Raw genomic sequence first — 57,671 nt, 5'->3', positions numbered from 1 at the left:
GCTGAGACATGTAGCGCCGCGCGAGGCCGATGACGGCGCCCGGCATGGTCGCCGAGAACAGCATGGTCTGCCGCTTCGGCGGGAGCATGGTGATGATCTTCTCGACGTCGGGCAGAAAGCCCAGGTCGAGCATCTCGTCGGCCTCGTCGAGCACGAGTGCGCGGACGTGCGAGAGGTCGAGCTTGCGCTGCCCGGCGAGGTCGAGCAGTCGGCCCGGGGTGCCGACGATCACATCGACGCCCTTCTTCAGGGCCTCGACCTGCGGCTCGTACGCGCGGCCGCCGTAGATCGCGAGAACGCGGACGTTACGTACCTTGCCGGCGGTCAGCAGGTCGTTGGTGACCTGCTGGCAGAGCTCGCGGGTGGGGACGACGACCAGCGCCTGCGGCGCCTCGGTCAGCTGCTCGGGTTCGGCCCGGCCCGCCTCGACGTCCGCGGGGACGGTGACGCGCTCCAGCAGTGGCAGACCGAAACCGAGGGTCTTGCCGGTGCCGGTCTTGGCCTGGCCGATGACATCGGAGCCGGAGAGCGCGACGGGGAGCGTCATCTCCTGGATGGGGAACGGGGACACAATGCCGACGGCCTCAAGGGCCTCGGCCGTCTCGGGAAGAATCCCGAGTTCTCGGAACGTAGTCAGGGTGCTGCCTCTTCTGTGAGACGCGGTCCGAGGCGAACGCTGGGGGTCGTACCGTGCCGGGGTTGGTCATCCGGCCGTGGATGGGCCGGGTGGCGCGGGACCACTGCCGTCGCTCGAGCGCTCGTGCCGCTGAGGGGGCCCCTCATCTGCGGTCGTACGTGGCGTACGCCCCGCGTGGAGGGCTGTCGGGTCGGAGCCGATCGGGCCACCGACCGGGCATCCTCATTCAATTTCGCGTCACCAACCCAAAATACTGAGTAGACGCAATACCACTGTACCCCGGATTCGCGCATGTGTGTTGGGCGAATTCATCGGAACAGTGTGATGTCACTGGCTGACCAGGCCCTTCCGTCCCCCGTCGGGCGGGCTATTCTGCGCTTCATGGAGACGCCTGACAACGCCAATGAAGCCCCCGTGCTCACCGGAATCGCCGCCCAGGACTGGGCCACGGCATCCGTGCAGCCGCAGTACCGAGCAGCGGTCGTGGACCTGCTGGGAGCACTTGCGTACGGAGAGCTGGCGGCCTTCGAGCGGCTCGCCGAGGACGCCAAACTCGCGCCGACGCTGGCCGACAAGGCGGAGCTGGCAAAGATGGCCTCCGCCGAATTCCATCACTTCGAGCGGCTGACGGACCGGCTGACCGCGATCGAGGTGGAGCCGACGGGCGCGATGGAGCCGTTCGCCAAGGCGCTCGACGACTTCCACCGCCAGACCGCGCCGTCGGACTGGCTGGAGGGCCTGGTCAAGGCGTACGTCGGCGATTCGATCGCCAGTGACTTCTACCGCGAGGTCGCCGCCCGGCTCGACTCGGACACCCGCTCCCTCGTCCTCGCCGTGCTCGACGACACGGGGCACGGCAATTTCGCCGTCGAGAAGGTGCGTGCTGCGATCGAGGCCGACCCGCGTGTCGGCGGCCGGCTCGCGCTGTGGGCGCGCCGGCTGATGGGTGAGGCGCTCTCACAGGCACAGCGAGTGGTGGCCGAACGCGACGCACTGTCGACGATGCTCGTCGGGGGCGTGGCCGACGGGTTCGACCTGGCGGAGGTCGGGCGGATGTTCTCGCGGATCACCGAGGCACACACCAAGCGGATGGCCGCGCTCGGGCTCGCCGCGTAGCCGGTTCACCGGGGCCGTCCGACATCCGCCCGCGCGGGTGCCGGACGGCTTCAGGCCGCGGCTGATCGGCTCAGGCGGTGGCTGTTGGGGCGGACCAGCAGCGAGAGCGTCACGGCGCCGATCAGCACCGCGCCGATCAACGTGGCCACGACGTGGTCCGGGCCCAGCACCGAGTGCATGAGAAACGCACCGAACACCGCTCCCAGAGCGCCGCCGGCGAAGACGGCACGGCGGGACGGGAGCCGGTGCGGCAGCGAGCGGAGCGCCACCCAGGCGAGGGCGAGTCCGAGCACGATGGAGCCGAGGAATTCCAAGATCACAGATGATCACCTCGCGAGTTGCGGGGCGGGCAGATCGGTCGTTAGCGGTACTACCCGAGGGGTGCGGAACGCAACCCTCCTTGAACAGGGTTCGCACAGGAATCGCCCGGCTGACGCGGACGCGGACCGAAAAGCGGGCCGGAACGGAAAGCGGCCCGGCGGGGAATCCCCACCGGGCCGCTGCCACGGTCACCGCTTCGAGCGTGCTGCCTACAGCGCGCCGAACCCCACGCGGCGCGTGCTCGGCTCGCCGATCTCCACGTACGCGATCCGGTCGGCCGGCACCAGGACCTTGCGGCCCTTCTCGTCCGTGAGGCTGAGCAGCTGCGCCTTACCGGTGAGAGCCTCGGCGACCGTGCTCTCGACCTCTTCGGCGGAAAGCCCGCTCTCCAGAACGATCTCCCGGGGCGTGTGCTGCACCCCGATCTTGACCTCCACGGCTATGTCCCTCCGACGGTCAGTCCCTGCGCGGTGAACCGCGCCGTACGCAGCACACATTAGCCCGCTGAGGGGATCCGCCAGCGGTCGGCGGGCAACGCCCGCAGCGAACACGGGTGCCGGCCGCACCCGGCGGCTTCCGTCAGTGCTGATCGATGCCGTGCAGCGGGAAGCCCGCGATGCCCCGCCAGGCCAGCGAAGTGAGCAGCTGCACCGCCGTGTCCCGCGGAATGGCGGACTGACTGGAGAGCCAGTAGCGGGCGACCACCTGGGAGACGCCGCCCAGACCCACCGCGAGCAGCATGGACTCGTCCTTGGACAGTCCCGTGTCACCGGCGATGACGTCGGAGATGGCCTCGGCGCACTGCAGCGAGACCCGGTCGACGCGCTCGCGCACCGCGGGCTCATTGGTCAGGTCCGACTCGAAGACCAGCCGGAAGGCGCCGCCCTCGTCCTCGACGTAGGCGAAGTACGCGTCCATCGTCGCGGCGACGCGCAGCTTGTTGTCGGTCGTCGACGCCAGCGCCGTACGGACCGCCTGGAGCAGCGACTCGCAGTGCTGGTCGAGCAGGGCCAGATAGAGCTCCAGCTTGCCCGGGAAGTGCTGATAGAGCACCGGCTTGCTGACTCCCGCCCGCTCGGCGATGTCGTCCATCGCGGCGGAGTGGTAACCCTGCGCCACAAATACTTCCTGCGCGGCGCCCAGCAGCTGGTTGCGTCGGGCGCGGCGAGGCAGTCGAGTGCCCCGCGGGCGCGCCGCCTCGGTCTGCTCGATGGCTGTCACGCCGCCTCCCAAATTTGTGATCGGACACAGCTTTTCCATGCACGCTGCGCCGTACAGCCATCGTACTTTTGGGTAACCCGGGTGTGCGCGGCGCGGACGCAGAATTTCACGGACCGGACGGCTGCGGTAGCCACAGATTCGTCGACCGATGGGGCAAAACGGGGTGTATCAGCGGTAATCATCTTCATCCTGTGTGACAACACGAGCCTGTTCCGCCGCATCGGCCTCATTGGCACTGTCCCGGTCGATGTCCGTGAGCGGTTCGTCCTGTCGCTGCTGGAGATCGGCCTGCTGCTCGGCGGCGTCCGCCCGGGGCGTCTCCTGGTCCGGCTCGTCCGGCTGGATGTACTCGAAGGTCTCCGGGTCGCTGGGGTCGACCGTCATGGTGACTCCCTTCCTTGCTTCGAGCCTAGGAGCTACCCCTGCAAGTTGCTATGCGGTGTGTGACCGCGAACACATGAACCGCGGTGTGATCGTCTCGTAACATTGCCGCATGTCTTCGACCGAGCTGCCGGGATTCCGCGCTGCCACCGCGGTGGCCCCCACGGTGAGCACCGTCAGGGTCGCGGAAGGGGAGGAGCTGCGCTCCGTCGCGCTGCCCGGACTGACGCTGACCGTCCGATCCCGGCCGCCGGAGCGGACCGGGCTGCCGCCCGCGCTCTACGTGCACGGGCTCGGCGGCTCCTCGCAGAACTGGTCGGCGCTGATGCCGCTGCTCCAGGACCTGGTGGACGGCGAGGCGGTCGACCTGCCCGGCTTCGGCGACTCTCCGCCGCCGGACGACGGCAACTACTCGGTCACCGGGCATGCCCGTGCCGTGATCCGGTTCCTCGACGCGGGGGAGCGGGGGCCCGTCCATCTGTTCGGCAATTCGCTCGGCGGCGCCGTGGCCACCCGGGTTGCCGCGGTCCGCCCCGACCTGGTGCGCACCCTCACCCTCATCTCGCCCGCGCTCCCCGAGATCCGGGTGCAGTGGCCCGCCGTACCGACCGGACTGCTCGCCGTTCCGGGTGTCGCAACGCTGTTCGCCAGGATGACCAGGGACTGGACCGCGGAAGAGCGCACGCGCGGCGTCATGGCACTCTGTTACGGCGATCCGGCACGCGTCTCCGAATCGGGCTTCCGTGAAGCGGTGGCCGAAATGGAGCGTCGGCTGGAGCTGCCGTACTTCTGGGACGCGATGGCGCGCTCGGCACGTGGCATCGTCGATGCGTACACGCTGGGCGGGCAGCACGGACTGTGGCGCCAGGCCGAGCGGGTGCTCGCACCGACTCAGCTCGTGTACGGCGGACGGGACCAGTTGGTCTCGTACCGGATGGCACGCAGGGCGTCCGCGGCCTTCCGCGATTCGCGGCTGCTGACACTGCCCGACGCGGGGCACGTGGCGATGATGGAGTATCCGGAGGCGGTCGCCCAGGCGTTCCGGGAACTGCTCGACGAACGCGGCGGGAGCTGATCCGGGGCGTGGGACGACATAGTCGAAAGGGCCCCGAACCCACGGGGTCCGATATCGAGGCCGCCGTCGCGAATGCAGGCGGTGATCGCGAGGGCATGCGTCCGGGGCCCGGCAGCGGGCGGCGCCGGAGGCCGGCCGACGCGCCGGCCGGTGCGGAGGGGCACGCCCCGTTCCGGGAGGCCGGCCACGTCCGCGGCGGCCACCCCGAACAGCGTGAACCCGGCGGTGGCTGGGGGGCCGGGCCGCAACAGACGGTGCCCCGGCGTCAGCCGCAGGTCGGTACCCGGTCGCTGGTACCGGGACCGCGGCGCGAGTTCGTCGACGCGTTCGACGTACCCGAACCCCATGGGCCTTCCGCCCCGGCGGCCCCGCCGGCCGATCCGTACAGCTCGGTCGGCGAGTGGGAGGAGCGGCCGCCGCAGGGCGACGCCGACGCACCGACGCCCGCCAAGGACGGCAAGGGCGCCAAGGGCCGCACCTTCACCGGTATCGCGGCCGCCGCGGTGACCACCGTGCTCGCGGTGGTCGTGGCCGGGCAGGTCGCCCACGACAGCGGCGGGACAAGTGCCGCGCAGCCTGCGGGCGTCGACCGGGACGGCACCGACGGCGCCTCCCGCTCGGACGACCGGCCGACCCCGAAGGTGGCGCAGGTCAAGCCTCTTTCGTACGCGGAGAAGATGGCCAAGGCCTATCCGCTCTCCCCGGAGCTCCACGGGTCCGGGAAGTTCGAGGCGGTTCCGGGGACGGCGAAGGCCCCGGGCGGGGGGCACAAGTACCGCTACCGGATCGATGTCGAGCAGGGCCTCGGGCTCGACGCCTCGCTCTTTGCCCGGGCCGTCCAGGAGACGCTCAACGACGACCGCAGCTGGGCGCACGACGGCGCCATGACGTTCGAGCGGATCTCCGCCGGCGAGCCCGATTTCGTGATCACCCTGGCCAGTCCCGGGACCACCGGGGACTGGTGCCGGAAGTCGGGCCTGGACACGACCGAGGACAACGTCTCGTGCGACTCCGCGGCGACCGAACGCGTGATGATCAACGCCTACCGCTGGGCGCAGGGGTCGTCGACGTTCGGCCCGGACAAACTCTTCGCCTACCGACGGATGCTGATCAACCATGAGGTCGGTCACCGGCTGGGGCATGACCATGTGAGTTGTCGCACGTCGGGAGCCCTCGCTCCGGTGATGCAGCAGCAGACCAAGTCCCTGAACATCGGCGGGATCAAGTGCCGGCCCAACGCCTGGGTGTATCCAGGCAGTTGAATCGAAAAGGGTCGGGCCGGGGGCGTGCCGGGCCGTCTCGTCGATCGAGCCGGGCTCCGCCGTCATCTGCCGACCGGTGCGTCCACGCCCGATGGCTGTCCGCATATTGAGATGATTGTCTCATTCTGCGTTGACATCCCCTGGGCGGTGATCCATATTTCTCGGCATGTCACGCAGCCCCGTCACCCCCGAACGCGCCGCCATAGAGCTGGCGCTCATCGGTGTGACCGGGCACAGCGTCGCCGACATCCACTGTTGCTGACGCCTGCCCGAGCGCGCGTCGGCCCTCTGCCCGAGCCCTGAAACGGCCCGGACGACCATGCACGACTGCCGCGCCTGGGCGCACTCCGTCCGCAGGCGCGACAGTCTCAGTGTTCCGGTCATCTTTTCCATGTGCCGACCGGTTGTGTGCACTCGCTCTCGTTGCTGCCTGCACGGAAATTCCCTCCGTTCTTTTCTTCAGGCAGTACTCCGAGAGGTCATCTTCCGATGCGTCAACCGTCCGTCATATCGCGCCGCGTGGCAGCGGCCGCCGCAGTACTCCTCGTGGCCGCGGGTGCCGCGGCCTGCGGGCCCCAGGACAGCAAGGACAGCGGCGGAAATTCCGGCGCAGCGGGCGCGCCCGGGAAGGGCGGCACGCTCACCGTCCTCAACGGCAAGCCGCAGGAGGACTTCGACCCCGCCCGGCTCTACACCTCCGGCGGCGGCAACGTTCCGTCCCTCGTCTTCCGTACGCTCACCACCCGCAACCGGGAGGACGGCGCGGCCGGCGCGAAGGTCGTCCCCGACCTGGCGACCGACCTGGGCACGCCCAGCAAGAACGCCACCGTGTGGACGTACACCCTCAAGGACGGCCTGAAGTACGAGGACGGCACCGCGATCACGAGTGCCGACATCAAGTACGGCATCGAGCGCTCCTTCGCCGCCGAGCTCTCCGGCGGTGCGCCCTACCTGCGCGACTGGCTGATCGGCGGGGCCGACTACCAGGGCCCGTACAAGGACAAGAAGGGCCTCGACTCGATCGAGACGCCCGATGCGAAGACGATCGTCTTCCACCTCAACAAGCCGGAGGGCGAATTCCCCTTCCTGGCCACGCAGACCCAGACGACCCCGGTGCCGAAGGCCAAGGACAAGGGCACCAAGTACGAGGAGCACCCGATCTCCTCGGGGCCGTACAAGGTCGTCAGGAACGAGGGCGACGGCGAGCGCCTCGTTCTGGAGCGCAACCCGCACTGGTCGGCCGCGACCGACGAGGAGCGCAAGGCCTACCCCGACCGGATCGACGTGCGTTCCGGGCTCGACTCCGCCGTCATCAACCAGCGCCTCTCCGCATCGCAGGGTGCCGACGCGGCCGCCGTCACCACCGACACCAACCTGGGCCCGGCCGAGCTCGCCAAGGTCACCGGTGACAAGAAGCTCGCCGCCCGCGTCGGTACCGGCCACTTCGGCTACACCAACTACATCGCCTTCAACCCGAAGGTGAAGCCGTTCGACAACCCGAAGGTGCGCCAGGCGATTTCGTACGCCGTCGACCGCTCCTCCGTGGTCAACGCGGCCGGCGGTTCCTCGCTCGCCGAGGCCGCCACCACCTTCCTCCCCGACCAGAAGGCCTTCGGGTACACCCCGTACGACCACTTCCCGGCCGGGAAGTCCGGCAACGCCGCCAAGGCCAAGGAACTGCTGAAGGAGGCCGGCTACCCCAAGGGGCTGACCGTCACCCTCACGCACTCCAACGACAAGGACTTCGCGACGAGCCCGGAGATCGCCACCGCGCTCCAGGAGGCGCTGAAGAAGGCCGGCATCACCGTCAAGCTCCGGGGCCTGGAGAGCAACGACTATTCCGACACGGTCTACAACGTGAAGAGCGAGCCCGGCTTCTTCCTCGGCGGCTGGGGTGCCGACTGGCCGTCCGGCGGGCCCTTCTTCGCACCGATCTTCGACGGACGCCAGATCGTCAAGTCCGGCTACAACTTCAACTCCGGCCAGCTGAACGACCCCGCGGTCAACAAGGAGATCGACGAGATCAACAAGCTGACCGACCTGAGCGCCGCCGCGAAGCGCTGGGGCGCGCTCGACAAGAAGGTCGGTGAGCAGGCCCTGACCGTGCCGCTGTTCCACCCGGTCTACAAGCGCCTGTACGGCGAGTCCATCAAGAACGTAGTGATCAGCGACTGGACCGGTGTACTCGACATCTCCCAGGTCGCGGTCAAGTAACCATGGCCGAAGCACTACTGGTCGAGGAGGCGGGGACCGCCACGGTCCCCGCCTCCGCGGGCCATCCGTTCTGGCGGCGGCTGCGCGCCCGGCGCGCGGCCCTCGTGGCGGCCGTCGTCGTCGCCCTGCTGGTCCTGATCGCGCTCGCCGCACCTCTGCTCGCGGGCATCGAGGGCCAGGACCCCACCACGTACCACCCGGATCTCGTCGACTCCGCCACCGGCGGGGTGCCCCTCGGTTCCTTCGGCGGGATCAGCGCCGAGCACTGGCTCGGCGTCGAACCGCTCACCGGACGCGACCTGTTCGCACGCGTCGTCCACGGGGCACGGGTCTCGCTCGGCGTCGCGCTCGCCGCCACCCTGCTCCAGGTGATCATCGGGGTCGGCGTCGGCCTCGCGGCCGGGCTCGGCAACCGCTTCATCGACCAGGCACTCAGCCGCGTCACCGACGTCGTGGTCGCCCTGCCCGTCATGGTGATCGCGCTCGGCGCGCTCGCCGTCGTCCCCACGAGCTTCCCGCGCCCGGTCCTGATCGCCGTGATCATCGGCCTGGTCGGCTGGTCCGGCATCTCGAAGATCGTGCGCGCCCAGACGCTCGCGCTGAAATCGCTCGACCATGTCTCCGCCGCCCGGCTCAGCGGCTGGGGCTCCTGGCAGATCGCCAGGCGCGAACTGCTGCCCGCACTGGCCGCCCCCGTCATCACGTACGCCGTGCTGCTCTTCCCGGCCGACATCGTCGTCGAAGCGGCCCTGTCCTTTCTCGGCGTCGGCATCAAACCGCCCACACCCTCCTGGGGACAGATGCTCAGCGACGCCGACACCTGGTACCAGGCGGCGCCCACCTATCTGCTGATCCCCGCCCTGCTGCTCTTCGTCACCGTGCTGGCGCTGACCGTCCTCGGCGAGGGCGTACGCACCGCACTCGACCCACGCGCCGCATCCCGGCTGCGGATCGGCACCGGCCGCAAGAAGGAGGCCGACGCATGAGGTGGTTCCTGCTCAGGCGCCTCGGCGGGGCGCTCTTCGTGCTGCTCGCGCTCAGCATCGTCGTCTACGCGGCCTTCTACGTCGCCCCCGGCAACGTCGCACAGATCGCCTGCGGTCCGCGCTGCTCGCCCGCGCAGGTGGCACAGGTCAGCGAACAACTGCACCTGGGCGACCCGTTGTACACGCAGTACGCGCACTTCCTCCAGGGTCTCTTCGTCGGCCGCGACTACTCGACCGGAACCGGGGTGCTGCACTGCCAGGCGCCCTGCCTGGGGCTCTCGTACCAGAGCGACCAGCAGGTCACCGAGCTGATCCTGGCCAAGCTCCCGGCGACCGCTTCACTCGCCCTCGGCGCCTTCGTGCTGTGGATGCTGCTCGGTGTCGGCACCGGGCTGCTGTCGGTGTGGCGGCGCGGCCGGCCGACCGAGCGCATCCTCACCGGGATCACTCTGGCCGGTATGGCCACACCGGTCTTCGTCATCGGCCTGCTGCTGATCATCATCCTGGTCACGGCGCTCCAGATCCTGCCGTTCCCGGACTATGTGCCCCTTACCGAGAACCCCGAGCAGTGGGCCTGGAACCTGCTGCTGCCCTGGATCTCGCTGGCGCTGGTGTCCGCGGCCCCGTACGCCCGGATGACCCGGGCCTCGATGCTGGAGACCCTGGCCGAGGACCATGTGCGCACCTTCAGGGCGTACGGGGTCAGCGAGCGGGCACTGGTGGGGCGGCACGCTCTGCGCGGTGCGCTGGCGCCGGTGATTGCGCTCGGTGCACTGGATATCGGCTCGATGTTCGGCGGTGCCGTACTCACCGAATCCCTCTTCGGGATCCCGGGGGTCGGCCGCGAACTCGTCGACGCCGTGAAGCACGTGGACCTTCCGGTGGTCGTCGGTCTGGTGCTCGTCACCGGATTCTTCGTCGTCCTTGCCAATGCCGTCGCGGACATTCTGCAGGCGATGGCCGACCGACGGGTGGTGCTGGCATGAGCCTGGTCGAAGTCTCCGATCTCTCGATCTCGTTCGGCGACGTACGCGCGGTGGAGAAGCTGTCGTTCTCGCTGGAGGCCGGCGGCGCACTCGGCGTCGTCGGTGAGTCCGGCTCCGGCAAGAGCGCGTCGGCGTACGCCCTGCTCGGACTGCACCGGGGGACCGGGGCCAGGGTCGGCGGCTCGATCCGGGTCGCCGGAGTGGACGTGACCGCGGCGGACGACGCGGAACTGCGCGCCCTGCGGGGCGCGAAGGCGGCGATGGTCTTCCAGGACCCGTTGTCCTCGCTGGACCCGTACTACGCGGTGGGCGACCAGATCGCCCAGGTGTACCGGGTCCACAACCGTGTCTCCCGGCGGGTGGCGCGGGCCCGGGCCGTCGAGGTGCTGGACCGGGTCGGGATTCCCGACGCGGTACGGCGCTCCCGGTCCCGGCCGCACGAGTTCTCCGGCGGGATGCGGCAGCGCGCACTGATCGCGATGGCCCTGGCCTGCGAACCCCAGCTGCTGATCGCCGACGAGCCGACGACCGCCCTGGACGTCACCGTCCAGGCCCAGATCCTGGACCTGCTGCACAATCTGCGGCGGGAGACGGGCATGGGGTTGCTGCTGGTCACGCATGACGTGGGCGTGGCGGCCGAATCGGTCGACGAGGTTCTGGTCATGCAGTCGGGGCGGGCGGTGGAGCGGGGGCCGGTGGGCGAGGTGCTCGTGGCGCCGCGCGAGCCGTACACGCAGGCGCTGCTGGCGGCGGTGCCGCGCATCCCGGCGCGCCCGGCGGCCTCGGACGAGAAACCGGCCGTGGACGAGGGCGGGGCATCCGCCGACGGTGAGGGAGTCGTCGGGAGCGATCCGCTCGTCGAAGCCGTCGACGTCCGGCAGGTCTTCGGCAGGGGCAAATCCGCCCTCGCCGCCGTCGACGGTGTCTCCCTCACCGTCCGGCGCGGCGAAACCCTCGGCATCGTCGGCGAGAGCGGCAGCGGCAAGACCACGCTCGGGCGGATGCTCGTAGGACTGCTGGAGCCCACCTCCGGGCGGCTCACCCGCCGGGCCCGGGTGCAGATGGTCTTCCAGGACCCCGTCTCCTCCCTCAATCCGCGCCGCTCGATCGGCGAATCGGTCGCCGACCCGCTGCGGGCTTCCGGGGAGCGCGACGAGGCCGTGATCCGGGCCCGGGTACGGGATCTGCTGAAGCGGGTCGGGCTCGACCCCGAGCAGTACGACCGCTACCCGCACGAGTTCAGCGGCGGACAGCGCCAGCGCGTCGGGATCGCACGGGCGCTGGCCGCCGAGCCGGAACTGATCGTCTGCGACGAGGCCGTCTCCGCACTCGATGTGACGACCCAGGCCCAGGTGACGGCCCTGCTGGCGCAGTTGCAGCGGGAGCTGGGGCTCGCCCTGGTCTTCATCGCGCACGACCTCGCCGTCGTACGGCAGGTCAGCGACCGGGTCGCCGTCATGCGACGGGGCCGGATCGTCGAGCAGGGTGAGGTGGACCAGGTGTACGGAGATCCCCGGGACCCGTACACCAAGCAGCTCCTGGCTGCCGTTCCCGCGCTCGATCCGGCGCTCGCGGCAGTGCGCCGCGCAGCCCGCAGGGAACTGGCCGCCGCCTGACCCTGCGTGACCGATCACCCCCATAGCGCGACAGAACGCTATCGGGGCGGGAAAGTTACGACGGTTCACCCCTTTCGGTGGCGCGACGGACAACCGTCCGTCGCACCACCGGCGTATCCGCTTACGGTCGTCCCGCTGTGAGTCGCCGTTCCAACGGCGGCCGACCACAAGGGAGATCGGGGGTGTGCTCGTGCGGATCGGACTCCTCACCGACGGTGGTTATCCGTATGCGACCGGTGAGTCCAGACTCTGGTGCGACCGTCTGGTGCGCGGACTCTCGCAGCACGAGTTCGATCTCTTCGCGCTCAGCCGCTCCGCCGAACAGGAAGAGCAGGGCTGGGTCCAGCTTCCGGCACAGGTCAGCCGGGTGCGGACGGCGTCGCTGTGGACGGCCGACGAGGACATCCTGGGTACCCACGCCTCCAGGGGGCCGCTCGCCCGGATGGTGACGGGCGGGGGCGGACGCTCGTATCGACGGCGCGAACGACGGCGCTTCACGGCGTACTTCACGGCTCTCGCGACCTCCGTCTGCGCGGCGGGTGCGACGAGCGGCGAGGACGATGCCGCAGGCGCGAGCGGGGGCGGCGCGGGTTTCGGTGAACGGAGCGAAGACGGGCGTGCAGGGCGTACGGCCGTCGGCGCCGCGGACGCGCAGTTCACGGACGGCCTGTACGGACTGGCCGAACTGGCCCGCGAACACGGGGGGCTCCCGGCGGCGCTCCGCTCCGAAACCGCGGTACGCGTACTCGAAGCCGCCTGCCGTGCCCCGGGCACCGGGCGCACCGTCCAGACCGCCACCGTCCCCGACTTCCTCGCCCTCGCCCGGGAGCTCGACCGGGTACTGCGCCCGCTCTCCCTCGACTGGTACGACGAGGAGAGCCTCGGCGCGGTCGACCTCTGCCACGCCACATCCGGTGGTGCCGCGGCGCTGCCGGGGCTGCTGGCCAAACGCTTCTTCGGGGTACCGCTGCTGGTCACCGAGCACGGCGTGCAACTGCGGGCGCACTACCTCGGAGCGACCGACACCCCTCTGAGCGCGCCGGTACGCGCCCTGCTCGCCAACTTCCACCGACGGCTCGCCACCGAGGTGTACCGGCAGGCCGCGATCGTCACCCCCGGCAACACCCACACCCGCCGCTGGCAGGAACGGTGCGGTGCCGGGCACGAGAAACTGCGCACAGTCCACCCCGGCATGGAGTCGGGCCGGTTCACGGCCCTGGGGGAGAGCGGCGACAGCGGTCCCGACGACACGCTGGTCTGGGTCGGCCGGATCGAGCCCGCCAAGGACCTGATCGCGCTGCTGCACGCCTTCGCGGAGGTGCGGAAGGCCGAACCGGGCGCCCGGCTGCGGATCATCGGCGCTCCGGCGCAGGGCCCGGAAGGCGCCACCTATCTCGCGCACTGCCGGGCGCTCGCCGCCCAGCTGTTCCCCGACGAGGCCACGGACGCACACGCTGTCGGCGACAACCCGGTCTCCTTCGAGGACATCGGCGGAGCCGAGGTGCCGGATCTCTCGGAGGCCTATGCGGCGGGCGGGGTCGTCGTCCTCTCCAGCGTGGTCGAGGGCTTCCCGATCAGCCTCGTCGAGGCGATGTTCTGCGGACGGGCCACGGTGTCGACGGACGTCGGTGCGGTGGTCGAAGTCATCGGCGGTACCGGGCTCGTGGTGCCCCCACGCAATCCCAGGGCGCTCGCCGACGCCTGCCTCGCACTGCTGCGTGACCCCGAGCGCCGCGCGCGGCTCGGAGCGGCGGCGCGCGCCCGTGCGCTCGAACTCTTCACCGTCGAACAGAACCTCGCGGCATTTCGCGGCATCTACCTGGAGCTGATCTCGCACGCCCCGGTGCGCAGAGAGGCCGACACGGTGAATACCGACGGCGAACCGCGCCCGTTCGCCACTCCGCCCGAGGCGCACGTCCGGGGCCCGTGGGCAGCCTCGGGCCCCGTCCCGGCAGGTGCGGCCGACCGCACACCCCGCCGGGCCGCCGAGCCGAGGACCGTCTGCGCGGGAGTGCGGGGATCGGGTGGCGGCGATGTGTGAAGAGCAGCAGGGGACGGCCGGGCCGGGCTGCGACGGCGGGCCGGGACGGTCCGACGCAGTCGGCGACGATCACGGAGGAACCACCATGGGCGGCCCGACCGACGTGTCCGACGCACCCGCCGCACCGACCACCGGCGGAAGCTGGGACCTCCGCTCGCGGGCGCTCGTCTCCGAGACACTCGTCGCCGAGATCTCGGAGCCGGTGTGGGGCCCGCCGGACCCGGACCCGGCAGCGGTGGCGGCAGCTGCGGTCGAGCCCGTGGGCGTGCCGGACGAGGATGTTCGGAACGAGGCTTCTCGGGTCGTCGAGGCCGGTGACGTATCGGCCGAGGCCGGTCGTCCCCCTTCGGTTCCGGACGCCGACCCCGCCTCCGCACCGAAAACTGCGGGGAACGCGGCCATGGGGAACGCGGCCATGGGGAACGCGGCCACGGGGAACGCGGCCACGGAGAAACCCACTGCGGAGAACACCGCCGCAGATCAGGTTCCCGTAGAGCAGGCCTTCGCGGAGCAGACCTCCGCAGAGAGGGCTGTGGCTCCCCGCGCCCCCGAGATCGCGCGTGCCGCTCCGGCGCGCAAGCTCAACGCCTCGCGCCGCGGTCCCGCCGACCCCGTGAAATCGCTGATGCACCGTCATCGCGAGCTGTGCGAGCGGGCCGTCGATCCGCTGGAGATCGCCGCCGGGCTCGAAGCCCATGGCGTCACCGACCGCGCCGCCGCCCGCTACCGGCACCGCGATGTCTTCTCGCTCGCCGAGGAGCTCTTCGCCCGGGTACCCGCCGTAACACAAAAGCCCGCAATAGCGCTCCGCGCGCCGGAGCGCGACACCGAGACGCGCGCCGCCTGGTCCCTCCGCGCACTGGTGCCGGGCGCGGCCTGCATCGCGACCGCCGGCGCACTGAGGCTCACCGAGGGGATGCTCGGAGGCCAGGGACGGCTTGCGATCGCCCTCACCGGAGCGCTCATCGGCATCGTCGGACTCGCCCTCAGCCTGCGCAGCGGCCCCCTGCACGCCGAAGGCCGTTCCTCGGGTGCCGCCCATGTGTACGGCTGCTGGCTCCTCGGCTATGTCCTGTACGGCGAAGCGCTGCTCGACCAGGTGCTCAGCGGCGGCCCCGAAGGCCCTTGGACGCTCACTCCCGCACCGCTGCTGGGGCTGGCCCTCTCCGTCGCCCCGGCCGCTTGGTGCGCGCACCTCTTCTCCGTACACGCACACCGCAAACTCATCGACAGCCGCGCGCTGGAGGAGTTCGCAGCAGGCGTGCGCCCCCTGTTGTTCGGAGCCGTCGCACTCCACCTGTGCGTCCTCGCCGTGCTGCTCTACGTCGCGCATCTGGGGTACGGGGGCGGCGGCGCCTTCGTCGGGGCGGCCGCGCTCGGTGTGCTGCTCCTGCTGGCCCGGCTGCTGACCGTGCACGGCTTCCCCGAACCCGCCGCCGTCGGACTCGCCGTCGCCTGCGCCCTCGAAGCGCTGGCACCCGCCCTGGTCCTGGCCGGGCGGCTGCCCGGTCTGCACTTCCTCGCCCGTCCCGTCGACGCCCTTGTCATGGCGGCCGGCACCGGAGCCGTACCCGCCGTCGCCTGTGGCGCAGCCGCGCTCGGGCTGCTGATCACCGCCACCGTCGCCCTCTCCCGGGCATCCGCCCACACCACACCCGGCGACGAAACCCGCACCACCGTGTAACCCGCGCGACCGAAGTCGCACCACCGCTCCGCCCCATGGACGAACCACCGGCACCCCCCCGCGGAGCCGACGCCGCGGGTCCTTCCCCGTACCGCATCACACTTCCTCAAGGAGACACCGGACATGACCCCCCAATCCCTCGCACCGGCAGTCCGCCGTCGGCACCGAGGGGGCGCGCGATGAGGGTGCTGCTGCTCGGCGCCAACGGATTCCTCGGCCGGTTCGTGGCCGACCGCCTCCTCGCCGACCCCGCCGTGCACCTCACGGCGCTCGGCCGCGGCGACGACGCCGACGTACGGTTCGACCTCGCCGGCGGCAGCCCCGGCGCGCTGACCCGCTTCCTGGACGCCGTCCACCCCGGGGTCGTCGTCAACTGCGCGGGCGCCACCCGCGGCGGGGCCCGCGATCTGACCCGCCACAACACCGTCGCCGTCGCCACCGTCTGCGAGGCAATGCGGCGCAGCGGCTGTACGGCCCGTCTCGTCCAGGTCGGCTGTTCGTCGGAGTACGGGCCCTCGCAGCCCGGCTCATCGACCGCGGAGGACGCAATTCCGCGCCCCGGCGGCCCGTACGGTGTCAGCAAGCTCGCAGCCACCGAGCTCGTCCTCGGCTCCGGCCTCGACGCGGTTGTGCTGCGGGTCTTCTCCCCGGTCGGCCCCGGGACCCCGGCCGGTTCCCCGCTCGGCAGGCTTGCCGAGGCGATGCGCCGGGCCATGCAGTCCGGCGACGGCGAGCTGAAGCTCAGCGGCCTCGGCGTGCAGCGCGACTTCGTCGATGTTCGCGATGTCGCGCGCGCCGTCCACGCCGCCTCGCTCTCCGCAGCGCAGGGCGTCGTCAACATCGGCACCGGCCGCGCCGTGCGGCTCCGGGACGCGGCCGCCGTCCTCGCCAGGGTCGCCGGATACGGGGGCGCACTCCACGAACTCGACGCGCCCCCGCCCCGGCTGCCCATCGGCGCCCCGCGCACCTCCACCGAGTCGGTCATCGAGCACCTCTCGGCGACCCCTTCCCCCTACCCGGACGGCTGCGGGGCCTGGCAGCAGGCCGACGTCCGCACCGCCAGGGACCGGCTCGGCTGGCGCCCCCGGATCAATCTGGAGGAGTCCCTCGCCGACATCTGGATGGAGGCGGCGTGCCGTATCTGACCTCCACCGAGACCACCCGCCGGACCAGCGGCGCCGAACAGCTCGGCTTCGGCGTCCCCGGTTACGCGCATCCGCTGCTCGCCGCCACCGAATGGGCCGAGCTCACCCGCCCCGGCACCCCGCTGCACTGGGCGGTCCTCAACATCGACAACGGCCCCGGCGCCCGCCCCGACCCGCACTGTCTGGAGGCCGCGGGCCGGCTCCGCAACGCGCGGGAGCGGGCCGTGCACGGCGAGGCCCCGCAGGACTCCATCCGGGCGGCAGGCGGCCGGCTGCTCGGCCACCTCGATCTGGCCTTCGGCAGCCGCTCCTTCGGGGAACTGATCGCCGACGCGCAGTCCTTCCTCGACTGGTACCGCGTCGACGGCTTCTATCTCGGCCGGTGCCCGGCCGGGCGTGCCGATCTCGCGGCGGTCCGCCGTCTCACCAGCACACTCGCCACGCTTCTCGAACACGGTGACCAGGGGGAGGAGCGCGGGCCGCTGGTGCTGGGGCTGGGCACCCATCCGCATCCGGGCTATGCCGAGGCCGCCGACCAGTTGGTCACGTACTCCGGGCCGTGGACCGACTATCGCTGGTCGCAGGTGGCGGAGTGGACCGCCGCCCATCCGCCGGAGCGGTTCGCGCACTTCGTCCACGGCGTTCCGCGCACCCACCTCGAAGAGGCCATGCGCATCGCCCGCTGGCAGGGCGCGGGCACGATCTTCTTCACGGACCGGGACGATCAACACGGACAAACGGACCCATTCGCGGCGCTGCCCAGGTACTGGGACGAAATCGTCTCGCGGATCGGACCTGGTATCTCGGAATGAGAAGGGGCGTGGCAGTGTTACGGCAAGAACAACCGTACGTAGCTGAAGTACGTAGAAACCGACCACCTGCATTGTTGAGGTTCCTGTGTCGCTGCCACCCCTGGTCGAGCCAGCTGCTGAGCTCACCGTCGACGAGGTCCGCAGGTACTCCCGCCACCTGATCATCCCGGATGTCGGGATGGACGGGCAGAAGCGGCTGAAGAACGCAAAGGTGCTCTGTGTCGGCGCCGGCGGTCTCGGTTCGCCGGCCCTGATGTACCTGGCCGCCGCCGGTGTCGGCACGCTCGGCATCGTGGAGTTCGACGAGGTCGACGAGTCGAACCTGCAGCGCCAGATCATCCACAGCCAGGCCGACATCGGCCGCTCCAAGGCCGAATCCGCCAAGGACTCGGTGCTGGGCATCAATCCGTACGTGAATGTGGTCCTTCACGAGGAGCGGCTCGAAGCCGACAACGTGATGGACATCTTCGCCCAGTACGACCTGATCGTGGACGGCACGGACAACTTCGCCACCCGCTATCTGGTCAACGACGCAGCCGTTCTGCTGAACAAGCCGTACATCTGGGGCTCGATCTACCGGTTCGACGGCCAGGCGTCCGTCTTCTGGTCCGAGCACGGCCCCTGCTACCGCTGCCTCTACCCGGAGCCGCCCCCGCCGGGCATGGTCCCCTCCTGCGCCGAGGGCGGCGTGCTCGGGGTGCTCTGCGCCTCGGTCGGCTCCATCCAGGTCACGGAGGCCATCAAGCTGCTCGCCGGTATCGGCGACCCGCTGGTCGGCCGGCTGATGATCTACGACGCCCTGGAGATGCAGTACCGCCAGGTCAAGGTCCGCAAGGACCCCGACTGCGCGGTCTGCGGCGAGAACCCGACCGTCACGGAGCTCATCGACTACGAGGCCTTCTGCGGCGTCGTGTCCGAGGAGGCCCAGGAGGCTGCGCTCGGCTCCACGATCACTCCCAAGCAGCTCAAGGAGTGGATCGACGCGGACGAGAAGATCGAGATCATCGACGTCCGTGAGCCGAACGAGTTCGAGATCGTCTCGATCCCCGGCGCCCGGCTGATCCCGAAGAACGAGTTCCTGATGGGCAACGCCCTCCAGGGCCTCCCGCAGGACAAGCGCATCGTCCTGCACTGCAAGACCGGCGTCCGCAGCGCCGAGGTGCTCGCGGTCCTCAAGTCGGCGGGCTTCGCCGACGCGGTGCACGTGGGCGGCGGCGTGATCGGCTGGGTCAACCAGATCGAGCCCGAGAAGCCGGTGTACTAAACGCTCGGCATGCCGAAGGGGCCGGTCCGCAGCGGACCGGCCCCTTCGCCACGCACACGTCCCGCGTCACGAGCAGGTCTTGCCGTCCGCCGGGACCTTCCCGTCGAGGAAGTACGCGTTCACGGTCGACGTCACGCACGTGCTCTCGCCGTACGCGCCGTGTCCCTCACCCTTGTTGGTGAGCATGATGCCGACGCCCCTGCCCAGCTCGTCCGCCATCTTCTGCGCACCCTCGTAGGGCGTCGCCGGGTCACCGGTCGTACCGATCACCAGGATCGGACCGGCGCCCGGAGCGCTTGCCTCCGGGTTGTCGTGCTCACCCTTCACCGGCCACTCGGCACACCAGCCGGCCGTGTCCCACGCCAGGAACGGGCCGAACACCGGGGACAGCTTCCGGAACTCGGGGAGCATGGCCCTGGCCCTGGCCTCGGCCGCCGTCGGCCTCAGCTTGCTGTCCGCGCAGGAGATGGCGCGCTGCGAGTGGTTCTGGGTGTCGTAGTGCCCCTTCTCGTCACGGCCGTTGTACGCGTCGGCCAGCTGGAGCAGCATGTTGCCGGTGCCGCTCTTCTCGGCCTCGTCCAGCGCCTGGGTCAGATACGGCCAGTTGCTCTTGGCGTAGAGCGGCATGACGATGCCGGTGATGGCCAGCGACTCGTTGAGCTCCCGGCCCGAGGTGGTCGGCAGCGGCTTCTTGTCGATCTGCTTCAGCAGCCGGGCGATGCGCTGCGTCCCGGCCTTCGGGTCCTGGCCGCGGTCCTTGAGATAATTTTCCAGCGCGCGCTGGAAGCCGGTCGCCTGGTTGCGGGCGTGCCCGATCGTGTCCGCGGTCGGGTCGACGACGGCGTCCAGGACGGTCCGGCCGACGTTCTTGGGGAAGAGGTGTGCGTAGGTGCCGCCGAGCTCCGTGCCGTACGACATGCCGAAGTAGGTGAGCTTCTTGTCGCCGAGCACCTCACGGATCAGATCCAGGTCCCGGGCGGCGTTCGTCGTGCCGACGTACGGCAGGACCTTGCCGGAGCGGCGCTCGCAGCCGGCGCCGAAGTCCGCGCCGTCCTTCATGAACGCGGCCTCCTCCGCCGCCGTGTCCGGAGTCATGTCGACCTTCCGGTAGGCGTCCTCCGCCTCCTTGTCGGTACGGCAGTTCACCCCCGCGCTGCCCGCGACTCCGCGCGGGTCGAAGCTCACCAGGTCGTAGCGGGCGTTGAGCTTCTCGTACGAGCCGGCGGCGCGCGGCAGTATCGAGACGCCCGAACCGCCCGGGCCGCCGAAGTTGAACAGCATCGAGCCCAGGCGCCGGCCCTTGTCCCGGGCCTCCTTGCGGATCAGTGCGATCCGGATCGTGTCGCCGGCCGGCTTCGCGTAGTCCAGCGGTACCTCGACGGTCGCGCACCGCCAGCCGGCACCGGGAGCGCTGCTGCCTGCGGGGGCCTTGCAGCTCTTCCAGTCCGGCCGCTGGGAGGTGAGCGCGGCGGGCAGGGCGGGCGTGCCGGGCTGCCCGCTCGGAGTGGACGACCGGCCCGGCGAGGACGCCGCACCGCGGTCCGTCCTGTCGGCCGGCTTGTCGTCCGTACCCCCGCCACAGCCCGCGAGCAGCCCCGTCAGCAGAAGTGCGGTGCCCGCCAGAGCCCCGGCGCGTGCGTGTCCGACCACGTGTACGTCCCTCCCCGAAGTGCCTGTACATACGACGTACAGAAAGTGCGCCCATGCTAGGTCCTGCCGTCGAACTGCCGTCAGCCGTGGTTGGGCGGCGACGGCGGTTCGACGGCAGGACCCGGGCCGTTCGAGACGGTGGATTACTTGCAGACCGTCCCGGCCGCCGGAACCTTGCCGTCCAGCAGATAGCTGCCCACGGCCTTCTGCACACAGGCATTGCCGCTGTTGTACGCGCCGTGCCCCTGGCCCTCGTACGTCAGCTCCACACCGACGCCCTTGCCCAGCGCGTCGACCATCGCCTTCGCTCCCTTGTACGGGGTCGCCGGGTCGCCGGTGTTGCCGATGACGAGGATGGGGGCGGCACCCGGGGCGCTGACGTCGGGGGTCTCCCAGACGCCCGCCACCGGCCAGCCGGTGCAGGCGAGCAGACCCCAGCCCAGATAGTCACCGAAGACCGGCGAGGCGGACTGGAACTCCGGGAGCTTCGCCATGGCCTGGTCCGCGGTGAACCGCTGCTTGGAGTCGGCGCAGTTGATGGCGGTGTTGGCGGCCATCAGATTGTTGTAGTGACCGTCGGCCTCACGGCCGTTCAGCGAGTCCGCGAGAGCGAGGAGCAGCGCGCCGTTCCCGCCGTCGGCCTCGTCCACTCCCTGCTCCAGCAGTGGCCAGGTCTCCTTGGAGTAGAGGGCGGCCGCGATGCCGGTGATGGCCAGGGACTGCGTCAGCTGCCGGGACCCGAGCCCCGGGATCGGCTTCTTCTCCAGCCGGGCGAGAAGGCCGGAGATCCCCTGCTCGACCTCCTTCCCGGTGGAACCGGGGAGCTTGCAGGCGGCGCCGCGGTCCACGCAGTCCTTGGCGAAGTTGTCCAGCGCGAGCTGGAACCCCTTGGCCTGGCCGAGCGAGGACTGCACGGAGTCCAGGGTCGGGTCGACCACCCCGTCCAGTACCGACCTGCCGACGTTCTTCGGGAACAAGTTGGCGTAGACGCCGCCCAGTTCGGTGCCGTACGAGATGCCGAAGTAGTACAGCTTCTTGTCTCCGAGCACCTGACGCATCAGATCCATGTCGCGGGCGGCGTTGGTGGTGCCGACGTAGGGGAGTTCTTTGCCGGAGTTCTTCTCGCAGGCCGACGCGAACGTCTTGATGTCCTTGACGAAGGCATTCACATCGGCGCTGTTGTCCGGGGTGGCGTCGGTCTCGTAGCGGGCGTCGAGCTGCTGGTCGGTCTCGCACTCCACGCCCGCACTGCGACCGACCCCGCGCGGGTCGAAGCTGACCAGGTCGTAGCGGGTGCGGAGCTTGTCGTAGTCGGTGCCGAAGGCGGGCAGGGTGGCGACACCGGAGGCGCCGGGACCGCCGAAGTTGAAGATGAGGGAGCCGATCCGCTTGTCCGGATTCTTGGCCCTGGCCCGGATGAGTGCCAGCTCGATCGTCTCGCCGCCCGGATTCGCGTAGTCGAGCGGGACCTTCATGAAGGAACACTCCCAGGGGGTGCCGTCGGGCAGGGGCGACGGGGCCTTTCCGCCGCCCTGTGCCGCGGACGGGGCCGGGCAGGGCTTCCACGTCAGCTTCTGGGAGGCGAGCCGGTCGGAGCTGCTCGCCTCGGCGGCATTCGCCGCAACCGGAGAGCGCGGCGGCCCGTCCGGGTCGTCCTTGGTGCCGCTCTCCGAGCAGGCGGTGATGGGCAGGAGCACGGTGACGGCGGCGGCGAGAGCGGCGGCACGCAGGGCGGAGGTCCTCATGGCCCCATCGTGCGGTGGGAACCGGACCCGTGCACGAGGCACCGGTCCAAGCGGGTGGCCGGGGCCCGCTCCGATCGCCCGACCGGCCCTACGCACAGGCACGTGCCACGGCTGAGAAACCGTCAGCTCGCCCCCACGGTCAGAGCTCGCCCTTGCGGGTCAGATGGTTGAAGCAGAGCCAGCCGGGAAGCACCGGCAGCCACAGCGTCAGCAGTCGGTACAGCAGAACGGCCGGTGCCGCGACCTCCTTCGGCAGACCGACCGCGATCAGCCCCAGCGTCAGCGCGCCCTCGACCGCGCCCATTCCGCCCGGTGTGGGCGCCGCCGACCCCAGCGCGTTACCGGCCAGGAAGACCACCGCGATGCTCGCGTAACTGAGATGCGGCACATCCGGGCCGCTGAACGCCCGGACCGACGCGTCCAGACACATCACGAACAGGCCGGTCAGCAGCAGCATTCCGCCGATGCCCGTCAGCAGCTTCTGCGGCCGCTGCACCACATCGAGCATGCGCGGCACGACTCCGGCGAACAGCGACCGCACCCGCGTCACCACGAACTTCCGCAGGAACGGAACCGCCGTCACCACCAGCACCAGCACCGCGACCGTCAGCAGCCCGGCGATCACGGTCCTGGAAGGAGTGAGCGAGGACGGGGTCCTCTCGGTACCGGTCAGATAGCCGAACGCCGCCAGCAGCAGAATGTGGCAGCCGAGACCGAACAGCTGCGAGGCGCCGACACTCGCCACGGCGAGGCCCGGACGCACCCCCGCGCGCTGCAGGAAGCGGGTGTTCAGCGCCACACCGCCGACCGCGGCCGGGGCGACGATCTTCACGAAGGACCCGGCGACCTGCGCCAGCACGGTCTTGCCGAACGGCACCCGCTCCGGCACGAAGCCCAGCAGGCTCATCGCCGCCGCGACATAGCTGAGGGCCGAGAAGCCGACCGCGGCCGCCACCCAGCCCCACTCCGCCTGCTCGACGACCGCACCGAAGTCGGCCTGGGTGACCTGCGAGATGAGGAAGTACGCGGCGATGGCGCCGGCGATGAAGCTGACCAGGGTGCGTGCCTTGATGCGCTCCAGCCGTACCGGTTCGACCGGTGCCTGCGGCCGGATCAGCAGCACCTGCTGCCGCATCTGGGAGAGCAGATCCTCCTCGCGCGCCTCTTCCAGCGCGTCGTCCAGGGCCCGCTTCTCGGCCTGCTTCTGGTTGCGCAGCGACTTGCGGGCGGCCTTGTGGTCCGGTACCGGACCGACGGTGGAGGTCTCCTGAGCCGCCCCGTGTTCGAGCGCCCTGGCATGCTTGGCCGCGTCCGACGCATCGAGCACCGCCTGGCGCTCGCGCTGCGAGCGTTCCCGGGCGAGCCGACGCAGGGTCGCCCGGGTGGAGCGGCTCAGCGCGATCGGCTGGAGCAGCGGCAGACAGTCCGCGACGGCATCGGGGCCTAGCACCTCCAGAGCACCGGCGACGGCCCGCTCGGCGCCCACCCGCAGACCCGTGGTGGTCAGCAGCTGAGCGACATCCATCCGCAGGACCAGATCACCGGCCGCGATCTCGCCGCCGCGCAGATCGGTGACGAACACCTTGCCGGAACGATCGACCAGGATGGCGTCGCCGGTGAGCCTGCGGTGCGCGATCCGCCGCGACTGGAGCGCCTTCACCTGGCGCCAGGCGCCGCGCACCAGGTCGTCGGTGATCTCCGAGTCCTCCAGCGCGTCCAGGGAACGGCCCCCGATGTGCTCGTACACCAGCATCACGGCGTCGGGTCCGAGCTCGGAGGTGGCGATCAGCTTGGGTGCGTTGGCCCCGGCGGCGATCGCCGCGTACGCGAGCAGCGCCTCCTGCTCCAAGGCCTGACGCAGCGACTGGATGGAGCTGCGCTGGGTGATGCCGCGCAGGGTGAGCCTGCGCCATACCCGGTAGAAGAAGCCCTGCGCCTGTTGCTCGCGGTCGACGACCGTCACATCGAGTGGTGGCCCGTCCTCCAGGGTGACCAGGTAGCGGCGCCCGCGGTCGTTCTGATCGCCGGAGTCGGGGGCGTCCTCGGCGCGCATCGCGCTGACCGGGCGGAAGCCGACATGGCGCAGACCGGCCATCAGATGCTGACCGGTCGGCCGTACGTTCGGCGAGCCGACCGCGTACAGCGTGCCGTACGCCACGGTCCAGCCGATCAGCACCGTGAGGATGATCGAGAACGGGGTCGTGTAGCCGCCGACCAGCATGGCGAACGCGTCGAGCAGCAGCACCACCCACAGCACGACCCGCCAGCGTGGCCGTCTCGCCATCCCGACCGCTGTCATATAGGCGATCACGGGGGCGAGATAGCCGTGTACGGGATCGGTGAGCGCGTCACCGGGCTGCGGCTGGGTCAGGGCGTCCTGAATGGTGCCGGGGGCGGATTTGGCCACCCAGAGGTCGGTGGCGAGTGTGACGCCGTGCGCCAGTACGGCGGCGAGCACGCCGTCCGCGATCCGTAGTCCGTCGCGTTTGATCAGCCGCTCGATGGCGAACGCGACCGGAACGAGCAGCACGGCGATGCTGGAGACCAGACCGGCGGTCTTGATCAGGATGTCGGGTGCCTGGCCGGTTCCCTTGTTGATGTCCTGTTCGAGACCGGCGGTCGTGCCGTGGGCGAACGCGGCGACCGAGAGCAGGACGACGATCGCCAGGACCCCGATGAGGAGCCGCATGAGATCGGAGGGGCGGTGCACCCGGGCGGGGAGCAGTGGCTCGTCTCCGGAGACGCGCTCGGCCTGTTCGGCCGCGGCGGACGAGAGCGTCGAGCCGGCCGGGTGCCCGGGGACTTCCCCCTGTTCCGCGCCGGGCTCTTCCTGCTCCGCAGCGGGCTTCTCGGCGGGTCCGTCCGAAGCGTCCGGATACGGCGTGGTGTCAGGGGCGTCCGCCGCCTTCGGTGGCTGCACGCCCTGCTCCTTCGTCGCCTCTGATTGGTCTTCGTGTTCTCGTATCACCGGTCACCGCCCGCACGATGGTGGCACGGCCCGGCGACAGAGGAGGGCATCAGGGTGCACTGCGCGGACACGCGAAGCGCAAGATACGCCCCTTTGCTCCCGCACGCACGCCCCGTGAAAGGGCGCACACGGACCGGGCCGGGCTGTCGGTGGAGTACGGCAGGATGGGCCGGATGAGTCAATACCGGACCAGCGGCGACGGGACGAGCGGCGACCCGACGGTCGACGAGTTGCCGGAGTACGCGGAGCGGGTGCTCGATGTCGCCGAGCTGATTCCGCCCGGCCGTGTCATGACGTACGGAGATGTCGCCGAGTGGCTGGGCGACGGCGGCCCGCGCCAGGTCGGCCGGGTCATGGCGCTGTACGGGGCCGCGGTGCCGTGGTGGCGCGTGGTGCGCGCAGACGGGGCGCTGCTGCCCGGCCACGAACTGCGGGCGCTGGACCACTACCGCGAGGAGAGCACCCCACTGCGCGAGGCGTCGCGCAGCGCGGAGGGCCATCTGCCGCGACTCGACATGAAGCGGGCGCGGTGGGACGGCGTCACCGGCGGTGCGGGCGCGGACGCGGACAGGGACAAAAACGGAGGTGCTCACATCTGACAGCTTCGGCCATTCGGGGGCGCAACGGGCGGCGCCGGGCCCGGCGCGTGATGCGGAACACGAAGCGATGCGCGACGGCACCCGTGACGTGGAACGTGACGAGGCACGCAGCGGACTCGCCCCGGACCGCACCCCCGCTGGCGTAGCGTCGACAGTTCGCGGCACGCACCACACCCTCAGCACCAGCACACCCACCAGGACCGGCGATCCACGTGAGCTCCTCCTCCTTCACCCGGCACAGTCCGTACCGCCAGGCACGGCAGGGGGTCCCCCCACGCCCGCAGGGGCGTAGGGGGAGGACCGCGGGCGCGTACCGACTGGTGCGCACCCCGCCGGGCTCCGTGGATCCCCCTCTCCTGGACGCAGCGCAACGTGCGGTGGTTGATCACCCCGGAGGCCCGCTCCTGGTGCTCGCCGGACCGGGCACCGGCAAGACGACCACGCTCGTCGAGGCGGTCGCCGCACGCGTCGCGCGGGGCGGCGACCCGGCCCGCATCCTGGTCCTCACGTTCAGCCGCAAGGCCGCCGTGGAGCTGCGCGACCGGATGGCCGCCCGGCTCGGTGCCGCCCGCGGTCCGCAGGCCACCACGTTCCATTCCTTCTGTTACGCACTGGTCCGCGCCCATCAGGACGCCGACCTCTTCGCCGAACCGATGCGGCTGCTCTCCGGACCGGAGCAGGACGTCACCGTCCGCGAGCTGCTCGCCGGCCAGCTCGAACTGGAACAGGACGGTTTCGCGCACATCCGCTGGCCGGACGAGCTGCGGGCCTGTCTGACCACGCGCGGTTTCGCCGACGAGGTACGGGCGGTGCTCGCCCGCAGCCGTGAGCTGGGCCTGGGCCCGGACGCGCTGACCGACTTCGCCCGCCGCACCGGCCGCCCGGACTGGGGCGCCGCCGCCGAGTTCCTCGCCGAGTACCTGGACGTGCTGGACGCACAAGGGGTACTGGACTACGCGGAGCTGGTGCACCGGGCCGTGCTGCTCGCGGAGCGTCCCGAGGTGTCGGCGCTGCTGGCCGGGCAGTACGACGCGGTATTCGTGGACGAGTACCAGGACACGGACCCGGCACAGGTTCGGCTGCTGCATGCACTGGCCGGCAACCGGGGGACCGCGCCGGGGGCCGGGGGCGGCCGGGACCTGATCGCCTTCGGTGACCCGGATCAGTCGATCTACGCGTTCCGGGGTGCCGATGTGAACGGCATCCTCGACTTCCCGGAGATGTTCCGGCGGGCGGACGGCGCCCCGGCACCGGTCGGCGTCCTCACGGCCTCGCGCCGATCCGGTGGACAGCTGCTGGCCGCCACCCGGCTGCTCACCCGTCGGATGCCGCTGACCCGGCTGCCCTCGGCGAAGGTCCGTGCCCACCGGGAACTCGCCGCGGTCCGCGAGGGCGGCAGCGTCGAGACGTACACCTACCCGACCGCCTCCGCCGAACTCGACAACATCGCCGATCTGCTGCGCCGGGCACATCTGGAGGACGGCGTCCCATGGAACGAGATGGCGGTGCTCGTACGGGCCGGAGGCCGCACGATCCCCTCGGTGCGCCGGGCCCTGACCTCGGCGGGCGTCCCCGTGGAGGTCGACGGCGACGACCTCCCCCTGCGCCATGAACCGGCGGTGGCTCCGCTCCTGACGGCCCTGCGCGCGGTTGCCGCAGCGGCGCTGCGCCGGGGTGCGCCGGGCGCGGAGGCGGGGGCCCCGGCATCGAAGGGTGCGGAGACTCCCGACTCGGAGGTCCGAGAGGGTGCGGGAGCCCCGGCATCGGAGGGTGCGGGAGCCCCGGCATCGGAGGGTGCGGGAGCCTCGGCCTCGGAGGGTGTGGAGGCCCAGACTCCTCCTGGCCAGGAGCCCGATCAGGCTCCCGGCCAGGACCCCGAAAAGGCTCCCGGCCAGGGCCCCGAAAAGGCTCCCGGCCGGGAACCCGTCCCCGAAGCACCCTCCTGGCTGGACACCGAGACGGCCCTGACCCTCCTCACCTCCCCCCTCGGCTCCATGGACGCGGCCGACCTGCGTCGGCTCGGCCGGGCCCTGCGCGACGAGGAGCGGGCCGCCGGGAATCGCGTACCGGCGCCCTCCGGCGACCTGCTGGCCCGAGCGCTCGTCGAGCCCGAACGGCTCGTTGCGCACGATCCGGCGTACGCACGCGGCGCCCAGCGGCTCGGTGCGCTTCTGCGCAAGGCGCGCGAGCTTCTCGAAGGCGGCGGTACCGCGGAAGAAGCCCTGTGGGAGCTGTGGGCCGGCACCCCGTGGCCGGGGCGCCTGGAGCGTGCCGCGCTGCGCGGTGGTGCGGGCGGCCGCAACGCCGACCGCGACCTCGACGCCGTCTGCGCGCTCTTCGACACCGCGGCCCGTGCCGAGGAACGCACCGGTGGGCGCGGCGCGCTCAACTTCCTGGAGGAGGTCGACGCCCAGGACATCGCCGCCGACACCCTCTCCAGGCGTGCGGTGCGACCCGACGCCGTACGGCTGATGACGGCACACAGGTCCAAGGGCCTGGAATGGCGCCTCGTCGTCGTCGCAGGGGTGCAGGAGGGGCTCTGGCCGGACCTGCGCCGCCGCGGTTCGCTCCTCGAAGCGGACCGGATCGGCCGCGACGGCCTGGCCGAACCGCTCACCCCCGGCGCCCTCCTCGCCGAGGAACGCCGCCTCTTCTACGTCGCCGCGACCCGCGCACGCGAACGGCTCGTCGTCACCGCGGTCAAGGCGCCCGCCGACGACGGCGACCAGCCGTCCCGCTTCCTCACCGAGCTCGGCGTCGAACCGCGCGACGTCACCGGCCGGCCGCGCCGACCCCTCGCCGTCGCCGCGCTCGTCGCCGAACTCCGCGCCACCACCGTCGACCCCGACGCCTCGGACGCCCTGCGCAGGGAGGCCGCCCACCGCCTCGCCCGCCTCGCCGCGCTCACCGACGACGAGGGCCAGCCGCTCGTACCCGCCGCCCATCCCTACCGCTGGTGGGGCCTGTACGAGCCGACCCGCTCCGCCGTCCCGCTCCGCGACCGGGACCAGCCCGTGTCCCTCTCCGGCAGCGCGCTCGACCAGCTCGCCAACACCTGCGCGCTCCAGTGGTTCCTCGGCCGCGAGGTGAAGGCGGACGCCCCGGCGACGGCCGCACAGGGCTTCGGCAACGTCGTCCACGTACTCGCCGACGAGGTGGCCTCCGGGCGCACCCCCGCCGATCTGGCGGTCCTGATGGAGAGGTTGGACTCGGTCTGGGACGGCCTGGTCTTCGACGCCCCCTGGAAATCCCAGCAGGAGAAGGAACAGGCGAGGGCCGCCCTCGAACGCTTCGTGCGCTGGCACGTCATGGACCGCACCGGCCGCACCCCCGCCGCGAGCGAGCACGACTTCGACGTGACGCTGGAGGCGGGGGAGTACGAGGTACGCATCCGGGGCTCCATGGACCGCGTCGAACAGGATGCCGAGGGCCGGGCGTACGTCGTCGACTTCAAGACCGGCAAGCAGTCCCCGACCAAGGACGAGGTCGCTCGCCACCCCCAGCTCGCCGTGTACCAGCTGGCCGTCCGGGAAGGGGCGGTCGACGAGATCTTCGACGGCAGCCGTCCCGTGCCCGGCGGCGCCGAACTCGTACAGCTGCGACAGCCCGCCCCGAAGAAGGAGGGCGGCGACGCCCTTCCCAAGGTGCAGGCCCAGGAACCGCTCTCCGGCGAGTGGGTCTCCGACCTGCTGGCCACGGCCGCCGGCCGGGTCCTGGACGAACGGTTCACGCCCACGACCGGTCAGCACTGCACGCACTGCACCTTCCGTGCCTCGTGCAGCGCACAGCCGGAGGGCCGTCACATCCTGGAGTGAGACCCTTCCGTCCGCTCGGTCAGGGCCTGAGGGCCACCACGACGTGGACGGCACTCGCGACGGCCGCCGCCTCACCGTAGGCGGGGCAGTCGTCCTCGACATCGAGAAATACGTCATACAGCCGGGCCGGATGTGCCTTGGCCCCATCGGTGCGCCGGTGCGGGCCGAGGACGTCAGGACCGGATGCCGCGAGTGCTCATCAGGCCTTCCTCGCAAAGGAGTTGAGGCGGTCAGCGCTCAAGGCGGTCCGAACCCGGAGCACCGGGCGATCCCGTTGCGGGCCGCCGGTCGGGCCTGCTGCCGGCCACCGGCCCGCCCGGACCGTCCTGCGGCCCCGGCACGTTGTCAGTGCGCGCGGTTAGCCTCTGTCGGGTGTCCTCACGCATCACCGATCCCGAGCAGCTGAAGGAGCTTCTCGGGATCCCGTTCACCCCGGAGCAGACGGCCTGCATCACAGCGCCGCCCGCCCCGCAGGTGATCGTGGCCGGAGCCGGGTCGGGAAAGACCACGGTGATGGCGGCGCGCGTGGTGTGGCTGGTGGGTACCGGCCAGGTCGCCCCGGAACAGGTCCTCGGACTCACCTTCACCAACAAGGCGGCGGGCGAGCTCGCCGAGCGCGTCCGCAAGGCCCTGATCGCGGCCGGGGTCACCGATCCGGACGCCTTCGATCCGGACAACCCCCCCGGCGAGCCCAGCATCTCCACGTACCACGCGTTCGCCGGCCGGCTCCTCACCGAGCACGGGCTGCGCATCGGCCTCGAACCCACCACCCGCCTCCTCGCCGACGCCACCCGCTACCAGCTGGCCGCCCGCGTACTGCGCGAGGCGCCCGGCCCCTACCCGGCCCTGACGAGGTCGTTCCCCACGCTGGTCAGCGATCTGCTGGCCCTCGACGCCGAGCTGGCCGAGCATCTCGTACGCCCCGAACAGCTCGCGGAGTACGACACCGACCTGCTCCGTACGCTGGAAACGGCCCGGCTGACCAATGCCGAGCTGCGCAGGATTCCCGAGGCCGCCCAGGCCCGTCGTGAGCTGCTGCAGCTGACCCGCCGCTACCGCGAGGCCAAGAAGAGCCGCGACGTCCTCGACTTCGGCGATCAGATCGCCCTCTCCGCCGAGCTGGCCCTCACCCGCCCCGAGGTCGGCGCGATCCTGCGCGACGAATTCCGCGTCGTACTGCTCGACGAGTACCAGGACACGTCCGTCGCCCAGCGCCTGCTGCTCTCCGCCCTCTTCGGCAGGGGCCCCGAGGCCAGGATCACGGAGGCGGAGAGCGGGGCGGAGTCCGGCGCGACCACCGGGGCGGTGGCCACCGGTCATGCCGTCACCGCCGTCGGTGACCCCTGCCAGGCGATCTACGGCTGGCGCGGCGCCTCCGTGGCCAACCTCGACGACTTCCCGCTCCACTTCCCGCACGCCGACGGCACCCCCGCCACCCGCTACTCCCTCAGTGAGAACCGCCGCAGCGGCGGCCGCCTCCTCCACCTCGCCAACGGCCTCGCCGCACCCCTGCGCGCCATGCACGAAGGCGTCGAGGCACTGCGCCCCGCTCCGGGCGCCGAGCGCGACGGCACCGTCCGCTGCGCCCTGCTGCGTACCCACACCGAAGAGATCGACTGGCTCGCCGACTCGATCGCCCACCTCGTGAGGACCGGAAAGGCGCCCGGCGAGATCGCCGTGCTGTGCCGCACCGCGGGCGACTTCCCGGAGATCCAGGCCGCGCTGGTGGCCCGCGACATCCCGGTCGAGGTCGTCGGCCTGTCCGGGCTGCTGCACCTGCCCGAGGTCGCCGACCTCGTGGCAGTGTGCGAGGTCCTCCAGGACCCCGGCGCCAACGCCTCCCTGGTCCGGCTGCTCACCGGCCCCCGCTGGCGGATCGGCCCCCGCGACCTGGCACTCCTCGGCCGTCGTGCCCGCCTCCTCGTCCACCGCGCCGCCCATGGCGGCGAGGACGACTTCGACCCCGACCGCCGCCTCGCCGAGGCCGTCGAAGGCATCGACCCGGCCGAAGTGATCTCGCTCGCCGACGCCCTGGACACCTTCCTCGAATCGGGCGGAGGAGAGGACGACGGACTTCCGTTCTCCACCGAGGCGCGCATCCGTTTCGCCCGCCTGGCCGCCGAACTGCGCGACCTGCGCCGCTCGCTGGCCGACCCCTTGATGGACGTGCTGCACCGCGTCCTCGCCACCACCGGCCTGGAGGTCGAGCTCTCCGCGTCGCCGCACGCCCTGGCCGCCCGCCGCCGCGAGACCCTCGCCAACTTCCTCGACGTCGCGGCCCGCTTCGCAGCCGTCGACGGCGAGGCCACCCTCCTTGCCTTCCTGGGCTTCCTGCGCACGGCAGTCCAGTACGAGAAGGGCCTGGACAACGCACTGCCCGGCGGCGAGAACACCGTCAAGGTCCTCACCGCCCACAAGTCCAAGGGCCTGGAGTGGGACGTCGTCGCGGTGCCCGGCCTGGTCACCGGACAGTTCCCCAGCAGCCAGTCACGCGACGCCTGGACCTCCCAGCCCAAGGTCCTCCCGCACGCCCTGCGCGGGGACACGGCCACCCTCCCCGTCATCCATTCCTGGGACGCCAAGGGGCTCAAGGGCTTCAAGGAGGAGATGAAGGAGCACCAGCACACCGAGGAGCTCCGCCTGGGATACGTCACCTTCACCAGGCCCCGCACCCTGCTGCTCGGCTCCGGCCACTGGTGGGGCCCGACCCAGAAGAAGCCGCGCGGCCCGTCCGACTTCCTGCATGCGCTGTACGAGCACTGCGCGGCCGGCCACGGCGAGATCGAGGCCTGGGCGGACGAACCGGCCGAGGACGAGGAGAACCCCGCCCTCGCCGAGAAGGAGGCCGACCGGGCGTGGCCGCTCCCCCTGGACGACACCGCCCTGACCCGCCGCCGGGCCGCCGCGGACACGGTGATGGCACATCTGGAGGCCCTGGCCGCGGCGGGGGGCGTTCCGGATGTGCACGACGATCCGGATCCGCACGACGATCCGTACGACGCCCCTTACGACGACGACCCGTTCCCCGGCAGCGAGGCGTACCCCGACGAGGCCGCCGACTGGGACGCCCTGTCGATGGAGCCCCCGCCGGCGGCTCCCACGCCACACGTCCCGGCTCCCACGCCGCATGCCTCCGCTCCCATGCCGCACGTCCCGGCGGCCCGCACGCCGGAGCCCGCCGGGGAGCAGCGGCTCACCCCCGAGGAATCCCGCACACTCGCTTCCTGGGACCGCGACCTCGACGCCCTCACCGGCGAACTGCGCCGCGCCCGCGCCACCGTGCGCGACGTCCTCGTACCCGCCTCGCTCTCCGCCACCCAGCTGCTGCGTCTCGCCGACGACCCCGACGGCTTCGCCCAGGAACTGGCCCGCCCCATGCCGCGGCCCCCGCAGCCCGCGGCCCGCCGGGGTACCCGTTTCCACGCCTGGGTGGAGTCCCGCTTCGAGGAACTGCCGCTGCCCATGCTCGGGCCGGACGAGCTGCCCGGCGGCGACGAGAGCGACGCCGAGATCGCCGACGAGCGCGACCTCGCCGCACTCAAGGAGGCCTTCGAGCGCACCCCGTACGCCCGCCGTACGCCGTACCGGGTGGAGACCCCGTTCCAGATCACTCTGGCGGGCCGGGTGATCCGGGGCCGTATCGACGCGGTGTACCGCACCGGGGACACGTACGAGATCGTCGACTGGAAGACCACCCGCACCAACACCGCCGACCCCCTCCAGCTCGCGGTCTACCGTCTGGCCTGGGCCGAGCTGCACGATCTGCCGCTCACCGACGTCACCGCCACGTTCCTGTACGTACGCAGCGGAGAGACCGTCCGCCCCACCCGCCTCCCGGGCCGGGCGGAGCTGGAGCGGCTCCTGCTGGACGAGCCACCTCCCACGGGGCTAGTGCCTCGCCCACGTGGGGTTTGCCCCGTCGCGCCGCCCACGCACGCACGCTCGCCGCGTTGCCGGAGTGCGCAAGCAGCTCCTTCCCCAAGCTCTCAGCTTCGTTCGAGCAGGGGAGACCCCATCCGAGGGCACTCCGGCGCCTTGCGATCGCACGCACCGGACGACGCTCCTCGGCGGGCAAACCCCACTGGGCGAGGCACTAGGCTCAAGGCCATGAGCGACACCCCGGACAGCGCCGTCCGTACGTACACCGAACAGCACCGCACAGCCTTCCTCGACGACCTCGCCGACTGGCTGCGCATCCCGTCCGTGTCCGCCCAGCCGGTCCACGACGGGGACGTACGACGCAGTGCCGAGTGGCTGTCCGCCAAGCTCGTGGAGACCGGCTTCCCGGTCGCCGAGATCTGGGAGACGCCCGGTGCTCCCGCGGTCTTCGCCGAGTGGCCGTCCGACGACCCGGACGCCCCGACCGTCCTCGTCTACGGGCACCACGACGTGCAGCCCGCCGCCCGCGAGGACGGCTGGGACACCGACCCGTTCGAGCCGGTGATCCGCGACGGCCGCATGTACGGGCGGGGCGCCGCCGACGACAAGGGGCAGGTGTTCTTCCACACCCTCGGCGTCCGGGCCCACCTCGCCACCACCGGCCGTACCACCCCGGCCGTCAACCTCAAGCTGCTGATCGAGGGCGAGGAGGAGTCCGGTTCACCGAACTTCCGCGCCCTGGTCGAGGAGCGGGCCGCCCGGCTCACCGCAGACGCCGTGATCGTCTCCGACACCGGCATGTGGGACGAGACGACCCCTACGGTCTGCACCGGTATGCGAGGCCTCGCCGAGTGCGAGATCGAGCTGTACGGCCCCGAGCAGGACATCCACTCCGGCTCGTTCGGCGGCGCGGTCCCCAACCCGGCGACCGCCGTGGCCCGGCTCGTCGCCGCACTGCACGATGTGGACGGACGGGTCGCGATCCCCGGTTTCTACGACGGGGTGACGGAACTCACCGACACCGAGCGCGCGCTCTTCGCCGAGCTGCCCTTCGACGAGGCCACCTGGCTGCGTACCGCCAAGTCACGAGCGGCGTCGGGCGAGGCCGGCCACTCCACGCTGGAACGCATCTGGGCCCGCCCCACCGCTGAGGTCAACGGCATCGGCGGCGGCTACCAGGGCGCGGGAAGCAAGACGATCATTCCGTCCTCCGCCCTGGTGAAGATCAGCTTCCGGCTGGTCGCGGGCCAGGACCCCGACCACATCCAACAGGTGGTCAGGGCCTGGGCCGAGGCACAGGTCCCGGCCGGTGTCCGCCACCGGATCACCTTCGCCCCCGCCACCCGCCCCTGCCTGACCCCGCTGGACCACCCCGCTCTGCAGGCCGTGGCCCGCGCCATGGGACGGGCTTTCGGCCAGAAGATCCTCTTCACCCGGGAAGGAGGCTCGGGACCCGCCGCCGACCTGCAGGACGTCCTCGGCGCACCCGTCCTCTTCCTGGGCATCTCCGTACCGTCCGACGGTTGGCACGCCCCCAACGAGAAGGTCGAACTCGACCTGCTGCTCAAGGGCGTGGAGACAGCCGCCCACCTCTGGGGCGAGCTGGCCGCCGCACTCCGCTGAATCCTCTGAACACCCGAACCGTCCCGGGGGAGTAGGAAGCACCTGTGAGCACCTTCGACAACGCCACCGCAGACCGGCCCATCGGTCTCACGGCGCCCAGCGGCATCGACCGCGCGGCGCACCACCGCCTCGACGAGGCCTGGCTGTCCGCCGCGTGGAGCCACCCGACCACCCGTGTGTTCGTCGTCTCCGGCGGGCAGGTGCTGATCGACGACACGGCCGACGGCGGTACGGAGATCGTCATGACCCCGGCGTTCGAGGCCCCGGTCACCGAGACCCACCGCTACTTCCTCGGCACCGACGAGGACGGCGTCAGCTACTTCGCGCTCCAGAAGGACTCCCTGCCCGGCCGCATGGACCAGCCGGCCCGCCCGGCCGGCCTGCGCGAGGCCGGACTGCTGCTCGGCCCCCGCGACGCGGGCCTGATGGTGCACGCGGTGGCCCTGGAGAACTGGCAGCGCCTGCACCGCTTCTGCTCGCGTTGCGGCGAGCGCACGGTCATCGCGGCAGCCGGCCACATCCGCCGCTGCCCGGCCTGCGGCGCCGAGCACTACCCCCGCACCGACCCCGCGGTCATCATGCTGGTGACGGACGACCAGGACCGCGCCCTGCTGGGCCGCCAGGTGCACTGGCCCGAAGGCCGCTTCTCGACGCTCGCGGGCTTCGTCGAGCCGGGGGAGTCGATCGAGCAGTCCGTGGCCCGCGAGGTGTTCGAGGAGGTGGGCGTCACGGTCGGCGAGGTCGAGTACATCGCCAGCCAGCCCTGGCCGTTCCCGTCCAGCCTGATGCTGGGCTTCATGGCACGGGCGACCTCGTCGGAGATCGACGTGGACGGTGAGGAGATCGAGGAGGCCCGCTGGTTCTCCCGCGAGGACCTGACGGCGGCCTTCGAGTCGGGCGAGATCATGCCCCCGTTCGGCATCTCGATCGCGGCCCGTCTGATCGAACTCTGGTACGGCAAGCCGCTCCCGAGACCGGGAACCGTCGGCTGACGCACGGCGGACGGGCTGCCGCGCCCCCGGACGCGTACAGGAACGCCCCCTCCGGTGTTCGACCGGAGGGGGCGTGACTGTGCTGCGGGAGCGACGGGATCAGGCGGCGAGCGCCTGCTTCACCTGGGCCAGGGACGGGTTCGTCATGACGGCCTCGACACCCGTGGAGCCGACCACCAGGACGGTGGGAACGGTCTGATTGCCCCCGTTGGCCTTCTCGACGAAGGCCGCGGAGTCCGGGTCCTGCTCGATGTTGATCTCGTTGTACGCGATGCCTTCACGGTCCATCTGGCTCTTGAGCCGACGGCAGTAGCCGCACCACGTGGTGCTGTACATCGTCACAGTGCCCGACATGTCTTCGCGCTCCTCTGTCTCGTCAGTCTTGTCAGACTCTTCTGTCTCATCCGTCTCATCCGGCACGCGGAGAAGCTGGAAAGTGCGTCGCCGCACGGAAAGGGAACGTACGCGAGCTGATCACCATTCCCGCCGCCACCCCCGCATTAGTACGACAGATGCGGCCCCCCTGTGGACAACCTCCGCGCCCGCCTCTTCCGACCTGGCAGCATGGCGGGGTGACAGCAGCAACGCATTCCTCCCTTTTCCCACAGGCTCCCGAGTCGGCCGACGCCGTGCTCGACGGCCTGGATCCCGAGCAGCGCGAGGTCGCCATGGCCCTGCACGGCCCGGTGTGTGTGCTGGCCGGAGCCGGTACGGGCAAGACGCGTGCGATCACACATCGCATCGCCTACGGGGTGCGCGCGGGGATACTCCAGCCGGCCAGTGTGCTTGCCGTCACGTTCACCAACCGGGCCGCGGGCGAGATGCGGGGACGGCTGCGCCAGCTCGGCGCGGGCGGGGTGCAGGCGCGGACGTTCCACTCCGCCGCCCTGCGCCAGCTCCAGTACTTCTGGCCGAAAGCGGTCGGCGGTGACCTGCCCCGGCTGCTGGAGCGCAAGGTCCAGTTGGTCTCCGAGGCCGCGGCCCGCTGCCGCATCCGGCTCGACCGCAACGAGCTGCGCGACGTCACCAGCGAGATCGAATGGTCCAAGGTCACCCAGACCGTGCCCGCCGACTATCCGGCCGTGGTCGCCAAGACCCAACGGGACGCCCCGCGCGATCCGGCCGAGATCTCCCAGATCTATGCGATGTACGAGCAGCTGAAGCGCGACCGTTCGGTGATCGACTTCGAGGATGTGCTGCTTCTCACCGTCGCCATCCTTCAGGACCGTCACGACATCGCCGACCACGTCCGCCGCCAGTACCAGCACTTCGTCGTCGACGAGTACCAGGACGTCAGCCCGCTCCAGCAGCGGCTGCTCGACCTCTGGCTCGGCGACAGGGACACCCTGTGCGTCGTCGGTGACGCCAGCCAGACGATCTACTCCTTCACCGGAGCCACCCCCGACCACCTGCTGAACTTCCGCACCCGCCACCCCAACGCGACAGTGGTCAAGCTGGTCCGGGACTACCGTTCCACCCCCCAGGTCGTCCATCTGGCCAACGGGCTGCTCGGCCAGGCCCGCGGCCGCGCCGCCGAGCACCGACTCGAACTGGTCTCGCAGCGCGAGCCCGGCCCCGATCCCGTCCATGCGGAGTACGCGGACGAGCCTGCGGAGGCCGAAGGCACCGCTCGCCGCATCCGCGATCTGATCGCCGCGGGCGTCCCGGCCGGCGAGATCGCCGTGCTCTACCGGGTCAACTCCCAGTCCGAGGTCTACGAGCAGGCCCTGGCCGACGCGGGCGTGCCGTACCAGCTGCGGGGCGCGGAGCGCTTCTTCGAACGCGCGGAGGTAAGGGAGGCGGGCATCGCCCTGCGCGGCGCTGCCCGCGCGGGGGGCAACGACTCCCTGCTCGACGACGCGGAGGGGCTGCCGGCGGAGGTGCGCGCGGTGCTCTCCACCAAGGGGTGGACCACGGAACCGCCCGCAGGCTCAGGCGCGGTGCGCGACCGCTGGGAGTCCCTGGCCGCACTGGTCCGGCTCGCCGAGGATTTCGAGCAGGCCAAGCCGGGGGCGACGCTCTCCGATCTGGTGGCGGAGCTCGACGAGCGCGCAGCCGCTCAGCACGCCCCCACGGTCCAGGGAGTCACACTCGCCTCGCTGCACTCGGCGAAGGGCCTGGAGTGGGACGCCGTGTTCCTGGTCGGGCTGAACGAGGGCATGATGCCGATCACCTACGCCAAGACCGACGAGCAGATCGAGGAGGAGCGTCGGCTGCTGTACGTCGGCGTCACCCGGGCGCGCTTCCATCTCTCGTTGTCATGGTCGCTCTCCCGCTCGCCCGGCGGCCGCGCCGGACGGCGCCCGAGCCGGTTCCTGAACGGACTGCGCCCCGGCTCGGTGGCCCTCGGCACGCGCGGCGCGGCCGGAGGCGGCGGGATCGAACGGGGCCCCGGGCCGGTCGCCAAACGTGGCCGCCGCGGCCCTGCCCGGTGCCGGGTCTGCGGCAAGACCCTCACCGATGCGGGCGAGATGAAGCTGATGCGCTGCGACGACTGCCCCTCAGACATGGACGAGGCGTTGTACGAGCGGCTCCGCGACTGGCGGGCGGTCCGGGCGAAGGAGATCGGCCAGCCCGCGTTCTGCGTGTTCACGGACAAGACGCTGATGGCGATCGCCGAGGCGGTGCCGGGCAGCGCGGGCGAACTGGCCGGGATCTCCGGGGTCGGCGCGCGGAAGCTGGACCGGTTCGGGACCGCGGTCCTTGCCATTTGCGCAGGTGAGACGCCAGAAGAAGGTCTTGGGGACGCCGTTGACGAGGTGTGAGAAAAACTCGTCGAAAAAATAGTTTGCGCCCGCCCCAGTCATCACCATAGGTTCTTAACCACGGGAACAGCGGCTTCTCTGAAGCCCGGGTCCTGTGCTGTACTTATCCGAATACGCAGGACCGGCCCGCCGGTCCCCCCGAGACGCCGAGAGGAGGCGATTGAAGTGATCAGCATCATCGAGACCAACAAAATGACCGATCTCTCGGTCGTCTCCGCCTGCTCGCTCGGCCTCGCCTGCTCTTCGGAGTTCTCGCTGCGTGGCACCGGTCTGTCCGGCATTTCCGCCGTCAGCCCGCTGTCCCTGTCGAACCTCCCCGTGCGGGAGCGCAATGAGCGACCGACCCAGGCACCGGCAGCAGCAGTAGCGAAGGGACAGGCCCAGGCCTATGCCTTTGCGGCCGTCGGTGCAGGAGCGGAATCCGGCGCCAAGAAGCAGACGATGCACCACACGATGTGGGCCTTCCGTGGGCCTGAACCCTGGAGTGATCCAGCCTGATTCAGAATCAGGCCGGCGCCTTCAGGGCCGCGGAACCCCACTCGGGATCCGCGGCCCTTTTGTTTTGTCCAAACGGACGAGACAGCGCGAAGGAGCCTCGGGACATGCAACACCCGGTACCAGCCGCCCCCCGGCCAACAGGTCGGAACGACCAGACGAGGACACCACCCACCGTGCAACTCGAAGCGCACGCCCCGTCCGTACCGCCTTCCGAAATGATCCCGCCGCCCGGCCTCACGGAGGACTCCACCTTGATCCCCCTCACCGCGCTGACCGCGCTCGACGACGCCATCGAGAACCTCGGCGTGCCCGTCCCCTGCCGCTCCTACGACCCGGAGGTCTTCTTCGCCGAGTCGCCGGCCGACGTCGAGTACGCCAAGTCCCTCTGCCGCACCTGCCCGCTCGTCGAGGCCTGCCTCGCCGGCGCCAAGGAGCGTCGCGAGCCGTGGGGCGTCTGGGGTGGCGAGCTCTTCATCCAGGGCGTTGTCGTTGCTCGCAAGCGGCCGCGTGGCCGTCCGCGCAAGAACCCGGTCGCGGCGTGACCGCCGGACTGGGGGTCACGGCCCCCAAGCCCATGAAGCGCATCGGAACCATCGACCGCCCCCACACCCACGATCCCCGAAATCAGGCACCAATGTCCGTCCCCACGAATGAGCCCGTCGGCTCCGCAACACCGAACGTCACGATCATCGGCGCGAACGACTCGCGTCAGAACAGGACCCGCGAGATGCAACTCATCCCAGAAGCCCTGGCTCGTGCTCATATGCACGACCGCCTGAGGGAAGCCGACGCGCAACGCCAGGCCGTGCGCCTGGTCGCCGCGCGCCGGATGCAGCGCCGGGCCGAGCGCGCCTCGATGCGCGCCCGCCGTGCGCTGGCCATGGCAGTCATGCACTAGTCAGGCCGAACACCAGCAGCACCCGCTGCCGGGCAGCCGCTCTGCCCAGCAGCAATCAGTACCCATAGTCAGTACCCCTTCCGCGGGGCCGGTCCGAACGGGCCGGCCCCGCGGTCGTGCTGTGCGGTCGTGCTGTGTGGTGCCGCGCGGCACAGCGGAGACGGAGTTATCGTCACGAGGTGGACGAGGCTCATCACCGGATTCAGCAACCCGCGCAGAGGGACGCCGACGTGGTCGTCTGTGCCCTGTGCGGTACCTCCGCCGACAGCGAGAGTGCACCGCCGACCTGGATCTGCTCCGTGGAGAACAGAAAACACCAGTACTTCTGCGAAGAGTGCGCCCGCACTCATATCAGAGCGATCGAGAGCCGCCTCGACTCTGCCTGGTGGTGACGCCCTCGGTGGTGGCCGCCCGGGCCTGATCGTCCGAGGCGTGACGGCTCGGGGCGCGACGCTCCGGGGCGTGAGCGCAACCCGAGCCCGGTCCGGGGGCTCGAAGTCTTCCGCTAGGCACCGGCGGGCGCGTCGCCCGCCAACTCCTCTACCACGGACTCCTGCTCATTCTCCATCAGGAAGCCCGGCACCCAGGACTCCAGCTCGTCACGCAGCCGTACCGCCGCACCCAGCTGGCACAGCACCCCGATCGTGCTCAGCGTCACCCGGTGTATCAGCAGATAGGCGGGCGGCAGATTCAGCTGCTTGCCGAGCTGATGAGCGGGGGAGCGGGGATCCGCAATCCGGGCCGCCTGATTGCGCATCCAGCTCCGGGTGAAGGTGAACTCCTCCACCTGCGCCGGCTCGATGATCGGGAGAAGATAGTCGAGCACCGCAACCGGGTCGAGGTCGATCGAGTCCTTGACGAACCCCTCCTCGCGCAACAGTTCGTACACCGCATCCGCATCACCCGACAGCGTCAGCCGCAAGGAGTCCCCGATCGGCCGCGGCAGACCGCCCGGCAGCCGGTCAACCGTGCCGAAGTCCAGCACTCCGAGCCGCCATTGCCCGGCCTCATCGGCATCGTCCTCCGGGGGCAGCAGCCGGAAGTTGCCCGGATGGGGGTCCGCGTGCAGCAGCCCGGTGCGCGCGGGGCCCGAGAAGAGAATGCGCGCCAACAACTGGCCGGCCCGGTCCCGCTGCTCCGGTGTGCCCTCCGCGATCACATCGGCCAGCGGAACACCGTCCACCCACTCCGTCACCAGCACCTGGTCGGACTGATGCACCACACCGGGGATCACCACATCCGGGTCGGCCGCGAACTCCTCGGCGTGTGCCCGCTGCGATCGTGCTTCCTGCTCGTAGTCGAGCTCCTCCGAGACCCGGTTACGCAGCTCTGTGATGAGCGGCTTGATGTCCATTCCGGGGATCAACGGACCGAGCAGCCGAGCGAACCTGCTGAGTTGGGTCAGATCCGAGAGCAGCGCCTCTCCGGCGCCCGGATACTGCACCTTCACCGCGACTTCCCGCCCGTCGTGCCACACCGCCCGGTGCACCTGACCGATCGATGCGGCGGCCGATGGCTTGTCCTCGAATTCGAGGAACAGCTCCTGCCAGTCCGCGCCGAGCCGCTCCTCCAGTACCGCGTGCACGGTGCCGCTGGGCATGGGAGGTGCGGCTTCCTGCAGTTTGGTGAGCGCCGCCCTGTACGGTCCGGCGACCTCCTCGGGCAGCGCCGACTCGAAGACGGACAGGGCCTGCCCCAGCTTCATCGCCCCGCCCTTCAACTCGCCCAGAACCTTGAAGAGCTGATCCGCGGTGCGCTGCTGCACCTCCCGGGCGACCAACTCCGCCGACTTCCCGCCGATCCGCTTGCCCAGACCCCACGTGGCGCGACCGGCGAAGCCCAGTGGCAGGGCGGCCAACTTGGCGGTACGGGTGACCGCTTTCCGGGGAAGATCAGACATGAGCCCCTCCAAATCCCAGACTGCCGTACCGCGTGCGGCGGTTACCCGGCCATTGTGTCGTGCGCCGCTTCGACCCCGGAGACGCGCTCCCCCTCAGTGTGCCCAGCCGCTCCGCAGGAACAGCCGAGGTGCGCCCCGATCCGCTCGGACCGCCAGTCCAACAGCGGCAGCGCGGCCTCCCAGCGGGTCCCCGTACTGGCGGGCAGATCCCCGTCCAGAAAAGACAGTGCGTGGGCGGCCGCCAGACCGGCCACCGCAGTCGCCAGCCCCAGGTCACAGGCCTGCACGGCGGTACGCCGCCCGGACTGCCACTGAGACAGCATCCTGGGCCACTGCTCATCCCGGTCCGCACGTTCCAGCGCCAGACACCCCGCGCACGCCGTACCCCCGGGCAGGACCAGGGGACCGACCACCCCCGTCGCCTCCATCACTCCGGCATAGAGATGGGGAGTCCCCGAAGCGATCCACGGTTCGGCCGGACGCGGGTCGGGGGCGTACACCCCTAGGCCGTCGCGAGGGGCGACCACGATCAGTGACAGTCCCGGCTCACCACCCGCCGAGGAACCCGTCGTCTCCGATGCCCGGGGAGCCGAACCTGCAGCGGACCTGCGCACCAACTGCCGGGCGGCGGTGTCCCTGCGCTCCCCGACAGCTGCCGGTGGAAGTCCGCCGGGTGAGACGTCCCACGGCTCGGTGCGCCCGCCGTCCAGAACCTCCACCCGGCCCACCCCGGATCCGGACAGCACCGCCGCGATCGCGGCACCGACCCGGCCGGCACCCCGCACCTGGACCCGCATCGCCCGGCGGGCCGCCAGCCGCCGCATCCCGCCGCCCGGCTCGGGATGGACGACGGAGAGCGACGCCAGATCGGGACGGTGCCGCTCCAGGGCGCCGGGCCGGTTGCGTAACGCATCGGTCTCCGGGCCGACGGCCCGCACATCGTCGATCAGGCCCGCATCCGTCAATCGGCTCACCAATGTGTCCACTTGAAGGTCCGACAGATCCAACGCACGGGCCTCCTCGCGCAGCAGCGGCAGACCGCGCGTTCCGTCGAGCAGTTCCAGAAAACAGCCCGTTGCGATATCCATCGGACTGAGCTTCACCGCATGAGCGGGGGTCACCCCGAATTGCACGGTGCCCCGGCCCCGCCATGCACGGCGCAGTGCGGGCTTCAACATCGGATACATGGCGTTCCCCCGGTTTGTGTTCCATGGTCTCTGTGCGTGGGCTGTGGCCCGGATCTCCGCGAGACCCGTTGTCAGAATGCAGGCCGACGTCGAAGTGTGCAGAAAGTTGTCCACAGGCATGGGGTATTAGTCGTTCAAATGGTGCATGCCGTGGAGCGGATCAAGCGCGAACCGTCCGGAGGCGGGACTTCCCCCACTGACACCGGGTAACGTCATGGCGTGCCCGCCGACCCGTCACCCGGATTCGCCGGGGAGACCCCCGCGCGCAGCGCCGGAACCCATCAGCGCAGCGCGGCGGACCGTCCGCCCCGCGCCTCGGCAACGAGCGCGGTCGAGGTCCGCAGGAGCAATCGCCGCAGCAGAACGGTCTCCGCGTACCGGGAGGGAGACCGCACCATCGTGCTCATCCCGGCCCGGATGTCGAAGGCCGAGGAGCAGCGCTGGGTGAGCGTGATGCTTGACAAACTCGCGGCCCAGGAGAGCAAACGCATCCTCGGCGACAGCGAACTCGCCGAGCGGGCCGAACGGTTGTCCGCCCAGTATTTTCAGGGCAGGGCCAGGCCCGCGTCGGTGCGGTGGGTGACCAATCAGAACACCCGATGGGGTTCCTGCACCCCGGCGGAGGGCAGCATCCGACTGTCGCACCGATTGCAGGGCATGCCCGAGTACGTTGTCGACTACGTGCTCGTCCATGAGCTCGCGCATCTGCTGGTCCCCGGTCATGGTCCGCGATTCTGGCGGCTGCTGGAGGCGTACCCGCGGACCGAGCGGGCTCGCGGTTACCTCGAAGGGGTGGTGGCGGCCGACCGGTTGCCGCACCTGCCTGCTGCGCGCGGCGAGTGACGTCCGGCGATTCTGTACCGGGTGTGTACCGACTTAGCTCAATGCCGGAGTTTGCGGTTAGCCTGGCGCGACGCATTCACATTCGGGATGGGGGACGGTCGTTACGCATGGCCAGGGAATTCCAGCGCGGCCACAAGGCCAAGATCAGCGATCTCACGCCGGGGACGGACCTGTACGTAGGTGTGCAGATCGCCGGCCCGGGACTGACCTTTGACATCAGCTGCTTCGGCCTCGATGCCAATGAGCAGCTCTCCGACGACCGGTATTTCATCTTCTTCAATCAGCCTAAATCGCCCGAGGAGTCCATTCAGCTCCTCGGAGCCCAGGCCGGTGACACCGAGTCGTTCCGCGTCACCCTGGACCGCATTCCGGCGAACATCCACAAGCTGTCGTTCACGGCGACGGTCGACGGCGCCGGGCAGATGTCCCAGGTCGGTCCCGGGTACATCCGGATCGTCGCGGGTGGCGAAGAAGTCGTCAGGTATGCCTTCACCAGTTCGGAGTTCACCACCGAGCGTGCAGTGATGCTGGGCGACTTCTACCTGAAGGACGTCTGGCGGTTCGCCGCCGTCGGCCAGGGCTTCGACGGTGGCCTCGACGCGCTGCTGAAGAACTTCGGCGGTGAGGTCGCCGAGGAGGAGCCCGCCGCACCTCAGCCGCAGGCGGCCGCCCCGTCGTTCGCCCCGCCGGCCCAGGCAGCCGCACCGGCGCCCGCCCCGTCCTTCGGTGCCCCGGCCACGCCGCAGGCACCCCAAGCCCCGCAGCCGGCCCCGTCCTTCGGCGCCCCGGCCGCCACGCCGCAGCAGCAGATGCATACCGCGCCGACGATGGCAGCCCCGATGGCACCGTTCGGTGGCACGGTGCCGCCCCCCACCCCCGCCCCGGCTCCGTACGGGCAGCCGGGACAGCCGCCCCAGCAGCCACAGTTCGGGCAGATCCCCGGCCAGCAGCCCGCCGCCCCGTACGGGCAGCAGCCCCCCGCTGCGTACGGCCAGCAGGCTCCTGCTCCCTACGGCCAGCAGCCTCCCGGAATGCAGCCGCCCGGTATGCCCCAGGGTGTACCACAAGGCGTGCCGCAGGCCGGGGCCGGTCTTCAGGCCGCGCTCCAGCCGTACAAGGAGACGGCCACCGGGCAGCGTTGGACTCCGCAGAATCAGCAGCTCATGCGGGTCGACCTCACCATGGGCGGTACGCCCGTGCTCGCCCGCCAGGGCAGCATGGTGATGTACCAGGGCAAGGTCGACTTCAGCTACAAGGGCGCCGGTTTCGCGGGCCGCATCGTCGGCAATTCCACCGGCCAGGAAATGCAACTGATGCGCTGCACCGGTCGCGGACAGGTCTTCCTCGCCGAGGACGGCTCCCATCTGCACGCCATCGAGCTGCAGGGCGACGGCATCTGCGTCTCGGCGGAGAACGTCCTCGCCTTCGATGAGTCGCTGCAGCACGAGGTCCGCAGGATCGAGGGCCACGGCATCCCCGGCGGCGCCCTGTTCACCATGCAGTTCCAGGGCACCGGAACGGTTGTCGTCAAGACCCATGGCGTCCCCGTCGTCCTGCCCGTCACCCCGACCACCTTCGCCGACTGCAATGCCGTCGTGGCCTGGTCGTCCGCGTCCCAGGTGATCATCTCCAGCCAGGTCCGGCTGCGCCGCAACGCGTACCCGGGACACAGCGGAGAGACCGTGAACCTTCAGTTCCGGGGCGCCCCCGGAAACTTCATCGTCGTCCAGCCCTACGAGGTCTGAGGGAGCCCGTCATGAACCAGCAACTCGCGGGCTACGCCCCGACCCCCGTCACGGCCCGTATGGAGAACCACGGCCGCACGATGCTCAAGGTCGCCATGGCCACCGGCCAGGACCTCTATGCACGTACCGGCTCGATGGTCGCGTACGAGGGCTTCATCCAGTACGAACCCAACCCGCCCGCCGTCCGTCAGATCGCCTCCCAGTGGATCACCGGCGAGGGCGCACCGATCATGAAGTGCTCCGGCGACGGACTGCTCTACCTCGCCGACTACGGCGCCGATGTGGTCGTCATCAACCTCAACAACGACTCCCTCTCGGTCAACGGCACCAACGTCCTCGCCTTCGACGGCCATCTCACCTGGGGGGTGGAGCGGGTCAAGGGCCTCGCCAAGATCGCCGGCCAAGGTCTGTGGAACGTCTGCATCTCGGGCACCGGCTGGGTCGCCATCACCTCGCGCGGCACACCGATCGTCGTCGACTGCGGGCGCGGCGAGGACGAGACCTATGTCGACCCGGACGCCCTCGTGGCGTGGTCCCCGAACCTCAAGGTGAAGGGCAAGCGCAGCTTCAAGGCATCCTCGCTCATCGGGCGGGGCAGTGGCGAGGCGTACCAGATGGCTTTCTCCGGCCAGGGCATCGTCGTCGTACAGCCGAGTGAGGACAGTACCGACCGCCTGCGGGTCCGGAACTGAGGGGGAGGGAGTACACACCATGCAGAGTCCGCTTTTCAGCTACACGGAACAGCAGTCCCAGGACAGGTACGCCGTCCAGAACCCGCAGCTCCTGCGGGTCTCGCTGACCGGCCAGGACGACGTCCTCGCCCGCAAGGGTGCCATGGTCGCCTATCAGGGACTGATGGAGTTCGACGGCGAGTACCAGTCGCACGGGCAGCGCCGCGCCCGCGCGAGCACCGGTGAGGGCCTCGACCTGATGCGCTGCTCCGGGCAGGGCACCGTCTACCTCGCCAACCTCGCGCAGTACATCCATGTCGTGGACGTCGACCACGACGGCATGACGGTGGACAGCGCCTACGTCCTGGCGCTCGACTCCTCGCTGCACACCGAGGTCATCGCGGTGGACAGTCAGTACGGCATTTCGGGCACCGGCAAGTACCAGCTCAACATCTCCGGCACCGGCAAGGTCGCTCTGATGACCTCGGGCCAGCCGCTGATGATGCAGGTCACGCCGGACAAGTACGTCAACGCCGATGCCGACGCGATCGTCGCCTGGTCCAGCTCGCTGCGCGTGCAGATGCAGGCCCAGACGCACTCCTCGGGCGTCTGGCGGCGGAGTGGCAACACCGGCGAGGGCTGGGAACTCAGCTTCCTCGGCCAGGGCTTCGCCCTGGTCCAGCCGAGCGAGGTGCTGCCCCCGCAGAACCACGAGATCGGCCAGGGCATCCGGGCCCAGTACGGAATGGGCCAGCACGGCGCCCACGGCCAGAACCAGAACAACTCCTGGAACTGAGCCGCAGCGCACCGGCACGGACAACACGGTGAGGGGCGGTCTCCCTGGAGACCGCCCCTCACCCGTGATGTATGCCGCCCCTACCGGCGCTGCTCCCACGCTGCGCGGACGCGCGTCATCAGCCGTACGACCGACGTATCGGCCACTGACGCGACCTCGTCGTACGGGAACCAGCGCAGGTCCAGCGATTCGTCGCTGATCTGTTCCGTCGCGCCCGACGGTGCCAGCGCCGCGTACTGCACGTCCAGATGCCAGTGACAGGGTGCGGGGATCCGGTGGCGGTCGAGCGTCACCGGTCCGCCCCCGAGCAGAGTCAGGCCGCTGATGCCGGACTCTTCGGTGGCCTCACGCAGCGCCGCGGCGGCCAGCGTGGTGTCCTGCGGTTCGCAGTGGCCGCCCATCTGCAGCCACATCTGCAGCTTGCGGTGCAGGGTGAGCAGGACTCGGCCGCGCTCCGGATCGATCACCAGTGCGCTGGCTGTCAGATGTCCGGCTTCGCAGGCCTTCCACATGCCGTCGGGACGACGGGCCAGATGGTCAAGATAGACCTGACGCAATTGCTCCTGGGCCGCGTCAACCGGGTTCTCGTACCCCTTCAGTACGAGAAGGGCGTCGTCGTACAGGCTCACTGGTCGGTTTCGCCCTTGCCGTCGCTCTTCCGGTCGTCGGCTCCCCCGGAGCCCGCGTCGCCCTCGGGCTTCTGCGGACCCTTCGCGGCCTCTCCAAGCATCTTGTCCAGCTCGGAGAAGTCCAGCTGCTCGTGGTGCACAAAGCCGTCCGGATCGTCCAGGTCCTGGGCGGTCGGCAGCATGTCGGGGTGCTCCCACAGGGCGTCGCGCCCATCGAGACCGCGGGCGTCCGTGAGCGACGCCCACAGGCGAGAAGCATCACGCAGCCGCCGCGGACGCAGCTGAAGGCCGATGAGCGTGGCGAACGTCTGCTCGGCCGGCCCGCCGGAGGCGCGGCGCCTGCGCATGGTCTCGCGCAGTGCGTCCGCCGAGGTCAGACGGGACTTCGCCGCCTCGTGCACCACCGCGTCCACCCAACCCTCGACCAGTGCGAGCGCCGTCTCCAGCCTGGCCAGAGCGGCCTTCTGCTCCGGAGTGTCCTCCGGCTGGAACATGCCCTGCTGAAGGGCGTCCTGCAGCTGTTCCGGGTGCGACGGGTCGAACTGACCGACCACATCCTCCAGCTTGCTGGTGTCGACCTTGATGCCGCGCGCGTACCCCTCGACGGCGCCGAACAGATGCGAGCGCAGCCACGGAACATGGGCGAAAAGCCGCTGGTGGGCGGCCTCGCGCAGGGCCAGATACAGCCGTACCTCTTCCTGCGGCACGCTGAGGTCCTTGCCGAACCTCTCCACATTCAGCGGAAGGAGCGCGGCCTTGCCCGCCGGGCCCAGCGGCAGCCCGATGTCGGTCGAACCGACCACCTCGCCCGCCAGCACACCGACGGCCTGCCCGATCTGCTGGCCGAACATCGCGCCGCCCATGGACCGCATCATGCCGATCAGCGGGCCCGCCATCGCCTGCATCTCCTCGGGCAGCACATCGCCCATGGCCAGACCGACGCGCTCGGCCACCGGGTCGACCAGCTTCTGCCAGGCGGGGAGGGACGCCTCGACCCACTCCGCACGGCTCCACGCCACGGTGGAGACCGAACCGGAGGGCAGCGACGTCACGCCGTCCAGCCAGAGGTCGGCAAGCCGCAGCGCCTCGTCGACCGCGGACCGCTCGGACTGGCCGACGCTCGCGTCCTTGCTGCCGTCCGGTGTGCCCTGCGAGACCGTCTGGCGGGCGATCTGCTTGGCCATGTCCCAGTTCACGGGACCGCCCTCGTAGCTCAGCATCTGGCCGAGCTGCTGGAAGGCCGCACCCAGGTCGTTGGGGTTCATCGTGCCGAACATCGCCGCGAACGGGTTGTCCCCGCCCGCGCCGGGCCCGAAGCCGAACGGGTTCGCCGGCCCGCCGGAACCCTGCCCACCTCCGGTGGGGTCCTTCTTCTTGCCCTCGTCGCCGTTCTCCGGCTCCTCCGGCGGAAGGCCGAATCCGAATGGGGTGTCACTCACGGGTTTCCTCGGCTCGTAGGGCCGCCGGCTCGAACCGACGGCGACTGCCCGACATCACCATCCAGCGTAGACACCAAAAGTCCGCTTGGGGCCTCAGTGCTCCGCCGGCTCCCGGCCTGCGGCAGGATGGACGCCACCTGGTACGTACGCGTCATTCGGGTACGTACTGAAGACAACCGCTGGAGACGCCCGGTGAGTTCCCCAGATCCTCAGGTTCGCGCAGCGCGAAACCTGTCCGACCCCTCGACCGAGAACAAGCCCGTAAAGAGCCGCTCCAGGAACCGTGGCCCCGTCGTCGCGGTCACCGGGGCCGCGGGGGGCGTCGGTGAGCTGCTCACCGCACGCCTCGCGGCGTCCGAGGAGATCAAGCAGGTCATCGCCATCGACGAACGCCGAGGAGGAGTCTCCGAGGCGACCTGGCACATTCTCGACGTACGGGATCCCGCCATCGCGGAGAAGCTGCGCGGTGCAGATGTCGTCGTGCATCTGGCACTCGATCTCGACCTGGAGACCGACCCCGCCGCCCGCACCGCCTACAACGTGCGCGGCACTCAGACGGTGCTGACGGCCGCCGCGGCGGTCGGGGTCCACCGGGTCGTGCTGTGTACCTCGGCGATGGTCTACGGGGCGCTGCCCGACAATGACATCCCTCTCGCCGAGGACGCCGAACTGCGGGCCACGGCGGAGGCCACCGGCGTCGGCGACCTTCTGGAGATCGAACGGCTCGGGCGTCGCGCCCCCCGCGCCCACCCCGGCCTCAATGTCACCGTGGTCCGCCCCACCGTCCTGGTCGGCGGTACGGACACCGCGCTGACCCGCTACTTCGAGTCGCCGCGCCTCCTGGTCGTCGCCGGATCGCGCCCCGCCTGGCAGTTCTGCCACGTCGACGACCTGGTCACGGCCCTGGAGTACGCCGCGCTGGAGAAGATCGACGGCGAGTTCGCGGTCGGCTGCGACGGCTGGCTCGAACAGGAGGAGGTCGAGGAGCTCAGCGGCGTCCGCCGGATGGAACTGCCCTCCGCCGTGGCACTCGGCGCCGCCGCCAGGCTGCACCGGATCGGCCTCACCCCGTCCCCGGCGGGCGATCTGGCGTACACGATGCACCCCTGGGTGGTCAGTGTGAGCCGGCTGCACGACGCGGGCTGGCGCCCGAGCTGGACCAACGAGGAGGTGCTCGCCGCGCTCCTCGAAGAGGTCGAGGGCCGGCACACAGTCGCCGGGCGCCGACTCGGCCGCAAGGACGCCACCGCGGCAGGTGCCGCCGGTGCGACCGTGGCGCTGCTCGGCACCGCCGCACTGGTCCGCCGCGCCCGCAAGGCCCGCCGCCGGATCTAGGCCGCTGCGGTCCGTCCGTAGAAGGCTCCAAGGTCAGGGGCCGTCCGCCGGTGGAAAACGCTATTCCAGGATGCCGGTGCGGTACGGCACCATGGGCCTCATGGCTTCCACCCACGACCACCCCGGCGAGCAGGCGGCAAGCGACCCCATCCGGCTGCTGGCGATTCGCGACACGCCGTTGTCGGTCGACGAGATCTTCCGGGCGGTCGGGGATGACGCCGCGGGCGGCACGGCGCTCTTCGTCGGTACGGTGCGCAATCACGACGGCGGCCAGGACGTCGGTGCACTCGGGTACTCCTGCCATCCTTCGGCTCAGGACGAATTGCGCCGGGTGGCCGAGAAGGTCGTCGCGGAATTCCCGGTCCGGGCGCTGGCCGCCGTCCACCGGGTGGGCGACCTCCGAGTGGGCGACCTCGCTGTGGTCGTCGCCGTCTCCTGCCCCCACCGCGCCGAGGCGTTCGAGGCGTGCCGCAAGTTGATCGACGACCTCAAGCACGAGGTTCCGATCTGGAAGCACCAGCGCTTTTCGGACGGTACCGAGGAGTGGGTAGGCACCTGCTGAGCGCAAGCCGATCGGGTGGTCGGCCGCCCCGATTTGCGTAACTGCACCCCTGCCGTGAACGTTGGTCCTGCAGATGGTTAATCTGCTGATCGGTCAGTTGCGGTCGCTCATGGGGTAGGGAGGTCGTAATGGCAGCACTCGCTTGGTTGCTGATTCCGCTTTTCGCTGCACTCGGCGCTGCGATATGGGGAAGCTGGGTCACCCGTAATCGCACGGCCGGTGATGTCTCAGAACTCGCCGGATACGCCCGGTTCCGTGAAGCGATGGAGAAATCGCACTCCGGTTCCGAGGTTGTCTGATCCTCCGTTCCTCCGTCGAACGTACGCAGTCGCCAATCCGCACAGCGGTGCCTGCTGCCGACGCGCTCCGGCACAGCGCCGCGCCCTGCTCCACGCCCCGTCCGGACCGGCCCCGACGGTGCACTGACAGACCCTTCCCGTACTGTCGTTCCATGCCACGCCGCACCGCGACGATGCTCGCCTCCACGCTGATCCTCATCGCGCTGCTCTGCGCAGGCGTGCTGATTCCCGTGCCGTATTCGGAGATGTCCCCGGGCCCGACCGTGAACACCCTCGGCAAGGTCGAAGGCGAACCCGTCCTCCAGATTTCCGGACACAAGACGTACCCGACGTCCGGCAACCTCAATATGACGACGGTCAGGGTCACCGGCGCCGACTACAACATGAACCTCGTCGAGGCCGTCTACGGCTGGCTGGCCCACGACAGCGTGGTCGTGCCGCACGACACGCTCTACCCCGGCGGCAAGACCGAACAGCAGTCGACGCAGGAGAACGCCGAGGAGTTCAGCCAGTCGCAGGAGAGCGCCAAGGTTGCCGCCCTGACCGAGCTGGGTATCCCGGTGTCGTCGCGCGTCGTGGTCTCCACGGTCGTCAAGGGCAGCCCCGCACAGGGCAAGCTGCACGCCGGTGATGTGATCAAGCAGGTCGACGGCAGCGCGGTGAAGCAGCCCGAGGACGTCGCGAAGCTCGTCACCCGCCACAAGCCCGGCGAGGACGTCACGTTCACGATCATCCCGGCGAAGACGGCGCAGGCGGCCGAGAAGGCCGGCAAGGAGCCCGAGGGCAGCCGGAAGATCGTCATCACCACCGTGAAGGCCCCCAAGGAGAACCGAGCGATCGTCGGCATCCAGGCCGGGACGGACCACACGTTCCCGTTCCGGATCGACATCAAGCTCGCCGATGTCGGCGGCCCGAGCGCAGGTCTGATGTTCTCCCTGGGCATCATCGACAAGCTGACGCCCACCGAGCTCACCGGCGGCAAGTTCATCGCGGGCACCGGCACGATCGACGACAAGGGCAAGGTCGGCCCGATCGGCGGCATCAACATGAAGCTGGTCGGCGCGCGCGACGCGGGCGCCCGGTACTTCCTGACGCCGAACGACAACTGCAAGGCCGCAGCCTCGGACACCCCGAGCGGACTCACGCTGGTGAAGGTGAAGACGATCGACGACGCGAAGAAGTCGCTGGAGAAGATCCGGGCGGGGGACACGGCCGACCTGCCGAGCTGCTCGGCCGGTTGACCGCGCCCCCTCGGCGGGGACGCGGCGGGGTCAGGCCTCGAAGGTCGCGGCCAGGGCGTCGGCCAGCCCGGGCACCAGGCCGGCGCCGGTCCGCACCTCGCTCGGGGAGTCCTTCTCGCGGAGCCGTACGGCCGACTCGCGCGTACCGTCCCGAAGGACGGCCACGGTCATCCGCACCTCCTGGCGCTCCGGGTGCTTGGCGACCCACTTGGTCAGCTGGGCATCGCTGAGCCCCTCCGGCACCGAGGCCTCGGCGGACGGCGGCAGCATCAGCCGCTCCACTGTCATCGCGCATCCGATCACCGCGTCGGGCCAGGCGATCGTGGCGAGGAACTCGTCCAGGGCGGTGCCCGGCGGAAGCTCCTCCTGCTCGATGGGGGTGAGTGAGGCGGTCGGGGAGTCGGAGCTGTCGAGACCGAGCTGGGCGGCGAGGCCCGGCTCCTGGGTCCGCAGCCGAGCGGTGTCGACGAGAGCGAAGAGCCGGGCCGGCTGGTCCCAGCCGAGGCCGGAGATGTACTCGTCGATTTCGAGCACGGCGACGGTGAGGGGGCTCGCGGCCATCGGGGGGCCTGAGGGGGAAACGTTGGGCATGGTCAATATCCTGCCTCCTTCTGCCCCGGGAACGGGAACTAGGTAAAGCCTCAGTAAGTTGCATAGGTGGGCTCTACGATCGCTGGGCCCGCTTCACACGACCCGCGAACTTCGAGGTGCGCACGTTGGCTTTCCAGATGCCGGACCGCGGCGGAGGCCCGACCGGGCCACGGATCAGAGTCGGCCGCCCGTCCCGGCGCGCCCGTACCCTGCTCATGACACTGGGCGTCCTGGCGATTCTCGCCATGGCGTTCGTCATGTTCGCCGGGTTCTGGACGGACTGGCTCTGGTACCGGTCGGTCGCGTATTCGTCCGTCTTCACCACCACCCTGTGGACCAAGATCGGGCTGTTCCTCGTCTTCGGACTGCTGATGGCGATCGCCGTCGGCCTGAACATCTGGCTCGCGCACCGGCTCCGGCCGCCGCTGAGCGCGATGTCGCTGGAACAGCAGAGCCTGGACCGCTACCGGATGAGCCTCGCCCCGTACAAGAAGTGGGTGCTGCTCGCGATCACCGCGCTCGTCGGACTGATCGCCGGAGCATCCGCCTCCGGTCAGTGGCGCACCTGGCTGATGTATGTGAACGGCGTGGCGTTCAACCAGAAGGACCCCCAGTTCCATCTGGATGTGTCCTTCTACGCCTTCGACCTGCCCTGGTACCGCTTCCTGCTGGGCTTCGGCTTCGCGGCCACAGTGCTCTCGCTGATCGCCGCTGCGCTGACCCACTATCTGTACGGCGGTCTCCGCATCACCAGCCCCGGCGCGCGGGCGACCGGCGCGGCCACAGGCCATCTGTCGGTGCTGCTCGGTGTCTTCGTCTCGCTGAAGGCCGTGGCGTACTGGCTCGACCGGTACGGCCTGGCCGTGAAGTCCAGCGACTTCAAGGCCACGGACAACTGGACGGGCCTGCGGTACGTCGACGCCAACGCCTACCTTCCGGCGAAGACCATCCTGTTCTGCATCGCCGCGATCTGCGCCGTGCTCTTCTTCGCCACACTCTGGCGCCGCACCTGGCAGCTCCCGATGATCGGCTTCGGTCTGATGGTGCTCTCGGCGATCCTGATCGGCGGGCTGTACCCGGCGATCGTGCAGAAGTTCCAGGTCCAGCCGAACGAGCAGGCCAAGGAAGCGCCGTTCATCCGGAAGAACATCGAAGCGACACGTGACGCGTACGACATCGACAACGCTCAGGTCCACGACTACTCGGGCAAGAGCACGATGAACGACGACGCCAAGCTGCGCGCCGGCGCGGACGATGCGGCCAGTTACCGGGTGATGGACCCCAACGTCGTCTCCCCGGCCTTCCAGCAGCTCCAGCAGAAGAGGAACTACTACCAGTTCCCCAAGACCCTGGACGTGGACCGCTACAAGGATGCCGCCGGCAAGGACCAGGACACGGTCATCGGTCTGCGTGAGCTCAACCTCGACGGCATCCCCAAGCGCAACTGGATCAACGACCACTTCACCTACACCCACGGCTACGGCGCCATCGCGGCCCGGGGCACGACGACCGGCAAGAACCCGAAGGGTTCCCCGGACTTCACCGAGTCCGGTCTGCCGACGACGGGTGAGCTCGGCAAGTACGAGCAGCAGATCTACTACGGCGAGAAGACCGAGCAGTACTCCATCGTCGGCGGGCCCCAGAAGGAGCTCGACTACGAGGAGGACGGCGAGAAGACGACCAGCTACCAGGGCAACAGCGGGGTCAGTCTCTCCAACGCCTTCAACCGTGCCGCGTACGCCGTGGCGTTCAGCGAGCCGCAGATCCTCTACTCGGGGGCCATCGGCGAGGGCTCGCGAATTCTCTACAACCGCACGCCCAAGGAGCGCGTCGAGGCGGTCGCCCCGTGGCTGACCATCGACGGCGACGCCTACCCGGCCGTGGTGAACGGCCGCATCCAGTGGGTCGTCGACGCGTACACCACCACCAACGGGTACCCGTACGCCTCCCGTACGACGCTCGGTGACACCACGGCCGACTCGCTGACCACCAACCAACGTGCGGTCGTCGCCCAGCAGAACCAGGTCAACTACATCCGCAACTCGGTGAAGGCCACCGTCGACGCGTACGACGGCAAGGTCAAGCTCTACGAGTGGGACACCGAGGACCCGGTCCTCAAGACCTGGCGCAAGGCGTTCCCGGGGACGGTGGAGCCGCGGGCCGACATTCCGCAGGACCTGATGGCGCACCTGCGGTACCCGCAGGACCTGTTCAAGGTGCAGCGCGAGCTGCTCACCCGCTACCACGTCACCAACCCCGCCCAGTTCTACAGCGGCAGTGACGCCTGGCAGGTCCCGGACGACCCGACCAACAAGGAGTCCGGTGCCGTCCCGCCGTACTACCTGAGCATAAAGATGCCGGACCAGACGGCCCAGAAGTTCTCGCTGACGACGACGTTCACCCCGAAGGGACGGCCCGACCTCGGGGCGTTCATGGCGGTGGACGCGGATGCGGCCAGCAAGGACTACGGCACGATAAGGCTGTTGAGAGTCACCACCACGGTGAAGGGCCCCGGTCAGGTACAGAGTGAGCTCAACGGCAACGACGATGTCGCCGAGTTCGTGAGAAACCTCAAGGGAACCGACTCCGACATCGAGTACGGCAACCTGCTGACCGTGCCGCTCGAAGGAGGCTTCCTCTACATCGAGCCGGTGTATACGCGCGGTGGCACACAGAACTATCCGCTGCTGCGCAAGGTCGCCGCCTCTTACGGGTCGAAGACCGTCTTCGAGAACAGCCTCGGGGAGGCGCTCAACGCGGTCTTCGGGGTGACGGGCTCCGGCACCACCGAGCCGCCTGCGGAGACCACCCGGCCACCAGGCACCACGCAGCCACCGGCCACCGGTGACGCGGCGCTGAAGAAGGCGATCGCGGATGCGCAGAAGGCCTACGCGGAAGGCGAGGCAGCCCTGAAGAAGCAGGACTGGAGCGCCTACGGCAAGGCTCAGGCAGATCTGCAGGACGCGTTGCAGCGTGCGGCAGCCGCCCAGCCCAAGTCGGGCAGTGCGAATAATGCGGGCAATCCGGGTAGCGCGGATAAAGCGTCCGGTGCCAGCAGTGGTGGCTGAGTAACTCGGTAAAGGCTCACCCCCGCGTCGTGGTACGGTTTGAACACAACGACGCGGGGTGGAGCAGCTCGGTAGCTCGCTGGGCTCATAACCCAGAGGTCGCAGGTTCAAATCCTGTCCCCGCTACTGATGGACGAAGGCCCGGATCCTTTCGAGGATCCGGGCCTTCGTCGTGCCGTGACGACTTTCTTGTGCGGTGGGTGTGAAGTGCGGTTCGCGGGGCACGAGTTGAGCCCGGACGTGTTTGACTTATCTCTCTGTGGGCATGTCGACAAAACGCTGAAGTGACCTTACTGGCCGCGATATATCAAGGTGTACGCGGGTTGCAGGTGGTGCGACGATGGTATTTATGGGGGACAGGGCAACTCTGTTGGAGACAGGGCGGTTTGTACAGCGTCGCGTTCATCGGTCGGATAGCGTGATGAATGCGGCTTTTGGTGTTGCCGCCGCGGAGAACAGCGAGACCACTGAAGCCACTGACATCACTGAGACCATCGGGACGACCGAGACCGCCGAGACTGTGGGGTGTGCCGCGACCGTCGAGAGCACAGAGAGTGCAGGGAGCACGGGGAGCGCCGGGGCCGTTGAGGCCGCAGAGAATCCCGAGACCCCGGAGAGCCTCGAGACCAGGGAGAGCCCGGAGAGCGCCGAGAGCGAGGCGCGCCACCGTCGCGCCGCCGACGCCGGGGACACCACGTCGATGAGCGTCCTCGGTGCCTTGCTGTTGCGCCGCGGCGATCTGGACGGCGCCGAGTCCTACCTGCGTGCGGCCACCGCCGACGGCGACCGGGCCGCGGCCAACAACCTGGGCGTCCTCCTCCACCAGCGCGGATACACCGACGATGCGGCCGGCTGGTGGCGTATTGCAGCCGTCGCGGGTTCCGCCGCCGCCGCACACGCCCTCGGCCGCCACTACCGCGAGCGGGGCGACGAGCCCGGCGCCGAGTACTGGCTGCGGCAGTCCGCCGAGCAGGGCCATGCCCTGGGTGCATACGCCCTCGCCGACCTGCTGGAACACCGCAGTGACGTCGGTGCCGAGCGCTGGCTGCGCGCCGCCGCCGAGCAGGGGCACCGGGAGGCTGCGTACCGCCTCGCGCGCATGCTGGACCGCAACACCGCCGACGACCCGCACGACGCCTTCGGCCGCCCGGGCCTGGGCCCCGGACCCGGCG

Annotated in this window: 45 protein-coding genes, 1 tRNA gene and 1 pseudogene (1 of these 47 running past the window's edge); 33 read left to right on the top strand and 14 right to left on the bottom strand. The window is 70.2% G+C overall.

What is annotated here, in order from left to right; all coding sequences use genetic code 11:
- Window positions 1-547, bottom strand: partial view of a DEAD/DEAH box helicase gene (locus GA0115254_RS24820; RefSeq protein ID WP_176740273.1) — the start only. Its footprint begins 1,301 nt before the window's first position; only the first 547 of its 1,848 coding nucleotides appear in the window; the start codon lies at window positions 545-547; its stop codon lies beyond the left edge, outside the window.
- A 471-nt stretch (window positions 548-1,018) separates the two neighbouring features.
- Here GA0115254_RS24820 and GA0115254_RS24815 point away from each other — a divergent pair, with 471 nt between their 5' ends.
- A complete protein-coding gene (locus GA0115254_RS24815; protein WP_093897535.1) occupies window positions 1,019-1,753 on the top strand; it encodes a ferritin-like fold-containing protein in 735 nt (244 codons plus the stop codon).
- A gap of 50 nt (window positions 1,754-1,803) precedes the next feature.
- Here GA0115254_RS24815 and GA0115254_RS24810 read toward each other — a convergent pair whose 3' ends face one another.
- The 4 genes from GA0115254_RS24810 to GA0115254_RS24795 all read right to left on the bottom strand — a co-directional run bounded on the left by GA0115254_RS24810 (window position 1,804) and on the right by GA0115254_RS24795 (window position 3,679).
- Window positions 1,804-2,073, bottom strand: a complete 270-nt coding sequence (locus tag GA0115254_RS24810; protein ID WP_093897493.1) for a hypothetical protein — start codon at window positions 2,071-2,073, stop codon at window positions 1,804-1,806.
- A 210-nt stretch (window positions 2,074-2,283) separates the two neighbouring features.
- Entirely contained in the window at window positions 2,284-2,511 is a 228-nt protein-coding gene (locus GA0115254_RS24805; RefSeq protein ID WP_218105578.1) for a DUF3107 domain-containing protein, read from the bottom strand.
- A gap of 142 nt (window positions 2,512-2,653) precedes the next feature.
- On the bottom strand, window positions 2,654-3,295 hold the full coding sequence (locus GA0115254_RS24800) for a TetR/AcrR family transcriptional regulator (RefSeq protein ID WP_030915445.1): 642 nt from the start codon (window positions 3,293-3,295) through the stop codon (window positions 2,654-2,656).
- A gap of 168 nt (window positions 3,296-3,463) precedes the next feature.
- Entirely contained in the window at window positions 3,464-3,679 is a 216-nt protein-coding gene (locus GA0115254_RS24795; protein ID WP_093897492.1) for a hypothetical protein, read from the bottom strand.
- Between the two features lie 109 nt (window positions 3,680-3,788).
- On the opposite strand from GA0115254_RS24795, the gene GA0115254_RS24790 reads away from it, so the two are divergent.
- The 12 genes from GA0115254_RS24790 (at window position 3,789) to moeZ (ending at window position 18,761) form a co-directional block, all read left to right on the top strand.
- Entirely contained in the window at window positions 3,789-4,751 is a 963-nt protein-coding gene (locus GA0115254_RS24790; protein WP_093897491.1) for an alpha/beta fold hydrolase, read from the top strand.
- 8 nt (window positions 4,752-4,759) lie between these two features.
- Window positions 4,760-6,013, top strand: coding sequence for a DUF3152 domain-containing protein (locus GA0115254_RS24785; protein WP_093897490.1), 1,254 nt, complete (start codon window positions 4,760-4,762; stop codon window positions 6,011-6,013).
- Between the two features lie 166 nt (window positions 6,014-6,179).
- Entirely contained in the window at window positions 6,180-6,275 is a 96-nt protein-coding gene (locus tag GA0115254_RS47755) for an Ms4533A family Cys-rich leader peptide (protein WP_322110005.1), read from the top strand.
- Between the two features lie 227 nt (window positions 6,276-6,502).
- A complete protein-coding gene (locus GA0115254_RS24780) occupies window positions 6,503-8,227 on the top strand; it encodes an ABC transporter substrate-binding protein (RefSeq protein ID WP_093897489.1) in 1,725 nt (574 codons plus the stop codon).
- Between the two features lie 2 nt (window positions 8,228-8,229).
- Complete coding sequence (locus GA0115254_RS24775; protein WP_093897488.1) at window positions 8,230-9,213, top strand: ABC transporter permease; 984 nt, start codon at window positions 8,230-8,232, stop codon at window positions 9,211-9,213.
- Window positions 9,210-10,199, top strand: a complete 990-nt coding sequence (locus GA0115254_RS24770; protein WP_093897487.1) for an ABC transporter permease — start codon at window positions 9,210-9,212, stop codon at window positions 10,197-10,199. The genes GA0115254_RS24775 and GA0115254_RS24770 overlap by 4 nt, the downstream gene beginning before the upstream one ends.
- Complete coding sequence (locus GA0115254_RS24765) at window positions 10,196-11,815, top strand: dipeptide ABC transporter ATP-binding protein (protein WP_093897486.1); 1,620 nt, start codon at window positions 10,196-10,198, stop codon at window positions 11,813-11,815. The genes GA0115254_RS24770 and GA0115254_RS24765 overlap by 4 nt, the downstream gene beginning before the upstream one ends.
- Window positions 11,816-12,005: 190 nt before the next feature.
- On the top strand, window positions 12,006-13,856 hold the full coding sequence (locus GA0115254_RS24760) for a DUF3492 domain-containing protein (protein ID WP_093897533.1): 1,851 nt from the start codon (window positions 12,006-12,008) through the stop codon (window positions 13,854-13,856).
- Window positions 13,857-14,271: 415 nt separating this feature from the next.
- Window positions 14,272-15,540 (top strand): hypothetical protein, encoded by a 1,269-nt coding sequence (locus GA0115254_RS24755; protein ID WP_370740938.1) that lies wholly within the window; start codon window positions 14,272-14,274, stop codon window positions 15,538-15,540.
- A gap of 179 nt (window positions 15,541-15,719) precedes the next feature.
- Window positions 15,720-16,685 carry an NAD-dependent epimerase/dehydratase family protein gene (locus GA0115254_RS24750; RefSeq protein WP_093897485.1) on the top strand — a complete coding sequence of 322 codons (966 nt, stop codon included), beginning with the start codon at window positions 15,720-15,722 and terminating at the stop codon, window positions 16,683-16,685.
- A complete protein-coding gene (locus GA0115254_RS24745) occupies window positions 16,673-17,497 on the top strand; it encodes a spherulation-specific family 4 protein (RefSeq protein ID WP_093897484.1) in 825 nt (274 codons plus the stop codon). The genes GA0115254_RS24750 and GA0115254_RS24745 overlap by 13 nt, the downstream gene beginning before the upstream one ends.
- Before the next feature lie 85 nt (window positions 17,498-17,582).
- Window positions 17,583-18,761 carry an adenylyltransferase/sulfurtransferase MoeZ gene (moeZ, locus tag GA0115254_RS24740; protein ID WP_093897483.1) on the top strand — a complete coding sequence of 393 codons (1,179 nt, stop codon included), beginning with the start codon at window positions 17,583-17,585 and terminating at the stop codon, window positions 18,759-18,761.
- A gap of 66 nt (window positions 18,762-18,827) precedes the next feature.
- Here the strand turns inward: moeZ and GA0115254_RS24735 are convergent, their stop codons facing one another.
- From GA0115254_RS24735 to GA0115254_RS24725, 3 genes are all read right to left on the bottom strand, one after another.
- Window positions 18,828-20,411 (bottom strand): alpha/beta hydrolase, encoded by a 1,584-nt coding sequence (locus tag GA0115254_RS24735; protein WP_093897482.1) that lies wholly within the window; start codon window positions 20,409-20,411, stop codon window positions 18,828-18,830.
- 143 nt (window positions 20,412-20,554) lie between these two features.
- Complete coding sequence (locus GA0115254_RS24730) at window positions 20,555-22,156, bottom strand: alpha/beta hydrolase (RefSeq protein WP_093897481.1); 1,602 nt, start codon at window positions 22,154-22,156, stop codon at window positions 20,555-20,557.
- Window positions 22,157-22,295: 139 nt separating this feature from the next.
- On the bottom strand, window positions 22,296-25,076 hold the full coding sequence (locus tag GA0115254_RS24725; protein ID WP_093897480.1) for a lysylphosphatidylglycerol synthase transmembrane domain-containing protein: 2,781 nt from the start codon (window positions 25,074-25,076) through the stop codon (window positions 22,296-22,298).
- A gap of 221 nt (window positions 25,077-25,297) precedes the next feature.
- Between GA0115254_RS24725 and GA0115254_RS24720 the strand changes: the two genes are divergently transcribed.
- From GA0115254_RS24720 to nudC, 5 genes and pseudogenes are all read left to right on the top strand, one after another.
- A complete protein-coding gene (locus GA0115254_RS24720) occupies window positions 25,298-25,723 on the top strand; it encodes an MGMT family protein (RefSeq protein ID WP_305137675.1) in 426 nt (141 codons plus the stop codon).
- A gap of 212 nt (window positions 25,724-25,935) precedes the next feature.
- Window positions 25,936-29,538: an ATP-dependent helicase gene (locus tag GA0115254_RS24715; protein ID WP_093897478.1), complete on the top strand. Its 3,603-nt coding sequence runs from the start codon at window positions 25,936-25,938 to the stop codon at window positions 29,536-29,538.
- Window positions 29,539-29,910: 372 nt separating this feature from the next.
- Window positions 29,911-33,426, top strand: a pseudogene (locus tag GA0115254_RS24710) (UvrD-helicase domain-containing protein); the annotation flags it as partial.
- A gap of 219 nt (window positions 33,427-33,645) precedes the next feature.
- On the top strand, window positions 33,646-35,040 hold the full coding sequence (locus tag GA0115254_RS46420; RefSeq protein ID WP_256102757.1) for a dipeptidase: 1,395 nt from the start codon (window positions 33,646-33,648) through the stop codon (window positions 35,038-35,040).
- A 44-nt stretch (window positions 35,041-35,084) separates the two neighbouring features.
- Window positions 35,085-36,032 (top strand): NAD(+) diphosphatase, encoded by a 948-nt coding sequence (gene nudC / locus GA0115254_RS24705; RefSeq protein ID WP_093897476.1) that lies wholly within the window; start codon window positions 35,085-35,087, stop codon window positions 36,030-36,032.
- Window positions 36,033-36,131: 99 nt separating this feature from the next.
- Here the strand turns inward: nudC and GA0115254_RS24700 are convergent, their stop codons facing one another.
- Window positions 36,132-36,386, bottom strand: coding sequence for a mycoredoxin (locus tag GA0115254_RS24700; protein WP_093897475.1), 255 nt, complete (start codon window positions 36,384-36,386; stop codon window positions 36,132-36,134).
- Between the two features lie 158 nt (window positions 36,387-36,544).
- Between GA0115254_RS24700 and GA0115254_RS24695 the strand changes: the two genes are divergently transcribed.
- The 4 genes from GA0115254_RS24695 to GA0115254_RS24680 all read left to right on the top strand — a co-directional run bounded on the left by GA0115254_RS24695 (window position 36,545) and on the right by GA0115254_RS24680 (window position 40,193).
- On the top strand, window positions 36,545-38,797 hold the full coding sequence (locus GA0115254_RS24695) for an ATP-dependent DNA helicase UvrD2 (protein WP_256102755.1): 2,253 nt from the start codon (window positions 36,545-36,547) through the stop codon (window positions 38,795-38,797).
- 165 nt (window positions 38,798-38,962) lie between these two features.
- Entirely contained in the window at window positions 38,963-39,295 is a 333-nt protein-coding gene (locus GA0115254_RS24690; RefSeq protein WP_093897473.1) for a hypothetical protein, read from the top strand.
- A gap of 173 nt (window positions 39,296-39,468) precedes the next feature.
- Entirely contained in the window at window positions 39,469-39,837 is a 369-nt protein-coding gene (locus GA0115254_RS24685) for a WhiB family transcriptional regulator (RefSeq protein WP_093897472.1), read from the top strand.
- A 32-nt stretch (window positions 39,838-39,869) separates the two neighbouring features.
- On the top strand, window positions 39,870-40,193 hold the full coding sequence (locus tag GA0115254_RS24680) for a hypothetical protein (RefSeq protein ID WP_093897531.1): 324 nt from the start codon (window positions 39,870-39,872) through the stop codon (window positions 40,191-40,193).
- Between the two features lie 505 nt (window positions 40,194-40,698).
- Here GA0115254_RS24680 and GA0115254_RS24670 read toward each other — a convergent pair.
- On the bottom strand, window positions 40,699-42,093 hold the full coding sequence (locus GA0115254_RS24670) for an ABC1 kinase family protein (protein WP_093897470.1): 1,395 nt from the start codon (window positions 42,091-42,093) through the stop codon (window positions 40,699-40,701).
- A gap of 41 nt (window positions 42,094-42,134) precedes the next feature.
- Window positions 42,135-43,280 (bottom strand): ThiF family adenylyltransferase, encoded by a 1,146-nt coding sequence (locus GA0115254_RS24665; RefSeq protein WP_093897469.1) that lies wholly within the window; start codon window positions 43,278-43,280, stop codon window positions 42,135-42,137.
- Between the two features lie 219 nt (window positions 43,281-43,499).
- On the opposite strand from GA0115254_RS24665, the gene GA0115254_RS24660 reads away from it, so the two are divergent.
- From GA0115254_RS24660 to GA0115254_RS24645, 4 genes are all read left to right on the top strand, one after another.
- Window positions 43,500-44,123: a M48 metallopeptidase family protein gene (locus tag GA0115254_RS24660; protein ID WP_093897468.1), complete on the top strand. Its 624-nt coding sequence runs from the start codon at window positions 43,500-43,502 to the stop codon at window positions 44,121-44,123.
- 107 nt (window positions 44,124-44,230) lie between these two features.
- A complete protein-coding gene (locus tag GA0115254_RS24655; RefSeq protein ID WP_093897467.1) occupies window positions 44,231-45,868 on the top strand; it encodes a TerD family protein in 1,638 nt (545 codons plus the stop codon).
- An 11-nt stretch (window positions 45,869-45,879) separates the two neighbouring features.
- A complete protein-coding gene (locus GA0115254_RS24650) occupies window positions 45,880-46,560 on the top strand; it encodes an AIM24 family protein (RefSeq protein WP_093897466.1) in 681 nt (226 codons plus the stop codon).
- Window positions 46,561-46,579: 19 nt separating this feature from the next.
- Window positions 46,580-47,335: an AIM24 family protein gene (locus tag GA0115254_RS24645; protein WP_093897465.1), complete on the top strand. Its 756-nt coding sequence runs from the start codon at window positions 46,580-46,582 to the stop codon at window positions 47,333-47,335.
- Window positions 47,336-47,415: 80 nt separating this feature from the next.
- Here GA0115254_RS24645 and GA0115254_RS24640 read toward each other — a convergent pair whose 3' ends face one another.
- Both GA0115254_RS24640 and GA0115254_RS24635 read right to left on the bottom strand, forming a co-directional pair.
- The gene (locus tag GA0115254_RS24640) at window positions 47,416-47,964 is read right to left on the bottom strand and encodes an NUDIX hydrolase (RefSeq protein ID WP_093897464.1); all 549 of its coding nucleotides are present in this window, start codon (window positions 47,962-47,964) and stop codon (window positions 47,416-47,418) included.
- Window positions 47,961-49,403: a zinc-dependent metalloprotease gene (locus tag GA0115254_RS24635; protein WP_093897463.1), complete on the bottom strand. Its 1,443-nt coding sequence runs from the start codon at window positions 49,401-49,403 to the stop codon at window positions 47,961-47,963. Before GA0115254_RS24635 ends, GA0115254_RS24640 begins: the two co-directional genes overlap by 4 nt.
- A gap of 192 nt (window positions 49,404-49,595) precedes the next feature.
- Here GA0115254_RS24635 and GA0115254_RS24630 point away from each other — a divergent pair, with 192 nt between their 5' ends.
- From GA0115254_RS24630 to GA0115254_RS24620, 4 genes are all read left to right on the top strand, one after another.
- Entirely contained in the window at window positions 49,596-50,738 is a 1,143-nt protein-coding gene (locus tag GA0115254_RS24630) for an SDR family oxidoreductase (protein WP_093897462.1), read from the top strand.
- 100 nt (window positions 50,739-50,838) lie between these two features.
- Window positions 50,839-51,300 carry a molybdenum cofactor biosynthesis protein MoaE gene (locus tag GA0115254_RS24625; protein WP_093897530.1) on the top strand — a complete coding sequence of 154 codons (462 nt, stop codon included), beginning with the start codon at window positions 50,839-50,841 and terminating at the stop codon, window positions 51,298-51,300.
- 128 nt (window positions 51,301-51,428) lie between these two features.
- The gene (locus GA0115254_RS44675) at window positions 51,429-51,599 is read left to right on the top strand and encodes a hypothetical protein (RefSeq protein WP_176740271.1); all 171 of its coding nucleotides are present in this window, start codon (window positions 51,429-51,431) and stop codon (window positions 51,597-51,599) included.
- Window positions 51,600-51,751: 152 nt separating this feature from the next.
- The gene (locus GA0115254_RS24620; protein WP_093897461.1) at window positions 51,752-52,840 is read left to right on the top strand and encodes a YlbL family protein; all 1,089 of its coding nucleotides are present in this window, start codon (window positions 51,752-51,754) and stop codon (window positions 52,838-52,840) included.
- Between the two features lie 30 nt (window positions 52,841-52,870).
- Here GA0115254_RS24620 and GA0115254_RS24615 read toward each other — a convergent pair whose 3' ends face one another.
- Window positions 52,871-53,431: a PPA1309 family protein gene (locus tag GA0115254_RS24615; protein ID WP_256102754.1), complete on the bottom strand. Its 561-nt coding sequence runs from the start codon at window positions 53,429-53,431 to the stop codon at window positions 52,871-52,873.
- A gap of 137 nt (window positions 53,432-53,568) precedes the next feature.
- Between GA0115254_RS24615 and GA0115254_RS24610 the strand changes: the two genes are divergently transcribed.
- From GA0115254_RS24610 to GA0115254_RS24600, 3 genes are all read left to right on the top strand, one after another.
- Window positions 53,569-56,499, top strand: a complete 2,931-nt coding sequence (locus GA0115254_RS24610) for a UPF0182 family membrane protein (protein ID WP_093897459.1) — start codon at window positions 53,569-53,571, stop codon at window positions 56,497-56,499.
- Between the two features lie 52 nt (window positions 56,500-56,551).
- Window positions 56,552-56,625, top strand: a tRNA-Met gene (locus tag GA0115254_RS24605).
- A gap of 214 nt (window positions 56,626-56,839) precedes the next feature.
- A partial coding sequence (locus GA0115254_RS24600; protein ID WP_176740270.1) for a tetratricopeptide repeat protein occupies window positions 56,840-57,671 on the top strand: 832 nt, incomplete at its 3' end.

The organism is Streptomyces sp. Ncost-T10-10d, assembly GCF_900091955.1.
Classification (GTDB): Bacteria; Actinomycetota; Actinomycetes; order Streptomycetales; family Streptomycetaceae; genus Streptomyces.
This window is presented reverse-complemented; position numbering and strand designations above follow the sequence as displayed.

Coding starts and splice junctions, on each gene's coding strand:
- GA0115254_RS24695 (WP_256102755.1), top strand. CDS start 36,545: ATGCGGCCCCCCTGTGGACAACCTCCGCGCCCGCCTCTTCCGACCTGG.
- GA0115254_RS24815 (WP_093897535.1), top strand. CDS start 1,019: ATGGAGACGCCTGACAACGCCAATGAAGCCCCCGTGCTCACCGGAATC.
- GA0115254_RS24610 (WP_093897459.1), top strand. CDS start 53,569: ATGCCGGACCGCGGCGGAGGCCCGACCGGGCCACGGATCAGAGTCGGC.
- GA0115254_RS24665 (WP_093897469.1), bottom strand. CDS start 43,280: ATGTATCCGATGTTGAAGCCCGCACTGCGCCGTGCATGGCGGGGCCGG.
- GA0115254_RS46420 (WP_256102757.1), top strand. CDS start 33,646: ATGAGCGACACCCCGGACAGCGCCGTCCGTACGTACACCGAACAGCAC.
- GA0115254_RS24720 (WP_305137675.1), top strand. CDS start 25,298: ATGAGTCAATACCGGACCAGCGGCGACGGGACGAGCGGCGACCCGACG.
- GA0115254_RS24750 (WP_093897485.1), top strand. CDS start 15,720: ATGAGGGTGCTGCTGCTCGGCGCCAACGGATTCCTCGGCCGGTTCGTG.
- GA0115254_RS24795 (WP_093897492.1), bottom strand. CDS start 3,679: ATGACGGTCGACCCCAGCGACCCGGAGACCTTCGAGTACATCCAGCCG.
- GA0115254_RS24775 (WP_093897488.1), top strand. CDS start 8,230: ATGGCCGAAGCACTACTGGTCGAGGAGGCGGGGACCGCCACGGTCCCC.
- GA0115254_RS24765 (WP_093897486.1), top strand. CDS start 10,196: ATGAGCCTGGTCGAAGTCTCCGATCTCTCGATCTCGTTCGGCGACGTA.
- GA0115254_RS47755 (WP_322110005.1), top strand. CDS start 6,180: ATGTCACGCAGCCCCGTCACCCCCGAACGCGCCGCCATAGAGCTGGCG.
- GA0115254_RS24625 (WP_093897530.1), top strand. CDS start 50,839: ATGGCTTCCACCCACGACCACCCCGGCGAGCAGGCGGCAAGCGACCCC.
- GA0115254_RS24770 (WP_093897487.1), top strand. CDS start 9,210: ATGAGGTGGTTCCTGCTCAGGCGCCTCGGCGGGGCGCTCTTCGTGCTG.
- GA0115254_RS24790 (WP_093897491.1), top strand. CDS start 3,789: ATGTCTTCGACCGAGCTGCCGGGATTCCGCGCTGCCACCGCGGTGGCC.
- GA0115254_RS24650 (WP_093897466.1), top strand. CDS start 45,880: ATGAACCAGCAACTCGCGGGCTACGCCCCGACCCCCGTCACGGCCCGT.
- GA0115254_RS24755 (WP_370740938.1), top strand. CDS start 14,272: ATGGGGAACGCGGCCACGGGGAACGCGGCCACGGAGAAACCCACTGCG.
- GA0115254_RS24730 (WP_093897481.1), bottom strand. CDS start 22,156: ATGAGGACCTCCGCCCTGCGTGCCGCCGCTCTCGCCGCCGCCGTCACC.
- GA0115254_RS24620 (WP_093897461.1), top strand. CDS start 51,752: ATGCCACGCCGCACCGCGACGATGCTCGCCTCCACGCTGATCCTCATC.
- GA0115254_RS24645 (WP_093897465.1), top strand. CDS start 46,580: ATGCAGAGTCCGCTTTTCAGCTACACGGAACAGCAGTCCCAGGACAGG.
- GA0115254_RS24680 (WP_093897531.1), top strand. CDS start 39,870: ATGAAGCGCATCGGAACCATCGACCGCCCCCACACCCACGATCCCCGA.
- GA0115254_RS44675 (WP_176740271.1), top strand. CDS start 51,429: ATGGCAGCACTCGCTTGGTTGCTGATTCCGCTTTTCGCTGCACTCGGC.
- GA0115254_RS24780 (WP_093897489.1), top strand. CDS start 6,503: ATGCGTCAACCGTCCGTCATATCGCGCCGCGTGGCAGCGGCCGCCGCA.
- GA0115254_RS24615 (WP_256102754.1), bottom strand. CDS start 53,431: ATGCCCAACGTTTCCCCCTCAGGCCCCCCGATGGCCGCGAGCCCCCTC.
- GA0115254_RS24700 (WP_093897475.1), bottom strand. CDS start 36,386: ATGTCGGGCACTGTGACGATGTACAGCACCACGTGGTGCGGCTACTGC.
- GA0115254_RS24670 (WP_093897470.1), bottom strand. CDS start 42,093: ATGTCTGATCTTCCCCGGAAAGCGGTCACCCGTACCGCCAAGTTGGCC.
- GA0115254_RS24655 (WP_093897467.1), top strand. CDS start 44,231: ATGGCCAGGGAATTCCAGCGCGGCCACAAGGCCAAGATCAGCGATCTC.